The sequence below is a fragment of the Nocardia fodinahabitans genome, from assembly GCF_052983615.1.
This window is the reverse complement of the sequence record NZ_JBRJJC010000001.1, coordinates 7372683-7428687: the sequence shown is the minus strand read 5'-3', so window position 1 is coordinate 7428687 and position 56005 is coordinate 7372683. Positions and strand designations below refer to the sequence as shown.

Here is a 56005-nt window from a genome sequence, read left to right as displayed (position 1 = left end):
GCTCATCATCGGCACCTCGGCCGACGATCGAGCGTCGCGACTGCGGGCCGGTGAAGCGATCAGCAGCGTCCTGCTGACCGCCACCGGGATCGGGCTCGCCACCTGTCTGCTCACCGAGCCACTCGAACTCGCCGACCAGCGCGCGAGGATCCGTGGGGAACTGCTGCACGACACCGCCTATCCGCAGGCCATACTGCGCGTCGGCTGGGCACCCACCAGCGCCGACGTCCCCCCGGAAACACCGCGCCGCCCGCTCGCCGACCTGTTGCTGACCGACGACGAGGAGTAGCGATGGCCACCGCCACCCGGCCCGATATCGCCACTGTCCGTGCGGTATTCGAGCGCGCCTCCCGTGCGCCTTCACTACACAACGCGCAGCCGTGGCGCTGGCGGTGGGACGGCACCGCCGCGGCGCTCTTCGTGGATGCCGACCGGCTCCTGCCTGCTACCGACATGTTCAATCGGGAAGGCGTGCTCGGCTGCGGGGTGATGCTGCACCACGCCGAAGTCGCCTGGGCCGCTGCCGGCTGGGAGACTCGCGTGGTCCGGTTCCCCGAGCCGAGCGTGCGCGCGCACGTCGCCTCGCTGGAACCCGTGCGGTACCGCGCACCCGCCGAGCCGCAGCTGTCCCTCGGCGAAGCGGTCGACCGACGCTACAGCGACCGGATGCCGATGGACGCGCCGCAGGGCTGGGCGGTGACCAAGGACGTCCTGGATTTCCTCACCCGTCGTTCCGGTGTCACCGCGACCTTCCTGGACCCGGTCGAATCGGTGGCGCTGCAAGGTATTTCGGAACTGACGACTCGCTTCCGCCGGTACGACCCGAAGTATCAAGCGGAGCTGAGTTGGTGGACGGCGGGTCCGGAGCCGGCCGGAACCGGCGTGCCCGCCGCGGCATTGCCCTCGTTGCCCGATCGTGCCCACGTTCCGGTCGGCCGCGAGTTCCCCTCCGGCACAGCCGAATCGGCAGATGGTGTCGACGATGCGGCAATGGTCGCGGTCCTGTCCACCACCGGCGATTCGGCTGCGGATCTTCTCGACTGCGGCTCCGCGCTGTCGGCGGTGCTGCTCGAGTGCACGGTCCAGCACCTGTCCACGTGCACCGTTTCCCATGTGGTGGAGATCCCGGCTGCCCGTGCGCGACTGGCAGATCTCGTCGGGCAGGCCTATCCGCAAGTCCTGGTGCGCATCGGCACCGCCCGATCGGACCGGCCGCCGGGTACCTCGACCCCACGCCGCTCGATCGACAGCATCCTTCAGATCCAGAAGTACTGAGCAGACCTAGGAGAACGACATGAAACTCACCGATGTGTTCGACACCGCGAAAGACGCGATGGCCGTCGAGCGGGTGTACGCCGAGCCGGTCGAACGTGACGGCACAACGCTGATCGGTGTGGCCGCGATCTCCGGTGGAGCCGGCGGTGGCGGTGGGTCGGACGCCGATGGCGAATCCGGCTCCGGTGCCGGCTTCGGGATCGGCGCGAAGCCCGTCGGTGCGTTCGTCATCCGCGACGGCAAGGTGAGCTGGCTGCCGGCGGTGGATGTGAACCGGCTGATCGTTGTCGCCGGTGTCGTCACGCTGGCCGCGCTCGCGGTGGGAGCTCGCTACCTCGGCAGACAATGCACAGAGTGAATTCCGGGCAGCAGCGATTCCAGCATCGCGATGTCGAAGACATCGGTGCCCGGGCGCAGCACCGTCGCCGCTGCCGCCGCCACCCCGACTTCGCAGGCGCGCGCGACACTGTCGCCGCTGACCAGCCGATGGGTGAGTGCCGCGACCAGGCTGTCGCCCGCGCAGGCATCGCTGCGTGGCGGTGTCGGCAGGGTCGGTGCGCCGATGCGATGGTGTCCGTGCCTGTCGGAGCAGACCGCGCCGAGCGCCCCGACCGTGGTGATCGCGTAGTCGCACGCACCCTGGTCGAGGAGCACGATGTTCGCGGCCTGGGCGTCGGCCGGGGTGCTGATCGGGCGCCCTAGTACCGCGGCGGCCTCTCTTCGGTCCAGCCGCAGCAGGAAGACATGCTCGTTCAGCATCGTGGTCAGCTGGGTACCCGCGATGTCGGCGACGAGCTTCGCCCCCCGGCTGCGAACGGCGCGGGCGATATCGGTGCTGAACGCATCACGCAGGCCTGGAGTCGCGCTGCCGGACAGGACGAAATAGTCGCAGCCCTGCGCGGTGTCGGCGACTGCCGCCAGGCAGCGACGTTCCTCGTCGACAGTCAGCACCGGTCCCGGTGCCACGATGTGGTAGCTGCGACCGTCGGTGTCGTCCGCGACGACGAATGCTTCGCGGGTGTCGCTGGAGATCGCGATGGGAACATGCGGCAGTCGTTCCTCGTCCAGCAGCCGGTTCAGCCGGGCGCCGACCTCGCGGCCCGCTGTGTGCACGGCGAGGGCGGTGCCGCCCAGTGTGCGAAGACACCGGGCCACATTGATTCCGCCGCCCCCGGCACGAACAGAGCGTATCCGCGCGCGTGTCTTGCCTTCCGGGACAAGCGCGGGCACCTCCAGCGACATGTCCACGGTCGGGTTGACCGTGAAGGTGGCGACGGGGATGGCGTTCGGTGCGGACATCAGGTGCGCCTCCCGCCGAGGACGGTGGTGTCGTCGGTGTCGGAGGCCCCCGGGAGCGAGCGGGTGGTCGCCGCGGCCGACCGATCGGCCCGTCGTACCGAAACATACGCCGTGATCACCGTCGCCAGCACCACGAATTCCACGCCGAGGATGAGAAGGAACAGCCAATGCATGATCGTTGCCTCGACGTGGCCGGATCGTCGCTCAGGGGTGGGTGATGCTGATCGGGGCACTCGGCAGGTCGAGCGCTCGGGCGATCAGGCCGGACCATTCCCGGATGGCCCGCCAGTCGCGCAGATCGCCGTAGCGTGTCCCCCCGAGCAGCCGGTACATGGCTCGCGCTCGCCACGAGACGCCGGCACGCTCGTACCGGCCGGCGAACGCGGCATAGTCGCGCGGTTGGAGCGCGGTAATGGCGGCCGCGATCTTGCGGGGAATCTGGCGTCCGATCCGACGACCCAGCGGGCCGCGCAGCGCAGGGCCGAGACCCACGGTGAACAGCCACACCTTCTTGTCCGCCAATGTCGGCTGGTTGTTGCGGATGTAGGCCGACGCTTCGGGCAGCAGATCCATGTCATGGATCGCACTGCCGATGACGACGACGTCGATGCCGGTCAGGTCGGGTGCGTGTTCGATGTCATGGAGCTCGGCGTGCGCGCTGTGCGCGCCGAGGTCATCGGCGATGAACTCGGCGATATCGCGGGTCGAGCCCTGCGCGGTGGCATACAGAACAGCGATGCGGGGAGAAGATGTCGATGTCATGGTTCCAGCCTCACGCGCGGCGCACGAACCGAGCAGAGCCATGATGCCCGCATCGTCGGGACCTATGGCACCGTGCGGCGCACAGGTGACCATCGCGCGCCGCACCGGGACTTTCGGCTCTGCACCCGGGCCCGGGCAACGGGCGACGATCGAGCGATGACCAGTGATTCCGCGCCCGCGATCGTCGTCACGGGGTTGACCAAGCGATTCGGCCGCACCACCGCGCTGGATGCCCTCGATCTGACCGTCCGGACGGGCGAGGTGCACGGCTTCCTCGGGCCCAACGGCGCGGGCAAGACCACGGCCATCCGGATCCTGCTCGGCCTGCTGCGCGCGGACGGCGGCTCGGCCCGAGTCCTCGGCGCAGATCCCTGGGCCGATGCGGTAGCCGTGCACGCCCGGCTCGCCTATGTGCCCGGCGAGGTCACCCTCTGGCCGGGCATCACCGGTGGCGAGACGATCGATCTGCTCGGCAAGCTGCGTGGCGGCATCGATCCTGGGCGCCGAGCCGACCTGCTCGAGCGGTTCGATCTCGATCCGGCGGTGAAAGGCCGCGCCTACTCCAAAGGCAATCGGCAGAAGGTCGCGTTGATCGCTGCCTTGGCGTCGGACGCCGAGTTGTACCTGTTCGACGAACCCACCGTCGGTCTCGATCCGCTCAAGGAGGTGGAGTTCCAGCGCTGTGTGCGCGAGCTGGCGCGCGAAGGGCGCACAGTGCTGCTGTCGAGCCACATTCTCGCCGAGGTCGAGGCGCTGTGTGACCGGGTGAGCATCATCCGCCACGGCCGCACGGTGGACAGCGGTTCGCTGGCCGAACTACGGCAACTGCGCGGCACCACCGTCGATGTCGAAACCGAGCGATCCGCCTCGCCGCTGGCGTCACTGCCGGGAGTGCGCAACCTGAGCGTCGACGGTCGGCGAGCGCGTTTCGATGTCGACTCGGTGGCATTCGACAGTGTCCTGCGCGTGCTCGCGGATCTGGGTGTCGTCGAGATGACCAGCACCAGACCAACTCTGGAAGACATCTTCCTGCGCCACTACGCCGATGATCCCGTGGTGGTGGTGTCGTGAGTACCGCGATCGCCGCTCCCGCGGGCGCCGGAGTCACGGGCACTGCCATCTTGGTGCGCTTCATGACGCGCCGGGAGCGGTGGATCCTGCCCTGGTGGCTGTGCGGGATCGGTGCCCTGCTGGCGGTGCAATCGGTGAGCAGCCAGGGCTTCTACGATTCTCCGGCGAAGCTGGCCCAGTTGCGTGCCATGATGAGCGCGAACGCCGCGGCCGTGGCGATGGGTGGACCGACCCGGCTGCTGGACACGATCGGCGGGGAAGTCGTCTTCGAGATCTTCGCCTACCTCGCGATCACGGCCGCGCTGATGAACATGTTCCTGATCGGCAGGAACACCCGGTCCGACGAGGAATCCGGCCGTGCCGAACTGATCAGGTCGATGCGGGTGGGACGCCATGCGCCGATGGTGGCCGCGCTGGCTGTCGCGCTGATCTCGGACGCAGCCGTCGCCGTGCTCGTCTGCGCCTCCGCGGTACTGACCGGGTTGCCGGTCGCAGGATCTGCCGTGCTCGGTGCCGCAGTGGGCGGCGTCGGGTTCACCTTCGCCGCCGCGACGGTGGTGGCGGCACAGATCTTCGAAAACCCGCGCACGGTCTACGGTTCGGTGACCGCGCTCATCGCCGTGGCCTATGTAGCGCGTGCCGTCGGTGACGTCGGCCCGGAAGCGATGTCGTGGGCGTCGCCGATCGGCTGGGGGCAACGCACGTACCCGTATGTCGCGGACCTCTGGTGGCCGACCACCTTGTTCCTCGTTGCCTCGGCGGCGCTGATCGCCGTCGCCTTCCTGCTGGTGGACCGGCGTGATTTCGGGGCGGGGCTGATTCGATACCGGGCCGGACGCGCCACCGCGTCCTGGCTGCTCGGTTCGGCGGTCGGACTGGTCTGGCGATTGCAGCGCGCGACGATAGCGGGCTGGTGTGTCGGTGTTTTCCTGCTGGGTGTCGCCTACGGGTCCTTCGCCGACAGCATCGATCAGTACCTGCGCGACAACCCCGAGATTGCGGCCTATCTCGCGGGAGGTGCCGGGGACGCCGTGGATTCGTATCTGTCGTTGACGCTGTCGATTCTCGCGTTGTCGGCCGCCGCGTACGGCACCGCAGGCGTCCTGCGCGCCCGGTCCGAGGAATCCGCCGGGCGTTCGGCGTTGGTTCTCGCGCAGCCGGTCGGTCGTGGTCGATGGTTGACCAGCCATCTGGCGGTGGCGATGACCGGCAGCGCCATGGTGCTGGTCGCCGGTGGTGCGGGCGAGGGCCTGGCCTATGGAGTGACCGTGCACGATCCGGGCCAGGTGCTACGCCTGGCCGCTGCCGCGGCCGCTTATGTTCCACCGGTCTGGGTGATCGTGGCCGTCGCGGCGGCCGCGGTCGGGTGGTGGCCGAACGGCGCGCCGACGTCGGCGTGGATCTACTACGGGTACGTCGTCGCGGCGTTGATCTTCGCCGACGCGTTCGATCTGCCCGGCTGGGTAGGTGCGGGTTCCCCGCTCGACCACGTTCCGATGGTGCCGCTCGATGATGTCGATCCCCGCGCCCTGCTGGTGTCGGTCGCGGTGGCGGCGGGAATTGCGGGGTTCGGCATGCTCGGATTCCGGCGCCGCGATCTGATCGGCTGAGGTGATCACGATGACAACAACCACGTTCCGTATCGACGGCATCGCGTCGTACGCCGCGAGACTGTGGCGATGCCGGCCATGGAACACCAATCCGCTCATGCGATGGCCGGATCGGGTGCTCGCCGCGGCCAGAGTGTGCGCGGTTGCGTTGATGGTGATCTCGGTGCCGATCGCCGGCGCGGTAGGAACCGTCACCTACTCCGACGCGGCGGCCGACATCCGCGCCGAACGCGCCGCGCTGACGGTCGTGCACGCCACCGTTCTGGAAACCCCCGAGCGCACCCCCGACCACACCTACCAGGCCCGGGTGAGCTGGCCCGGCGAGTCGGGACCGGTCGGCGCCACCGTCGCCGTCGCACGGGAGACGGCCGAGGGAGCCAGTATTCCGTTGTGGCTCAACGAATCCAGCACTCCAGTCGCTGCTCCTGGAGAGCCGGCCGCGGCCGTGATGAACGGAATCGGCGCGGCCGCGGTGGTCCTGGTCGGCGCCGCATTCGGGGGGTGGTGCCTGACCTTCCTGGCGGAGCGTCTGGTGGCGCGTCGGCGGTCCGTCGTCTGGGAACGTCAATGGTCTGCGCTGGACGGCGTTGGTACGGAGGGCGACCGGTGAGTACCTCGCGCACCGTTGATCGGTCGCCGGGAACTGCCACGAGCGAGGGTCGGCCCGCTGAGAACGTCCACCACAGTTTCCGCACTAGGCGAATCGCGTGGTGAGCTCCGTCGAGATCTCGTAGTGGCGCAGCAGGAATGAGCGTTCGTCGAGTTTCTTGCGCCGCAGCCAGCTGGTCACCTCGGCGTTGCATTTGCTGGAGTTGCACGACGCGCACGCGGGCACGACGTTGCCGAGTGTGTAGCGGCCGCCGCGCGAGATGGCTTGCACACAGTCCTTCTGCAGCGAGGTGGCGGCGGAGCCGCAGTAGGCGCACCCGCCCCAGGACGTCTCGAGCGCGTCCCATTGGGCGTCGGTGAGGTCGTGGGTGACGCGCGCCATCCGCTTCTTGCGTTTGCGCGCGGCGCGAACCTGTTTGCTACCGCCAGTCGGCACGAACCGAGAATACGCGTCCCGATGGTCGACAGGTCGGAGGCGGAGCGGTCTCGGCAGGTCAGTCACCTGGCGCGCGCACCACCCGGATTACCGGCGGATGCCGGAGGCTCCGGCCGACGACGCAGTATCGCTCGGTGAGGTCGGCGAGCTTCGCCAGCGCGGCCGCGTCCACGTCGGCGGAGGTCGTGACGGTGATCGTCACCGTGATCGGTGACACTCCGACCTCGGCGGTCCGGTCGATGCCGAGGGTGCCGGTGGCGTCGAAGGATCCGGTCGCCTCGACCTCGGCACCGATGATCGGCAGCGCCATCACGGTGGCGACGCTGCGGCAGGTCACCCCCGCGCAGGCGGCCAGCGCCTCGAGCAGCATGTCACCCGAGCAGGCATCCGAACCGTCGCCACCGGTGGCTGGATGCAGGCCGGCGCGCACCGGACCCGCGAACGTCCGCACCGTGCAGGTGACGCCGGGGTCGGCGAACGAACCCCCACCACGCAGCGGTGTGATCGCGGCGGCCGGATCGTCCCGGTACCGCTGTTTCACCGAAGCTTGCTGGGCCTTCAACTCCGCCGCCGTGGTCATCTTCTCCAGAGTAGGCCGTCGTGACGGCTCGAGATCGGTCCCGCGAGCTGCGCGGAACGTTGAACAGCGCAGGGCGACCTTGGTACCTTGAGATCGGGGACCGCCGTTCGGACCGGTGCACCGTGTGGGGCCGCCGCCCGAGCACGATCAAGGGGCGCAGTCGATGCCGGTATTCATGGTGGAGCGGCAATTCGCCGAACAGCTCGAGGTGGCTCCGGAGACCGCCGCGGAGATCAACCGGGTCAACGACGAGTTCGGCGTGCGCTGGCTCAGTTCCTTCCTGTCGCTGGACAAACGCAAGACGTTCTGCCTGTACGAGGCCGACAACGTCGACGCGATCCGCGCCGCCGCGGTCCGGGCCGGCATCCCGGCCGACGCCATCATGGAACTGTCCGGCACACTCACGCCGGACGGCGCCTTCGCGCCGCTGTCGGCGGACGGGTCGGTCGCCGGCTAGAGCAGTCCGTGCTCGGTGGCGAAGATCGCGGCCCTGGTGCGATTGGGCGCTGCCGTCTTGATCAGAATGCTGCGCACATGATTGGCGGCGGTGTTGGCGCTGATGAACAGACGCTCGCCGATCTCGCGGTTGGACAGACCGTCGGCCACCAGCCGGAGCACGTCCACCTCGCGGTCGGTGAGCCCGTTCGGCAGGGACACGCGCTCGGCGCGGGGCGCCGGGTCCGCGTCCAGATCCCGCAGAATGCGGCGGTGTCCGATCCGGCGGGCCAGCGCGCGCGCCTCGGTGGCGAGGTCGGCGGCGGCAGGTCCGGGCCCGGCGTCGGGGTGGCGGAGCCGGTGCCTGCACCACGCCGCCAGCGTTTCGGCCTGATGGGTCACCGCGCCCATCCGTCGGTCCATCGCGAGAGCGCGTTCGAAGTGCTGGTCGGCACTTCGCGCGCCGAGTACGGAGTCGAGCTCGGCGAGATAGCGATCCGCGCTGCCGAACACCGCGACGCTGGCGCCTGCCATCAGGTTGGCCCCGGTGTACTCGGCCAGCAACGGGCGCAGCGTCGCCGCCACCGCGGTGTCGTCCAGCCCGACCGCGGCCTCGGCGGCGAATGCCAGCACCCCCGCCCATTGCGCGCCGAAACGGTGATCGCCCAGCCGGTCGCACAGGTAGGTCAGCACGCGCGCGGCCGGCTGCCACATCTCCAGCTCCGTGTACAGGGCCAGTAGGCCCGGCAACCAGTGATCGTCGAAGCTCTCGTGCCCGGAGACGAGCGGACGAACCTGCTCCAGGCCATCGGTGACCCGCCGGAGCATGAACTGCTGCACACCCCATGATCCCTCGGTGGCGCCGCCGAACTCGTGGGCGAATTGGTCGTCGAGCCAGTCGCTGATCCGCTCGGTGCCCGCGAAGTCGCCGACCGCGAACCGGTGCGCGCAGCGCGAGCATCCGGCGACATACCGGAAGAACGGCTGACCTCGGGCCAGCGCCAGCTCGGTCAGATCGCGCTGGGCACTACTCCAGGCCGCCTCGTCGCCGAGCAGGTAGGCGAACACCGCACGGTGAAACGCGGCGGGACCCCGGTAGTCGTCGTCGCCGAGGCGCGCCCCGATCTCGTTGAGCTCGACCGCCCGGGCCAGCAGCTCGGGGGCCAGGTCCGGGCGGATGCCCTGCCACAGCGTCGTGCTCAGGGCATGGGCGAGAAGCTCCGCATCGCCGATGGCCCTGGCACGCGCCAGCGCATCTTCGCCGATCCGGCGGGCCCGCCGGGAATCGCCGGTGAACGACGCGGCACGTCCCATGCTCGCGCGAGCGCGTACCGACAGCGGATCGTCGTGATCCAGCGCGGCGGCGCTCAGCGCCTCGCTCAGCAGCGCCAGCGAGCGCTGACCACTCGCGGAGGGCCGCCACGACGCGTTCTCGTGCCCGATGGCGGCGGCCAGCCGGACGCGCGGGTCCCCATCCGTGGCGAGCTCCTCGTAGAGCCGACGGGCGGTCGGGAAGTCACCACCGTGCAGATGACAGCGCGCCGCCGCCGAGAGGAGTTCGACCCGGGTCGGTCCGTGCGCGACGTGCACCTGCGCGGCGCGCTCGTACAGCACCGCCGCCTCGCGATGGGCGATGCCACGCTCGGCCTGGCGGGCCGCGAGCACCAGATAGTGCACCGCCTTGTCCGCGTAGCCTAGGGCGCGGGCCCGGAAATAGTGATGTGCCAGCGCGGCCACCCGCGTCGGGTCCCGCTGCTCGACGGCCAGCGCGACCCGGGCGTGCGCGGCCGCGAGATCGCCCGCCGACATCCGGTCGAGCACGGCCTGGCGGGCCAGGGCGTGCGCGAATCGATAGCCGCCGTCCGCCGCACCCGCGACGAGAAGTCCGGCGCGCACGCCGAAGTCGATCCCCGCGAGGACCTCGGTCGAGTCGAGGCCGTCGGCCAGGATCTCGGGGTCGACGACGTCGCCGGCGACCGCGGCCAGCTCGATCACGCGCGCGTGGTCGGCGTCGAAGGCCGCCAGCCGGCGGGCGAGCGCATCCTGGACCGATCGGGGTGCGGCGACGCCGGAACGTACCGCGGCCAGGCCACCGCGGCTCGCCAGGTCGTGCCAGTACTCCTGGAGGAAGAACGGGTTCCCGCCGGTGTGGTCACGCAGTACCGGCGCGGCCGACCTCGCCGCCTCGCACGACACCCCGGCGGCCCGGACGAGGTACTCGACCACATCCTCGGTCCCGAGCCCGACGAGGTCGATCCGGGCGACACCGTCGAGGCGATGCAGATCCGCGAGGGCGAAGCTGACCGCATCCGTGCGGTCCGGGGCGGTCGTCCGCAGGGTCGCCAGCACGAGCAGCTGCTCGCCGGCCGTGGACTCGACCAGATGCGTCAGCATCGCCAATGTCGGTTCCGAGGCCCACTGCAGATCCTCGAGGACGATCACCAGGGGACGGCGCTCGGCGGTCGCCAGCAATACCCGCAGGAGAGCATCGAACAGGGCGGGCCGGGAGTCTCGGTCACCCGGATTCGGTTCCGCCGACGGCCAGTACCGCGCCACGCGGGTGGTCAGCCGCAGCAGCGGGGCGGCCGCCGCGGGGGCGATACCGCGCAGGACTTCCGGCGGGGTCTGCTCGATCGCCTGCTCGAGAATCGCGACGAAGGGGCGGTACGGAATGTCGAGGTCTTCGCGGCACGCGCCCCACAGCACCGCGGCACCGTGCGCGCGCAGTGCCGCGGCCGCCTCGCTCACCAGCCGGGTCTTGCCGACGCCGGGCTCGCCGCCCACGAAGACGACCTGCCGCCGATCGTCCTCGACCGCTGCCCAGACGGCCTCGAGCCGCGCGACTTCCGCGCGACGACCGACAAAGGCCGTGTCACTTCTCGGCGGAGCCGATTCCGTCACTTCTCGACCATAGCCGGATTCGACGCCCACCGAGATAGTCCGATCTGACCCCCTCCCGACCGCGCCGATTCGATCAGATCAGGTCAGGCGCCCAGCGCCGGCTCTCCGTAGCGTCACAGCTGACGCCGAGCGAGGAGCACACCATGGCAACGACGATCGAGGACCTGCCCATCGAGGTCGCCCAGGGCGAGTTGGTGACCCGGTACATCGAGTGGGGCGACATGGCGATCCGGCACGCCAGCGTGCCGGCCGGGACCGACTTCGGCCCGGTCCTGCACGGCCTTCCCGACGACCGCTGCCCCAGCCCGCACTGGGGAATCGTGCTGGCAGGGTCGTTGCGACTCGAGCACGCCGACGGCACGGTCGAGACCGCGAACGCCGGCGAGGTCTACTTCTGGCCGGCCGGGCACACCGCCACCTCCGCCGGGGGAGCGGTCTTCCTCGAGGTCGGACCGGTGGCGCAGATGCGTCAGTTCCACGACCACGTACTGCGCTTGTTCGGCTGATCGTCACCTCGGCTCGACCCGACCTCCAGGGAGCAGAAATGAACGGCACGCCAGCACTGACCATGCTCGAAGCGGTCCGCGGCGAGGTGATCACGGCGCAGTCACCCGGCTACGACGAGGCTCGCTCGGTCTACAACGGGATGATCGACCGGAAACCCCTCGCGATCGTCGGCGCGGTCGATGTCGCCGACGTGCGCACCTCCGTCGACGCCGCCCGGGAGAGCGGACTCGACCTCGCCGTCCGCGCGGGCGGGCACAGCGTCCCGGGTTTCGGCACCGTCGACGACGGCATCGTCGTGGATCTCGGCGCCATGAAGGGTATCCGCATCGATCCCGAGCGGCGGACCGCCCGGGTGCAGGCCGGCTGCACCTGGGGCGACTTCGACCACGCCGCGCACACTTTCGGCCTCGCCACCACCGGCGGCATCATCTCGACCACCGGTGTGGCCGGCCTGACTCTCGGCGGCGGTATCGGCTACCTCGCCCGCGCCTACGGGCTCTCCATCGACAATCTCCGGTCCGCCGATGTCGTCCTGGCCGACGGCACCTTCGTGACCGCGAACGCGACCGAGCACCCCGACCTGTTCTGGGCACTGCGCGGCGGCGGCGGCAACTTCGGTGTGGTGACCGACATGGAGTTCGACCTGCACCCGGTGGACACCATCTACGGCGGACCCATGTTCTTCGAGCTCGACGCCGCCGAAGAACTGCTGCGGACCTACCGCGACTGGATCGCCGCGGCTCCGCGCGCGATGGGTGCCTTCCCGGCGTTCCAGATCGCCCCACCGCTACCTTTCATCCCCGAAGACCGGGTCGGTGCGCCCTTCTTGCTCCTGGTGTCGTGCTTCAACGGCAGCGACGAGGAGGGCGAAGCGCTGCTCGCGGACCTGCGAGCGGTCGCGGCGCCGGTCGCCGAGCACGTGGGCCGGATGCCCTACCCAGCCCTCAACAGCGCCTTCGACGCGCTGCTTCCCGCCGGGTTGCAGCACTACTGGAAGGCGGCGTTCCAGCCCGAGCTCACCGACGGCGCCCTCGCCGCCCACCTCGCGTTCGGTCCCCGGGTCCCCGCCATGCAGTCCACCATGCACCTCTACCCGATCGACGGCGCCGTCCACGACGTCGCGGCGGACGCCACCGCGTTCGCCTACCGAAACGTGAACTTCGCTCCGGTCATCGCCGGCATGTGGCCGGATCCGGCCGACAACGAAGCCAATATCACGTGGGTGCGCGACTACTATGCCGCGCTCGAGCCGCACACCGCTGACGGCGGCTACATCAATTTCATGGCGTCCGACGACCAGCGCCGCATCCGCGCCAACTACGGCCCGAACTACGACCGTTTGGCGACGGTCAAGAAGGCCTACGACCCGGCCAACCTGTTTCATCTCAATCAGAACATCGCACCGGCCGGGTAGGGCCACCACCGGTCCCCGAGTGAACCGGGCCGACGGTAGGCCCGGCCGACCTCGGCGGGAGTTCGAAAAACGACGAAAGTCCCTGGGCGGATGGACCGTCGGCTCTGCACTGATATCGACCGCCGCGGCAGGGTGGGTGTGGGTCGGCACCACCTCGGTGGTGCGAGTGCACGAGCTGAGGACGAAGAGTTGCTACCGATATCGCAAGCGTGGTCGTCGACGAGATACCCCGAGATAGCCGTACGCGCCGCCGGATGCGTGCCGAAACTCGAGGGTCAGCGCTTTGCCGGAGCGGTCGCCCGGCTGCTTCGCAAGCATGGTGTCACCGGTGGCGCCCGGCTGCGGATCGCCGGCGCGCAGGGCGGTGATCCGCCGATGTTGGTGCAGGTCAATCTGAGTATCGGCGGGCCAGCCCGAATCCAGGTGCCGACGAGCGGTCCGGGCGACGCGCTGCCGGTTGTCACCCGGGTCGAAGAGAGTCTGACCCGTCGGGGGTCGAGCTGGCGGCCCCGCCCGTGGCCGGATCCGGCGCGGCCTGCCCTCGAGGTGGCGGCGCCGGGACGGCTGGCACGCCGAAAGACGGTGGTTCCGGCCAGGTGCGGCCCCGCTGCGGCGGCGCAGGTGATGGACGCGATGGACTACGACGCGCATCTGTTCGTCGATGCCGAGACCGGCCAAGATGCTGTCGTCTATCGTGCCGGACCGTCCGGAGTGCGCCTGGCTCGTCAACGTGAGCTCCGTCCGCCATGCGGCGGTTTCGGCGCGGACATCCCACCGATCATCCTGACCCCTCGGTGTGCACCGGTACTCGCCGAATCCGAGGCGATGAGCCGGGTGGCCGAATACGGGCTCCCGTTCCTGTTCTATACCGACGCCAGTCGCGGGCGTGGCCAACTGCTCTATCGCCGATACGACGCCGACCTGACTCTGCTCACCCCTCGCTGATTCCGGGGCCCGCGACGGCGCACCCGGACCTGGTGAATCCCTTCCTCGACATCGAAAGGTGGACAACGACAGTGGCACGCCTGCTGACCCAACGCGAGATCCTCACCGAACTCGAGCCAGTTGCCGAGATCGCGGTGAACAAGCACCTGGCCTTGGCCAAGGACTGGCATCCGCACGACTATGTTCCGTGGGACGTCGGCCGCAACTTCGCCGCCCTCGGTGGAATCGATTGGGAGCCAGGACAATCCACGCTGTCCGAGGTCGCCAGAGCGTCGCTGATCACGAACCTGCTGACCGAGGACAATCTGCCTTCCTATCACCGTGAGATCAGCGAGAATTTCTCCCGCGACGGTGCGTGGGGGACCTGGGTCGGCCGGTGGACTGCCGAAGAAGCTCGCCATTCCATCGTCCTTCGTGACTATCTCGTCGTGACTCGTGGTGTCGACCCGGTCGCGCTCGAGAACGACCGGATGACGCATATGGGGGCCGGGTTCAGCGCGCCCACCGACCAGGACGTCGCCGGCGGGCCCGGATTCCTGTACTCGGTGGCGTATGTGTCGTTCCAGGAATTGGCCACCCGGGTCAGTCACCGCAATACGGCAGCCGTGTGCGCGGATCCGGTCGCCGACCGGATGCTCGCCCGGATCGCCGCCGACGAGAACCTGCACATGATCTTCTACCGCACCCTCTGCGGAGCCGCCCTGGATCTGGCGCCCGACCAGACCATCGATGCCGTCGCGGCCATCGTGCGCAACTTCCGGATGCCCGGCACCGGGATGCCGAACTTCCGCCGCCACGGCGTCCTCATGGCCAAGCACGGCATCTACGACCTGCGCCAGCATCTGGAGGAGGTGCTCCAACCGGTCCTGCGGCACTGGCGGATCTTCGAGCGCGACGACTTCGGTCCGGTGGGTGAGCGGGCACGCGACGATCTCGCGGACTTCCTGCACGACCTCGAAAGCACCCGCGTTCCCCGGTTCGAGGAGCAACGGGATCGGGCGCTCGCCCGGGCGAAGGCGTAGCGCCTGTCCGGGCGATACTGACGAGGAAAAGCAGAACGCCGGGAATAGTGTGGGGATCGGCGAGGCTTTCGCCCGGCTCGGTGTCGGATGTCTTGTCGCTCACGTCGGAGACCGAAGGGACCGGCTGATAAAGGCCATGCTCGTCATGACCGCCGGTCTCGATCGGGAAACAGAAAGGCGAACCATGACCCTGCATGCCGATCGGAATCGCCCTGTGGTCGTCGGAACCGACGGTTCCGAACAATCGTCGACCGCGCTTCGCTGGGCAGCGCGGTTCGCCGCGCACCACCGCGCGCCGTTGCGGATCGTCTACGTCATCGATGTCCCGGTGGAGTACGGCCCCGGACTCTCCGGCCCGCTCTTCGACCAGGAAAGGCTGCGTGAGCACGGCGAATCCGTGGTCGCGGCGGGAGCCGCGGCCGCCGCGGAGGTCGTCGGGCCGATCGACATCCCGATCGAGACTGTCGTGGCCACGGGCACGATCGTGTCGGCCCTGCGCCATCACAGCGCGTCGGCGCGATTGGTCGTCGTCGGTAGCCGAGGGCACGGCGCGATCCGACGCACCCTGCTCGGATCGGTCAGCACATCGCTCGCGCGGCACTCCGAGTGTCCGGTGGCGGTGATTCCCGAGGAGGAGGCCGATCCGGGCGGCAGTGTGGTGGTCGGTGTCGACGGCTCCGCGTGTAGTGCCGACGCGGTCGCGATCGCGTTCGAGGAGGCCTGCCTGCGCGGTGTCCGGCTGGTCGCGGTCCACGCGTGGTCGGAGTTCTTCCGGTACGACTCCCGCGCCATCATGCAGACCGAAGGTGAGGCGCTGCTGGCCGAGAGTCTGGCCGGGTACGCCGAGAAGTACCCCGATGTGGAGGTCGGACGCGTCGTGGTCGAAGACAAACCCGCCAGAGCGGTCCTCGACTCGTCCGCCACCGCGCAACTCGTGGTGGTCGGCAGCCACGGCAGGGGAGGGTTTTCGGGGATGACTCTCGGATCGGTCGCCCAGGCGGTCCTGCACGGCGTGGCCTGCCCGCTGATCGTCGCCCGGTGCGGAGCCGGAGCCGACTGACGATCCCGGCACCAGCACTGCCCGTCGATCGTGAGAGGGAGGCCATGAGATGCCGGCACGTCATGCTGCCCCCGTCGTGGTCGGCGTCGACGGCTCGGACGCGGCGCTGACCGCCGTCCGATGGGCCGCGAAGACCGCCGCGCTGCGGCAGGCACCGCTGCATCTCGTCCATGCGATGAGTTCGGGCTGGGATCTCGGGGAGCGACTGGGCGTCGTGGGTCTGCACAACCAGCGCTTTCACGACGAGGGTGCGGCGGGGCTGGCGACGGCCGAACGCGTCGCCCGGTCGGCGGCCGGACCTCTCACCGTCCACCGGTTCCTGGTCCGGCCATCGCCTGTCGCGGCGCTGCGGCGCCGCGCGCGCAAGGCCGAGGTCATCGTCGTCGGCAGCCGAGGTCTCGACAGGTTCGAACGCACGGTGCTCGGTTCGGTCAGCGGTGTGCTCGCTCGCCGTCTTGCGTGCCCCTTGGCGGTGGTGCCGGATACCGGCTCGCCCGCCGCGGTGCGGGATCTGCCGGTGCTGGTCGGCGTCGACGGCTCACGAGGTAGCAGTCGCGCTCTCGACCATGCCGTCGAGGAGGCGTCCCTGCGTGGAGTCGGGCTCGTCGCGTTGTTCGTGTGGGCCGAGCCCGACCCTGGTATCAGCTGGGCTGACATGCCAGAACATTGCCGCCGGCTGCTGTCGGAGCAACTCGTCGGCCTCCACGAGAAGTATCCCGACGTCGCCGTCACCCGCGTGGTGGACCATGCCGATCCGGTCCCGCGACTGCTCGACGAGTCGACGCGGTCCCAGCTGATCGTCCTGGGTAGCCACGGCCGCAGCGGCTTCACCCGAAACACCCTCGGATCGGTCAGCAGGGCAGTCCTGCATGACACCCAGGTACCGCTGCTGCTCGTCGGTCACCGCCGGTGAGGCCACCGAGCGGGGGCCTGCCTCGGCCGCTGGGATCTGGATAGTTGTGCCCTATTATGCGAATATCTACTCCACTCAGGCGGCGGGAGGCTCGGTGCCATCGGACAGGGCGGAGCCCGGCGATGCTTCCCCACCCACGCATCGAGTCGTTTCCGTGCTCGAATTTCTCGCCGGCGCTGACGCGCCGCAGACCTCGGCGCAGATCGCCGATCATCTCGAGCTGAGTCGCTCGACGGTCGGCAATGTGCTCTCCGCCTTGCGCAGCCGCGAGTGGGTGAGCCGGCGTGGCGACCTGACCTATGAGCTCGGCCCCGCGTTCTTGCGCACCGCCGACCGGGAACGGGGCAAATTCGCCGGGGGTTCCTCGTTGCGCGCTGTGCTGGAAGATCTGGCGCGCGAAGTGGATTGCGGAGTCGCGCTGGTCGTGGTCGACGGCGCCGAGATCCGGTTCACCGAGGTCGTCGAGAACCGTGGCCGGATCCCGGCCGGCATCTCGGTCGGCACCCGATTGCCGCTCATTCCGCCCGCGGCGGCGACGCTCGTCGCCCACTCCGGTGATCCGGTCCGGCAAGCCTGGCTCGCGGCGGCCGCGCCGGACGAGCGGGCGGATTACGGGCGGCTTTTCGCCGACATCCACAGCGTCGGTGCCGCGGTGTGGGGGGTCGACTCTCGCAGCGTGGCCACGCTCGACGTCCTGGCCGACGTCGTCGAACACCTGGCGCACGACCCGGTCAGCCGCACGTTGCGCGAACGGGTCCTCGGGCTGCTCGGCGAGATCAGCGGCACCGCCTACCGCCCCGGCGAACTCGATACCGAGGCGGCACTGCCGATCAGCTACGTCTCGGCCCCCGTCATCGGCCCGGACGGAATCGCCTCGGCGGAGGTGATCGTCGGCCCCATGCGCTCGGCGGTGACCCGATCCGAACGCGACCGCTACGTGTCCGCAGTGATCGCGGCGGCGAAAGCGCTGTCCGGCCTACGCTGACGCGTCTCCGCTCACATCGATTCCTTCGTCGACTCCCAGGTGGCTCCCCTTCCGCCGCGTCATCGGGATCGAATCTCCCCGCCGCGCAGGGTCCTTGCTATCGCAGCCGTGCTCACCTACCCTGCGTGCTATCCGAATATTCGGTTGAGTTCGTTCGAATATTCGTTTCGCGACGAGTTCTTCGATGAGCGAGCGCGTCGACATCAGGAATCAGGGAGTCGCCCGTGTTCGAGAAGTCGGGTCGCATCGCCGCGACCGCCGCGCTGAGCCTGACCGTGTTGCTCACGGTCGCCACCGGAACCGCCGCCGCGGGCTTCGGTTCGCTACCGCCCGCGAATCCGCATCTCGGCCCGCCGGGAACCGCGACCATGCACGGCGATGCCGAATCTTCCGACGCGACGCCGTTCGCGGGTCCGGGAACCGGAAACATCGACAGTGACTTCCGCGAACTCGCCGCCGCGTGCCCGACGATTCTGCAAGGCGCGGACGGCATGCCGCAGGCGTTGTGCACCAAGATCATCGACCGGGCGCCGAAGGTGTTCCTGCTCGACCCCGGCACCGGACAGCCGCTGGCCTCGCTCGATCTGACCAAGGGGAGTCTGCTCGGCGGCGTGTACGCCTATCTCGACAGCAGCGACCGCATGGTCACCGTCGACGGCAGCGGTCAGTTGTTGCGGATCGGCCACCGCAAGGACGGTGATGACTGGAAGGTCTTCGTCGAGACGAAAACCGATATCGCGCAGGCTGTCACCGGACATTGCGGCGGTGGGGACTGCGACGCGGTGAGCTCGGTCATGCCCGACTTCGACGGCCGGGTGTGGTTCGCCACCGACAACGCGGCGGCGGGGTACTACGATCCGGCGACCGGCGCGGCCCGCTCGATCGTGCTCGGCTCGGGGGAGAAGGTCGCCAACAGCATTTCCACGGCACCCGAGGGCGTCTCCATCGCGACCACGCATGCGCTGTACCTGGTCGACGTGGACGAGACCGGTGGTCCCCGCATCGTGTGGCGCCAAGCCTACGATCGCGGTCCGGCCCGCAAGCCCGGTCAGCTGTCCTGGGGGACCGGCGCCACTCCCACCTTCTTCGGCCCCGGTAGCGGCACCGAGTACGTGGCGATCACCGACAACGCCGTGCCGAAGGAGAATCTGCTCGTATTCGACACCGCCAGCGGCGATCCGGTGTGCTCGGTGCCGGCGGTCAAGGGCACCGAGAACTCGCCGATCGGTTCCGGCAACAGCCTTTTCGTCGCCGACACCTACGGATACCCGTATCCGGCGGTACCGGAGGGCGCGGGCGACAGTGACCCCGCGCAAGCCCCGTTCACCGGTGGCATGGTCCGCGTCGATGTCACCGGCTCCGGCTGCCAGGTGAAATGGACCAATGATGCTCTGTCCGCGGCGGTTCCGCGCCTGTCGGTGGCCGACGGCAAGATCTACACCGTCACCCGCCACACCATCATCCCGACCGGCAGCGTCGGGGTGACCGACAGTTTCCGCTACGCCGTGATCGACGCCGCCACCGGGCGCATCGACACGGAGAAGCTCATCGGCGCGACGGCCGTGCACAACACCCTGCAAATGGTCGGCACCATCAGCCCTGACCGCACCCTGTATCAGGGCACGATGAGCGGGTTGTTCCGGATCGCACCCCGCTGAGCCGCCACAGGGGAGCCCGGCACAGGTATATGCGTGCCGCGCCTATCATCGGCAAATGTGCAGCTACAGGTGAACGACCTCTACGGCGGGGTGGTGGGTACTGTCCTCGCCAGCGTCATGCTGGCGGCTGTTCCGCCTGATCAGACGCCGATGTACGCGGCGGCGTGGATCGTGGTGAGTGTGGCCATCGCGGCGGTGACGCGCAGCTACGGCCAGCATGTGTCGACTCACCAGGCGGGTTCCAGGTCGGGGTTCTGGGTCGATCTCGGTCGCACCATGCTCACGGGGATACCGCTGGTAATCGCGTGCGTGCCGACGCTGATCGTGCTGTTGCTCGCGCATTTCGCGGGGTGGAGCGACGATGTCTTCCACTCCGACGGGTCGGTGACTCCCGGTTACACGACGTTGGCGCTCGGCCTCAATGCGGTGATCCTTTTCGGCTGGGGCGTGGTGGCGGCGCGGGTGGGCGGATACTCCCGAGGGGGTGCCTGTGGGGTCGGTATCGCCAACACCACCATCGGACTGGTCGTCATCGTCGTCAACGTCATCCTCAAATAGCCCATTCGGCGTCGGCGTCCCTTCCTCGGCGGCGGGATTGCCGACGGGCGAGGCGCGCTACCGAAGCGCGCATTCCGTGGTGCCCGATCTAGAACACGTTCTACACTCCGGCCATGGACCTTGTCGCGATCGAGGAGATCAAGCGTCTCAAGCACCGCTACTTCCGCACACTCGACCTGAAGCTGTGGGACGAGTTCGCGGACTGCCTCGCCGAGGACGTGTCCGCCCGCTACGGCACTCAGGCCATGTCCGAGCCACTGCACTTCGACAATCGGGCCGATGTCGTGGCGTTCATGGGTAAGAACCTCGGGCCCGGGATCGTCACGATCCACATCGCCAACCATCCCGAGATCGATGTCGACGGCGATACCGCGAAGGGCTCCTGGGCGTTCGAGGACACCGTCCTCGTGCCGGGCGCGAAGGTGCAGATCCGTGGTGGCGGATACTATTCCGACACCTATCGACGCGATCCGGACGGGGTGTGGCGGATCGCCTCGACGCGCTACGAACGTATCTACGAGGCGATGACCTCGCTGGAAGACCTCCCGAGCTTCAAGCTGCTCGCCAACCGCTGGGATCCTTCGCTCGAGCACTGACCACCGGCACGCCACGGTGGGCGGATTGCCCCGTCACCGACGCGACTCCTCGTGCAGGATCGCGAGGAGTTCCTCCTCCAGCGCGACGAATTCAGGGGCGGTGATCGTGGCCAGCCCGCGTGGCCGCGGCAGGTCGATGCGCAGTTCGTGGCGCACCGTGGTGGGGCGCGCCGACAGGACGATCACGCGGTCCGACAGGTACACCGCCTCGCGGACGTCGTGGGTGATCATCAGGACCATCCACCGGTAGCGCTGCCAGACCTCCTGCAACCACGACTGCATCTCGGTGCGGGTCAGCGAGTCGAGCGCGCCGAAGGGTTCGTCGAGTAGCAGCAGTTCGCGCTCCTGGACGACGGTCCGCAGCAGCGCGGCCCGCTGTCGCATCCCGCCCGACAACTGGGACGGGCGGGCGTCCTCGAAACCGGACAGCCCGAAGACCGGGAACAGTGCGCGGGCGCGGCGCCGGGCCTCCGCTTTCGGGACACCCTGGACGCGCAAGCCGAGGATGGTGTTGTCGAGGATTGTTCGCCACGGGAACAGCAGGTCCTTCTGCGGCATGTAGGCGCAGTGCGACGCGGTGTCCTCGCCGTCGGCCGCGCGGAAGCCGACGCTGCCGGAGTCGGGCGTTTCGAGTCCGGCCAGCATGTTGAACACGGTGCTCTTGCCACAACCGCTCGGCCCGATGACGGTCACGAACTCGCCCGAGCGCACGGTGAACGACACCCCGCCCAGCACCTCGAGGTCCGGGCTGCGCCGTCCGGGCTGCGGAAACGACTTGGTGAGATGGTCGACGACGATCCGGTCGCCCTCGGCGTCAGGCACGTCGGCTCCTGTTCTGCGCTCGCGACCACGGCGCGACGAGGCGTTCGATCGCGAATGTCGACAGGTAGAGCGCGATGCTCAGCAGCGCCGTGACCAGCACCGCCGCCAATACCAGGTCGGTGCGGAACGAGTTCTTCTGCAGGCTCATATAGATGCCGAGACCGACGCTCGCGCCGACATACTCGGCGAACACCGCGCCGACGACCGCATAGGTGATCCCGATCCGCAGCGCCGTGAAGAACCGTGGCAGCGCGGACGGCAGTCGCACATAACGGAACTCCTGGAGCCGGGAGGCGCCCATGCTCCGCAGCAGCGCGCCCGCGTCACGGTCGGCCGCGGCGAATCCCTCGATCAGGCCGATGGCCATGGGGAAGAAGGTGACCAGCGCGACCACCAGGATCTTCGGCAGGAGCCCGAATCCGAACCAGATGATCATCAACGGTGCGATCGCGACGATCGGCACGGTCTGCGACGCGACGAACAGCGGCACCAGCGCCCGCCGCAGCCAGGGTGAGAAGTCGACGATCACCGCCAGCACCCACGCCAGACTCAGCGACACCGCGAACCCGGCCAGCGTCACCTGCAAGGTGGCGGCCGCGTGGGTCATGATCTCGTCCCGGTGCGCCCACCCCTGCTGGACGACCCGCAGCGGTGACGGCAGCACCTGCGGACGGACACCGCTGCTCGTGACGTACACCTGCCAGATCGCGACGAGCACCGCCACCGTGACGAACGACGGCACCGCCCACCGGATCCCTGCCCAGCGGGCCGTCCCGTCGTCGTCGCCGGCGGTGGGCAGCGGCGACGCGGCTACGGACAGCTCACTGGTTGGTGAGGTACTCATTGGTGAAATAGGTCGACCAGTCGGGTTCGGCGGTCAGTGGCTTTCCGTCGGGGCCGGTCAGCAGACCACCCCGGTACAGGAAGCCGGAGTTCGCCGACCACTGCTCCACGGTCTGGGTGCCCACCCGGCCCTGGGCGTCCTTCATGAACTGCTCGGCCAGCATGCGCTGGCTCTCGAAGACCAGCTTCTCGTCGTTGAACGCGCCCGGGTTGGCGTCGATGAGGTCCTGGGCCGCCGCGTCCGGGTTGTCGGCGGCGAACTGGTAGCCGCGTTGCAGCGCCTGCACGAATGTCGCGGCGCGGTCCGGGTTCCCGGCCAGCCAGCCCTCGTTGGCGTCGATCACGATCGCGTAGGAGTCCGGGAAACCGAAGTCGGTGTAGCGGAAGTACCGCATCGGGGTGCCGTGGTGTTCGGCTTCGATCCCTTCCCACGCCAGATACGAGACGGTGAAGTCGGCCTTGCCGGAGTAGACCGCTTCGTAGGCCGACGAACCCAGCGTCACCGAGGTGAAATCGCCGGTGCCGCCGTCGTTGCGGATGACCTGCTGGAGTGCCTCCAGCTCGCCGGGGTCGCCGAAACCGGCGTAGGTCTTGCCGTCGAGGTCCTTCGGCCTCGCGAGGTCGGCACGGTCGGCGCGCACCCCGATGCCGGTCGCCCAGTGCTGCAGCGGGGCGAGCACCGACTTGACCCGCGCACCCGCCGCGCGGGCGAAGGTCGACGAATTGTGTGTGCTGATCCCGAATTCCGCATTTCCGGCATCGACCATCGTGTCGACCGACGTGTTGTTGTACGGCAGGACCTGCACATCCAGCCCGGCGTCGGCGAAGTAACCGCGCTGCACCGCGACGTAGAGCCCGGCGTGGTTGGTATTCGGCGTCCAGTCCAGCGCGAAGCGGATGGTGTTGTCGGAGCCGCCGCCCGAACCGCAGGCGGTGAGCAGCGACAGGGTCGCGACGGTGGTTGCCATGACCGCGAGCGCGCGGCGCAGACGCCCGCTCACGCGGCAGGCCAGTGCTGCGGATGCAGGGCGGTGTCCCAGAACATCAACTCGTAACGCACGGCGTGGGTGAAGGCCTTCGCCATCGCCGCCCGCTCCTGCTCGCTCGCCGACTCGGCAGCGGCGTCGACCAGCGATCGAGCCGTGGCCGCGGACTGCTGGAACTCGGCCGCGCCGTAGGTGGTGACCCACTGGGCGTACGGGTGGTCGGGGTCGGCGGCGATCACCTTCGCCGCGGTGTCCGCGAGGTCGCGTCCCACCTCGGCATAGATCCAGAAACACGGCAGCGCCGCCGCCGCGGCGACGGCGTAGGACTCCGTCGCGGCGGCGGCGATCAGGAAGGAGACATAGGCCAGGCACGTCTGGGAGTGCTCCGGCTCGCCCTGCCGCGGGGGCAGCGCGCCACCGGTGAGCATCTGCTCGTGCATGGCCGACTCGACAGCGGCGGCGTTCGCGGACGAGGTCGCCCAGAAGGTCGCGGTCTGCGGGTCCGGCGACTTGGCGGCGAGCATCGCCAGCGCCTTCGAGTACCCGGTGAGATATAGCGAATCCTGCTCGATGTAGGTGCGGAACACCTCGAGCGGCAACGTGCCCGCGCCGAGGTGCCGCAGGAATTCCAGATCGTCGATCGCCCTGCGCAGGACTTTGGTCCGGTCCCAGAGGTGATCGGTGAACAGGCTTGTATTCGTGGTGTGGGCGGGCAACACCGTGACATCCCTTCGTCAGCATTACCTGAACAGGTTCAGCGGGTCTGTTCTCAGCCTCGCGGTCGCGAGACACCCCGTGTCAGAACTCGACCGACACTAGCAGCGACCCCCGACACGCGGTGTACGCCCGGTTCCGCGCGGAGCCCGGTCACGGTGGTACGTGTCCGGCCGCGGAACGGCACCCAGTAACTTGGCTGCCAAGGAAGCCGTCCTCCGCACCCGTCGGACCCGTCGAACGAAGAGAGCTGATCAATGTCGACCTCTAGCGCGCGTGCGCAGATCGGTGTCACCGGCCTGGCCGTGATGGGCAGCAACATCGCCCGTAACTTCGCCAAGCACGGCTACACCGTCGCGCTGCACAACCGTTCCGTGGCCAAGACCGACGCGCTGCTCGCCGAGCACGGCGGTGACGGCGACTTCGTCCGCACCGAGACCGTCGAGGAGTTCGTCGCGGCGCTGGAGAAGCCGCGGCGCGTGTTGATCATGGTCAAGGCCGGCGAGGCGACCGACACCGTCATCGAGGAGCTGGCCGCCGCGATGGAGCCGGGCGACATCATCATCGACGGCGGCAACGCCCTCTACACCGACACGATCCGCCGCGAGGCCGCCATGGCCGAACGTGGCCTCAACTTCGTCGGGGCGGGCATCTCGGGCGGCGAGGAGGGTGCGCTCAACGGTCCCGCGATCATGCCGGGCGGACCGAAGGAGTCCTACGAGTCGCTCGGTCCGCTGCTGGAGTCGATCGCGGCGCAGGTCGACGGCACACCGTGCTGCACCCACATCGGCCCCGATGGTTCCGGGCATTTCGTCAAGATGGTGCACAACGGCATCGAGTACGCCGACATGCAGCTGATCGGCGAGGCCTACCACCTGTTCCGGGACGCGCTCGGTTTCGACGCCGGACAAATCGCGGACGTGTTCACGCGGTGGAACTCCGGGGACCTGGAGAGCTACCTGGTCGAGATCACCGCGGAGGTGCTCGCGCAGGTCGACGCGAAGACCGGCAAGCCGCTGGTCGACGTCATCGTCGACGCTGCCGAGCAGAAGGGCACCGGCCGCTGGACGGTCAAGTCCGCGCTCGATCTCGGGGTCCCGGTGACCGGCATCGCGGAGGCGGTCTTCGCCAGGGCGCTGTCCGGTTCCCGGGCCCAGCGCAAAGCCGCGGTGGGTCTCGCCTCGGGCACCCTCGCCGACAAGCCCACCGATGTCGAGCAGTTCACCGAGGACATCCGGCAGGCGCTGTACGCGTCCAAGGTCGTCGCCTACGCACAGGGCTTCGACCAGATCGCCGCGGGCAGCGCCGAGTACGGCTGGGATCTGCGCCCCGGCGACCTGGCGACGATCTGGCGCGGCGGCTGCATCATCCGGGCTCGGTTCCTGAACCGGATCAAGGACGCCTACGAGCAGGACCCCGCCCTGCCGAGCTTGATTCTCGCGCCGTACTTCCGCGAGGCCATCGAGACGGCGATCGATAGCTGGCGGCGCGTGGTGTCCACCGCCACCCTGCTCGGCATCCCGGTCCCGGCGTTCGCGTCCTCGCTGTCCTACTACGACGCGCTGCGCGCGGAGCGCCTGCCTGCCGCACTCACCCAGGGCCAGCGCGATTTCTTCGGCGCACATACCTACGAGCGCATCGACGCAGAGGGCAAATTCCACACGCTGTGGAGCGGTGACCGCAGCGAGGTGACCGCGGGCTGAACGCCCGCCATCCAGCCGCAGGCTCAAATCCTGTCAGCCCGATAGGCAGAAACCCCTCCTGCGTTACTGGACCATCCCGACCTGCGGGTGTCCGGACGGGGCTCAGCTGTCCGGTGTGGCCTCGTGGCCGGGCCTGCCGTGGGAACGGCGAGCTTCTTTCATCTCGGCCTCGTACAGATGAGTGCGACCATCGACGAGCTCGTCGCGGATCTCGCGCTCGATCTGCCGGAAACGCGCGTAGTAGCCCTCGTCGTATTCCTCCACGATCTGGAAGGTCCACCGGCCGGGCAGCACGTTGCGGCCGACCAGCTCGGTGGCGAGCTTGTCGGCGAGTTGGTGGTGACCGGCTTCGCGCAGCATGTCCACCGCTTCACCGAGGGCGAGATCGGCGCCACCGGTGAGCTGGTGGAAGCTGTAGAGGTGCCCGCGGGCACGTTCGGTGGTCTCCAACGCCTCGGACAGCTTGCCCACCGCGGCCACGGTCGCCGTGTCGACGCCGTCGGGTCGGCGGTGCCGCTCGGCGGGCTGCTCGTTGTCGGTCATAGCCAGAAGGCTATCGCCGGTGTAGTGCTGCCCGCCGCAATCCGGACAGCCGTCGTGGCCGGTCCGGTGGACAAGCGCCTACGGGGAGGACGCGTGCGTCGACCAGGACCAGCCGCGCGCTCGGCCCGTAGGCCAGTGACGGGTTTCGGTCATCGCGGCAGCATGACTCGCGGCTCGGTGAGTAGTTCCAGCGCGGGAATCCCGACTGGTTCGTCGGCGAGGAGTGGAACGACTGCCAGGCGTGGCGTGTACTTGTTCCGCACGGCGTCGACATGTGGGCGCTCGGTGGCCGCGCGATGCCGCAGGAGAGCGTTTGCCGGGTGCGCGGCGGCCAGGGAGTTGTTGATCACCCAGGCCCAAGGGTGAATGCCGGCTCGCTCGAACTCGGCCTGCAGGCCCGCGGCTTCGAGGACGGGTGTCGTCTGCGCGAGTGTGACGACGATGACCTTGGTCTGGTCCGGGTCCTGCAAGCGCATCAGCGGGGTGGTGTAGCGCGAGTTCTCCAGCTGCCGGGCAACCTCGCGATGGTAGGAGCCGGTGGCGTCGAGCAGCAGCATCGTGTGTCCGGTAGGCGCAGTGTCGACGACGACGATCTTCTTGCGTGATTCTCCGATGACCCGTGAGAACGCCTGGAATACCGCGACTTCTTCGGTGCAGGGCGAGCGCAGATCCTCGGCGAGCCGCGAACGTCCCTCCTCATCCAGAGCGGCGCCCTTGGTAGCGAGCACATGTTCACGGTAGGCGTGGGTCGCCGCCACCGGATCGATACTGGACACCTGCAGTCCCGGCACCGAGCCGTGCAGGGTTTCGGTGAGGTTGCCAGCCGGATCGGTGGTCGTCAGATGCACCGGGTGCCCGCGGTTGGCGAGGGCGACGGCGATGGCCGCGGCGACGGTGGTCTTACCTACACCGCCCTTACCTACGCACATGATCAGCCCGTGGCTCTGGACGCTGAGTTCGTCGACCAGATTCGCCAGCGGAGCCGTGATGCCGGCGATGTCCTCGGGGCGAGCCCGGTCGCCGGTGGGCCGAGTGATCACAGCCCGGTCGAACAGCGATCGCAGCGCACGCACTCCGACCATATCCGTCGCCTGGAGTTCGACCACATCACGCGGTAGTCCACGCAGTTCGGCGGGGAGGGCAGCGATGGCTTGTTGCTCGCGTCGGTAGATGGCGTCGTACAGGTCGTCGTCACCGGCGGGAGCCGGTAAGACACCGTTGAGCACGACGAACTGATGGGTCAGGCCGATCGCGGCGAGCTCTCGGTGGGTGCGCGCGATCTCCTGCAGGGTCGATGTCTGCGCCCGCGCGACGAGTACCAACCGAGTCCGGTGGGGGTCGGTCAGCGCCGCAACCGCCGCGGCGTAGACGGCCCGCTGCTTCTCCAGGCCCGACAGCGGTCCGAGGCAGGACGCGTCGCCCCGGCCGGTGTCCAGGAACTCTGTCCACGAACCCGGGAGTTGCAGTAGCCGGATGGTGTGCCCGGTAGGGGCGGTGTCGAACAGGACGTGATCGAATTCGGCGCCCATGCCGTCGGCGCCGGCGAGCAGTTCGGTGAACTCGTTGAACGAGGCGATCTCGGTAGTGCACGAACCCGACAATTGCTCGGTGATCGACTCGACCTCGGCGTCGGAGAGCACACCGCGCAGCGGACCGACGATGCGTTCACGATATTGCTCGACTGCTTGCTCGGGGTTGATCTCCAGTGCCGACAGACCTGCGGCGGCGGGAATCGCGGTGATGGTGTTACCGATGGACAGCCCGAAGACCTGACCGATATTGGCGGCCGGGTCCGTGCTGACCAGTAGCACTCTCTTCCGGTGGGCCGCCAGTTCGATCGCGGTCGCGCACGCTATCGAGGTCTTGCCGACCCCGCCTTTGCCGGTGAAGAACAGGAAACGCGGCGGCGCCGTCGCGAAGCTCATCTCGGTCATGACGGCCTTTCGTAGGTGGGGACCTGCCATCCACCCTCCTGCTGGAGCAGCGGAGTATCACAGAGCAATTGGTCCCCTCGTGGGCGAATTCGTACTCCCGGCACACACTCACCGACCGTGTGCCGGGGCGAGTGACGAAAGTCCTCCGTATCTGTGCCCAATGCGCTGAGTGCACCGGCATTGGGGCCCTGTCCGCCCGTGCTCGGCTCGGTGAGTCTGATCAGGTGAGGCAGAAGGAGAACGCGATGGTGCAGAACACGGAGTCGTTGGACACGGGGGTTCGGATCTCGCTGGGGCGACACGTGTCCGCCGCGGCGACGGAGTACGCCCGGGAGAAGATCGCGTGGGCATTGCGGTATGCATCGGAGCCGGTCCTGGCGGTGCGGGTGCGGCTCGTGGGTCACGGGGACCCGGCGGCCGTCGATCCGATCGTGGCGCAAGCGAATGTGAACATGGCCGGAGTCGCGGTGCGGGTCCAGGTCACGGCCGCGACTACGCGCGAAGCCATCGATGCGCTCGCGGAGCGGTTGCGTGTGCGGCTGGAGCGTTTGTCACGGCGCTGGGAAGCACAGCGTGGCGGTGACCGCCAGCCCGCGGACTCGGCGGGCTGGCACCATGGTGGCCCCTCTCGGCCACGACTGCCCTATTTCCCCCGCCCCGTCGAGGAGCGTGAGGTTCTGCGCCGCAAGTCGTTCGCCCTGGCGGAGGAGACGTGTGACGAGGCGGCATTCGATATGTCGTTGCTGGACTACGACTTCCATCTGTTCACCGAATCCGGTAGCGGCGTCGACAGCGTGCTGTATCGGTCGGGACCGACGGGCTTTCGCTTGGCCCAACTCGACCCACGGCCCGATCAGGTGAGCCAGGGGGTGGTACCTGTCTCGATCAGTTCCGCGCGAGCACCGGTGCTCGGTGTCGACGCCGCCGTCGATCGGCTGGAGGTGACGGGGTGGCCGTTCGTGTTCTTCCGCGACCCGGAGCGGGGCCGCGGCCGGGTGCTGTACCACCGCTACGACGGGCACTACGGCCTGCTCACACCGGCGGTGGTGTAGATGCCGATCATCGACGTGGCGGGCCTGTCGGCGCGCGCCGCCGATCGCAAGGGAGGTGCGTCGTGACGGTTCTCGCGACGAGAACGGCACCGGTGGTGGAGCCGACCGGGTTCACGGCCACGAGAAGGCGCTGAGAGTGCCGGTCGAACCGGACGCGATCGTGGCACGGCTCCTCCGCTCCGGGGAGCCGTCCATCCGTTGGCGCACGCTCGTCGGTGTGCTCGGTCTGACACCTCGGGATCCCGCGGTCGCCGCGGCGACCGCAGCGGTACCGGGGAGCGAACGTGTCCGGCTGCTGCTCTCCGAGCGAGTCGCCGACGGCACGCTGCCCTTGCACCCCTACAACGCGAAATGGCGCGGTGCGCATTGGGTGCTTGTCGCCTTGGCCGAACTCGGGTATCCGGCGGGTGACGAGTCATTGGTGCCGTTGCGTGAGCAAGCACTGGATTGGGTGCTCTCGCCGGAGTACGAACGGCGACATATCGGCCGGGTCCGGGGACGGGATCTGCCGACGTTGCACGCATCGATCGACGGAAACCTGGTCTGGGCGCTGCTGCGGTTGGGGCTCGCCGACGAGCGGGTCGATCGCCTTGTCGCTCGTCTGCTGCGTGCTCAGTGGCCCGACGGCGGCTGGAACTGCGATCGGCGAGCCACCGGTCACGTGTCGTCGTTCGGTGAGAGCCTGGTCCCGCTGCGGGGCCTGAACGTCTATGCCCGCACCACCGGACATCCCGATGCCCGCGAGGCGGTCCTGCGCGCCTCCGAGCTGTTCCTCGGACGTCGCCTGTTCCGTCGCCGCGCCGACGGCTCCGTCATCGATCGAAGCTTTCTCCTGCTGCACTTTCCGTGCTATTGGCACTACGACATCCTGTTCGCACTGACCGTGCTGGCCGAGTCCGAGTTGATCAACGATCCACGCTGCACCGAGGCTCTCGACGCGCTCGAGGCGAAGCGGTTGACCGACGGCGGCTTTCCCGCCGAGGCAAAGTTCTATCGTGTCAGCTCCGCGCACCCCGGCGGTGGATCTTCGCTGGTCAGCTGGGGACCGACCAGTCACCGGTCATCGAACGAATGGGTGAGTTGCGCGGCGCTGACCGCGCTGACGGCGGCCGGGCGCGGTCAGGCGTCGCGAGTCGACACCGACCCGGAACGGTGAGCTACCGGCCGCCAGGTTCGGCCGGCGAGGAAGCGTTGTGGGGCACCAGGTCAGGCCGAAAGCTGGATGGTCAGGTCGTCGATGTAGGTGCGGAAGAGTTCCGCCATGTCGACGCGTTCGGGGTCGAGGAGCCATTGCAGTTGCAGGCCGTCCATCATGGCGGAGATCTGGCGGGCTACGGCGCGGGTGTCTATGTCGGCGCGGAAGGTTCCGTCCGTGACGCCGCCATCGAGCGCGTCGGCCAAGTAGGTCTCCAGGATTCGGTAGCGATCGACCACCCAGGCGCGGGCGGGGTGGTCGACGGTGACCGCTTCGCTGGTGACGACGGTGAAGAGCTGGACCAGGCCGGGGACGTGCATGTTGTGCTCGACCAGGCGAACCAGTTGTTGCAGAGCGTCTTTGCCGCGCAGTTGCCGGTCCATGCCGAGGCGGTCGTAGTCGAGGCGATCGCGGTAGGCCAGGACCGCGGCGAGGAGCGCCGCCTTGTTCGGGAAGTAGTGCAGCAGGCCGGTCTGCGAGAGTCCGCAGCGCGTGGCGATCTCGGCGATCGAGGAGTTGTGATAGCCGTTTGCGGCGAAGCTGGCGAGCGCCTGGTCGATGATCTGCTCGCGGCGGTCGTCGCCCCGTCTCCGGCGTTGGGGATGCGGCGTCATGAGGAGCGAGAGTAGTCCGAACAAAGGCGCCTGCACATCTGAAAGATAACAAGACGATAACGTAACTGAGTGCCCACTCGGTGGACTGGCTGTCTACTGGCACACTCGTGCCTGCCGTACAAGACCGTGGGAAGGACCGCCGATGACTCGGAGCACTGAGGCGCCGATCGAATCGATCACGCTGCGGGGTGGCGGGGGTGCGCTCGCCGGATGGGAGGTCACCCCGCCGGTCGGTACGCCGAACCTCGGCACCGTGGTGCTGGTTCCAGGCTTCACCGGCTCCAAGGAAGACTTCGAATTCCTGCTCCCGCCGCTCGCGGCGGCCGGGTATCGCGCGGTCGCCTACGACCAGCGCGGCCAGTGGCAGTCGGAGGGGCCCGACGATACCGCCGGCTACACCATGGCCGACTTCGTCGCTGACCTGCACGGCGTCGTCGATCAAGTGTCGCCGGACGCGCCCGTGCACCTGGTCGGCCACTCCTTCGGCGGCTACGTCTCCCGTGTCACCGTGGTCGAGACGCCCGCACGCTTCCGCAGCCTCACGCTGCTGGCTTCGGGCCCTTCCTCCGTCGAGGACATCAAGTTCCCGCCGCCGCAACTGGTGGCGCAGGTGGTGGAATCCGCCGGCCAGGAATTCCTCTGGCAGCAGATGAGCGATGCCATGGCCGCCGCCGGGCAGACGCCGTCGCCCGAGCGCGCCGAATTCCTGCACAGCCGTCTCGTGCAGACGAAGAAGGCGAACATCCTCGGCATTCTGCGGTGCATGGAGACCCCGCCGCTGGCCGATCCCGCCGCGCTGCGCGATGCCGGAGTGCCGCTGCTCGTCGCCTACGGCGACACGAACGACCTGTGGGACCCCGAGGTCCACGAAAAATTCGCTCGACAGTTGCAGGCCAGGACCGCGGTGTACCCGGGTGTCGGACATGTGCCGAACGAGGATGTCCCCGCACAGGTAACGGCCGATCTGGTGAACTTCTGGAAAGAACTGGCATGACCGACAACATCGGCGTCCTCCTGGCCGAGCTGGACCTGGAGGCCAAAATCCGGCTCATCTCCGGATCCAATATCTTCCGTTTCGCCGGCGACGAGAGCATCGGCCTGGCCGAGATGCCCGTCTCCGACGGCCCCTCCGGTGTGCGCGGCGAGACTTGGGACGAGCGCGACCCCTCGGTCAGCCTGCCGTCGGGCTCGGCGCTGGCGGCCACCTGGGATCGCGATCTGCTGGCCGAGATCGGCGGGCTCATCGCCGCCGAGGCGCGCCGCAAGAATGCGTACGCGGTGCTCGGCCCGACCATCAACCTGCACCGATCTCCCCTCGGCGGAAGGCATTTCGAATGCTTTTCCGAGGATCCGATGCTCACCGGTGAGATGGCCGCCGCCTATGTGACCGGCGTTCAGGGTCACGGCGTCAGCGCGTGTCCGAAGCATTACGTGGCCAATGACTCCGAAACCGAGCGCTTCACCGCCGATGTGATCGTCGACGACCGCACTTTGCGCGAGCTGTACCTGTATCCGTTCGAGCGGTCGGTCGACGCGGGCGCGTGGATGATCATGGACGGCTACAACTCGGTCAATGGCGTCACCATGACCGAAAACCCGCTGCTGGACGAGCCGTTGAAGGGCGAGTGGGGCTTCGACGGCGTGGTGGTCTCGGACTGGACCGCCGTGCGCTCCACCGAGGGTGCCGCCAAGGGCACCGATCTGGCCATGCCCGGTCCGTGGGAACTCTGGGCAGCGCCGCTGGTCGAGGCCGTCCGCAAGGGTGAGGTGCCCGAGGCCGCCATCGACGACAAGGTCCGGCGCATCCTGCGATTCGCGCAGCGGGTCGGCGCGCTCGACGGAACCCCACAGCAGCCGCCGGCTTTCACCGACGAGGCCGCCCGCCGACTGGTGCGTGACGCCGCCGCCAAGGCAATGGTGCTGGCCACCAATGACGGTGTGCTGCCGCTGGGTAAGCCCGCTCAAGTCGCCCTGCTGGGCGCGGCCGCGGCCCACCCCCGATTCGGTGGCGGTGGTAGCTCGACTGTTGTTCCGTCGCACACGAGTTCGCCGCTGCAGGGTCTGCGCGAGGTGCTGCCGGTGGTGTACACCCCGGGCGTTCACCTCAACGAGAACATGATCGCTGTGCCGATGGAGCTGGTCACCGATCCGGAGACCGGCACTGCGGGCGTGAACCTGCGCTTCCTCGACGGCGAGACGGTCCTGGATTCCGAGCACCGCACCGCGGGCCTTCTCATGCTCTTCGGCACGCCGTTCGCCATGCAGGCCAAGTCCTTCGAGATCCGTGGTCGCCTGCGCGCCGACGAGGCGGGGGAGTGGCGAATCGGTTTCGCGGGCGTCGGCACACTGCGCCTGGAGATCGACGGCGAGACCGTGCTCAGCGAGACCGTCTTCCCCGAGGGCGGCGATCCGGTCGAGATGTTGCTGAATCCGCCGCAGCGCTGGGTCACCCGTACCCTCGCCGAGGGCGACGAGGTCGATGTGCTCATCGAGCTGGTTCCCGCCCTCGACAAGGGACTGCCCGCCATGGGCGTCACCTTCGGCATCGGCCGCCCGCGCCGTTCCGTCGACGAAGAGTTCGACGCCGCAGTGGAATTGGCGCGCGACTCCGAAGTCGCCGTGGTCGTGGTCGGCACCACCGAGGCGATCGAATCCGAAGGCTACGACCGCACGGATCTATCGCTGCCCGGCCGCCAGGACGAACTGGTGGCGGCGGTGGCCGCGGTGAACCCGCGCACCATCGTGGTGGTGAATGCCGGTGCGCCGGTCGAGATGCCCTGGCGTGACGATGTGGCCGCCGTGGTGCTGGCCTGGTTCCCGGGTCAGGAATTCGGCGATGCGCTCGCCGATGTCCTCACGGGTGTGACCGAACCCGGTGGCCGCCTGCCCACCACCTGGCCCAGGGTCATGGCCGACGTGCCGGTACTGGACACCAAGCCCGCCGCCGACAATGCCCTGCCGTACACCGAGGGTATTCACATCGGCTACCGTGCCTGGCTGAAATCCGGTGTGGCCCCGGCGTATCCGTTCGGTCACGGTCTCGGCTACACCAGCTGGGAGCTCGTGGACCTGACCGTGGCCGGCCACACCGCCACCGTCACCGTCCGCAATACCGGCGAGCGTTCGGGCCGCCAGGTCGTGCAGGCGTACCTGTCCCGCGAGGACAGTGCCATCGACCGCCCGGTGCGCTGGCTCTCGGGCTTCGCCGCGGTCGAGGCCGACGCGGGCGAAACCGTCACCGCCACCATCGAATTGCCGCAGCGCTCCTTCGAGCACTGGACCGAACAGGGCTGGGCCGTCGAACCGGGCGCGTTCACCCTGCACATCGGCACCTCGGTTTCCGCGCTCCCGCTCACCGCGGAAATCATCTGATCACCCCTCGCCCACCCGGCGAGCCCTCCTCGTCATCCCGGCCGCGAATGTTCCGGGATGACGAGGAGTGGCGGGACCGGGACGGGCCTGCACTGCGATCACCCTCGATGAAGCCGCGCGTACTTCATTTCCACGCTCTTCTCACACCCTGGATTTCACCGTGGCTATCACTGTCTCGAGCACTCCCACCAAGGGATTGCTGCCCCTCCTGTTCGTCGGCAATGCCGCCATGTACGCGCTGTACTCCGGCGTCGGCGGTGTGCTGTTGCCCCTGCAGATCGAGGACATCGATCCGGCGAACAAAGTCGCCAACTTCGGGCTGGTCGCCGGCGTCGCCGCGGTCTTCGCGACCGTGTTCAACCCGGTCGCGGGTGCCCTGTCGGATCGCTCCGGCCGCCGCAATCCGTGGATTCTCGCCGGCGGGCTCGGTGCCGTCGCCGCCATGGCGCTGCTCGGCACTGTGCACACGGTGCTGCTGGTGGCCATCGCCTGGTGCGTGGGGCAGGCGGTCATGAATGTCTATCAGGCCGCCATCACCTCGGTCGTGCCGGATCGGGTGCCGCTGGAGCGCCGTGGAGTGGCTTCGGCGGCAGTGGGTCTCGGCATCCCGCTGGGAACCGTGATCGGCGTGGGGCTGGCCTCGGTCGCCGCCGACCGTTACAGCATCGGCTATCTCGCCCTGGGCGTGCTGGTCGCCGTGGCCGCGGTGCTGTTCACCGCCGGTGCGCGCGAACAGCGGATGCCACCCAAAGATGCTGTGCCCCTGCGTGAGCAGGCTGCCGCGTTCCTGAGTGTGTTGCGCGAGCACGATTTCCGCTGGGCGTTCATCGGCCGTGCCTTGCTCGTTCTCGGCTACTTCTGTGTGGTCGGCTACCAGCTCTATATTCTGCAGGACCATATCCGGCTGCCGGAGGGGATGAAAGCCGCGACCGCGGTGGCCGTCCTCGCGCCCATTTCCGCTGTGGGAATGACGCTGTCGACGGTGGTCGGCGGGGTGCTGTCCGATCGACTGGACCGGCGCAAACCCTTCGTGGCGATTTCCGCGCTGCTGGCCGCGGTGGCACTGCTGATTCCGGTGTTCAGTCCGACCTGGGGCGGCATGCTCGCCTTCGCCGTGCTCAACGGCTTGGCCTTCGGCTGCTTCATGGCCGTGGACACCGCCCTGGTCACCATGGTGCTGCCCAAGGCCGAGGACGCCGCCCGCGACATGGGCGTGCTGAATATCGCCAGCGCGGGCCCGCAGATCCTCGGACCGTTCGTGGCGTCGGCGGTGGTCGGCCTGGTCGGCTACTCGGCACTGTTCGTTCTCGGCGGTCTGCTCTCGGTGCTGGGCGCGCTCGCCGTCGCGCCGATTCGCTCCGTGCGCTGATCGGCCTTCCCGCGCATCCGCAGTCTCGCCCGCTGTCTGATCGCACGAAAATCTGTAACACGTTCTAGTCTGTAAACATGGATGTCACATACGAAGGCACGGCGAGGGAGCTCGACACCGATGCGGGAGTGCTGCGCTATCACGAAGCGGGCCAAGGTGATCCGCTGATCCTGCTGCACGGATCCGGTATCGGTGTGAGTGGCTGGAAGAACTTCCGGGGCAACCTGGCGCGTTTCGCCGAGCACTACCACTGCTACATTCTCGAGTTCCCGGGCTTCGGCATCAGCGACCCCGTCGAGGGAACACATCCGGTCCTGGCCGCCGGGGCCGCGGTGCTGCGGTTCATGGATGGTCTCGGCATCGATTCAGCCGCCATGGTGGGAAACTCCATGGGCGGTGTCGTCGGCATCAATCTCGCGATACACGCGCCCGAACGGGTCACCGGGCTGGTGTGCATCGGTGGCGTCGGGCCCAATATCTTCAGTGCCGGTCCGAGCGAGGGCACGCGTCTGTTGCAGGAGTTCGCGGATGACCCCAGCAGGGACAAACTGGTGCGGTGGCTGAATTGCATGGCCTACGACCGCGATCTGGTCACCGACGAAGTGATCGAGGATCGGTGGCAGGCCGCGATCGACCCGTCCTCCCATGCGTCGCTGGCCGCGATGTACGGGTCCAAAGCCTTCGAAGCGCAGAAGGCCATGGCCGCGAACAGTGCACCGTACTGGTCGATGATGCACAAGGTGCAGTGTCCGACCCTGTTGACCTGGGGCCTCGACGATCGGCAGAGCCCGCCCGACATGATGCTCGCGCCCATGCGGCTCATCCCGAATGCCGAGGTCCATGTGTTCCCGAAGTGCGGTCACTGGGTGATGATCGAGGCGAAAGAGGCCTTCGAAAGTGTCACGCTGGACTTTCTCCGACGCGCCGCCGGATAGCGAACGGCCGCAACGACTATCGGAGTTCTTCGGCCAGCCCGATGAGCAAGCCTCCCGGACCTCGGACGTAGCAGAGCCGGTAGATGTCCTCGTACCGAACGACTTCACTGCTGACGAGCTGCACTCCGTGCTTGTCGAGGCGGGTGAGCGTCTCGTCGATGTCGTCGACGGTGAACATGACGCGGAGGTAGCCCAAGGCGTTCACCGGGGCGTTCCGGTGATCGGCGATCACCGCTGGCTCGAGGAACCGCGAGAGCTCGAGCCGGCTGTGGCCGTCGGGGGTGCGCAGCATGGCGATCTCGACGCGCTGGTCGCCGAGCCCGGTCACGCGTCCGGCCCACTCACCTTCCACCATGGCTCGACCCTCGAGTTCGAGGCCGAGTTCGGCGAAGAACTCGATCGCGGCCGTGAGGTCTTCGACGACGATGCCGACGTTGTTCATCGTGACTGGCATGGGGTCATGGTAGAACCCGGCAGCTGTCCCCTGTGTCATTCGAGGCGTTCCGGCGAACAGACCTGCGCGATCGGTTTCGTCGAACACTGTCGGTGGACGTCCGCGCTATCGAGGCGACGGCGTTGCCGCTTCCTGGGGTCCACGCAATCGTGGTGTCGTGGAACGAGGTGTGCCGGTGTCCGTCTACGGCGTGGTCGGTTCGACCGGACGTAGCAGGGGGATCAGGTGGCGGGTGGCGAAGTCTCGAAGATCGTCGTCGCTGTTCAGGTAAGGCGGTGCCGCCGGGATCAGGACCAGTGAGTGCACCAGTCGCACGATGACCGCGGCGACGGTGTCGGCGCCGTCATCGCCGGGCCGGACGCCGATGCGCCGAGAAGGATCAACTCGTCGCCGAGTCGGTCACCTGGTGGCGGATGTACGGACTGTCCGATCGCGTGTTGGTTGCCGACTACGCCGAGTTCCATCGGTACTGGGAGCGGGTGATCGATACCGAACTCGAAGCCAACCCGACCACAGATTTCGCGTTCGCCTTGAACCGCCGCCGGATTCCCGCCCCGCCCGGCGTGCCAGAGCCGGTGTGGTCGGTGATCTGGCGGCCGGTGATGGCGATCAATCTCTGGCTCGCCGTGGCGCTGTTGCCGCCGCGCTGTCGTGAAATCCTGGATCTTTCGTGGCGTCGCCGTGACGACCTTGTGTTCCGGTACTTCGCCAGGGCTGTCGGCGCCGTGTGGCCGATGCTGCCTGTTCGCGTTCGCTATCTGCCCCGCGCCTATGCCGGAATTCGCCGTACCACAGCACCTCATGACAACCTCACAGGTCAGCCGGACGTGGTCAGTTCACGCGACATGCGGGATCCACGCCCAGCACCTGTGCGCTCGCTCGCCCCGAGTCCACTGCAAGCCCAAGGAGATCCCCTTCTTCGCCGCCTCCTTGGACTCATAGGCCTGGGATTGGGCGATGATCTCGCCGTTGCCTGCCTCGAGCCGCCACCGGAACTTGCCCGCCGCATCGGCGAAGATCTCGAACTTGCCCGCCATGGTCGCCTCACTTCGTTCGAAGGGAAATCGCACCTACCGGTGCAGACTGTGCCCGCAGCGGTCCGCCCGACAGTGCCGCGCCGAGAATCGGGGCACACGCTCTGTCATCCGTGCCAGCGGCGATACACGGCGGCGGCACCGGGGTGGAGGGGGATGGGCCCGGTGCCGATGAGGAATCGGCCGTCGAGGAACTGGGCGCCCGCGGCCTCGGCGGGGACGAGTGAGTCCGCGTGCCGGACCAGCAGGTCGACGACGGCGGCGGCGGTGTCGTCGGGGAGGGTCGCGGTGGCGAGGAGGAGGTTGGCCACGCCGATCGTGTGGACCGCGGGGCTGCCCGGGTAGGCGTCGGCCGGGATGGCGACGAGGTCGTAGACGGGGCCGTACTCCTCCCGCATCGGCGCGGCCAAGGCGCCGAGGTCGATCAGTCGCATCGGGTCGGGGACGCTGAGCACGGCGGTCGGCACGCCGCCGGCCCACAGCAGCGCATCGATGGTGCCGTCGGTCAGTGCCTGCGCGGCCTCACGCAGGGGGCGATGCTCGACCACGACATCGGCGGAGTCGAGACCGGCAGCGCCCAGCAGGCGCGCACCGGTGACCGCGGCGCCCGAGCCCGCAGCGCCGAGATTGACCCGGCGCCCGCGCAGGTCGGTGACCTGGGTGATCGGGCTGTCGGCGCGGACCGCCAACTGCAGGTAGTTCTCGTACACCCGGCCCAGCGCCACCACACGCCCGCCGTAGTCGCCCGCCGAGTCGGCCAGTGCCAGCGCGGTGTCGACCTCGCCCTCGGCGATCATCCGCAGATTCTGTTGTGAGCCGGCGGTTTCCACCGGCTCGATGCGGAGGTCGTCGGTAGCGCTCGCCGCGGCGGTGGCCAGCAGCTGGGCGAAGGCGAAGTAGAAGCCGCCGTCTTCGCCGGAGGCGAGCCGTACTGTGACGGGTTCGTCTGTGGCGCAACCGAACACGCCCGCCGACGCCAGCGCGGCCAGGGCCAGTATCCGGCGACGGCTGATCGAAGGGCCGCTCATGGTGCCACCGCGGGGACGCGGACCGCGACGGCGACACCGTGCGGGCGCACCGCTTCGACCGTCAACGCGCCGCCGCGTGCCTTGGCCAGCGCCTGCGCGATCGACAGCCCCAGCCCTGTGCCGCCGGCGGCTGCCGTCGAACCACGGAAGAACCGGCCGGTGAGCTGGTCGAGCTCGCCGGGCGCGACACCTGCCCCGTCATCGGCGACCCGTACCGTCACCCCGTCCGGACCGGTCGAGACGCCGACGACCGTGTGCGCTCCCGATCCGGCATATCGGCACGAATTGCTCAGGGCCACATCGAGAATCTGGGCGAGAGCGGCCGCGCTGATCGCGGCCACGACGCGATCAGCGCCTGGCGCGGGAGCGCGAACAGACCTCGTGGGGGAGTGGTCGGTCGTCGTCAGCCGTATTCCCGCTTCGTCGAACGCCGGGATCCACGCGTCGATGCGGTCGGCCGCGACCTGCGCCGGATCGCAGTGCTCCTCGGCGGATGCCGCAGCACCGAAGGACGCGGGTGCCTCGGCGACGGCCAGCTGCAGCAGGTCGTCCAGGAGCGCGGTCAGCCGTTCCACCTCGGCGGTGGCGCCGCGAAAGGTCGCCGCCGCCGTGCCGGGGACGGCGGATTCCAGCGAGTCGAGCCGAATCGTCAAGGCGGCGAGGGGGTTACGCATGGCATGGGCGGTGTCGGCGACGAGCTGGTGTTGCGCGTCGGCGGAATCGGCGACGGCGGTGGCCATCGCGTCGACGGATTCGGCGAGGGCACGGACCTCGGGTGGGCCGCCGTACCGCCTGGTGATCGGGGCGCGGCCGCGTGGCTTCGGAAGCGTCGCGGTGAGTTCGGCGACCGCGTCCGACATGGCGGCCAGGGGCCGCAGTACCCAGCGGCTCAGTACGAGCGCCAGCAGCACGAAGACGACCATCGCGCCCAGCGCCCCGACCGCGATCAGCGCCCACATCCGGGCGATCGCCGAGCGTGCCGCCGCGGTCGACGCCTCGATCACGACGGCACCGTTCACCTGGACGCCGGTGCCGACGGGACGCGCGATGAGCATCACCGGCGCGCTCCACGGCGTCAGCCGGTCCACCTGCTGCGGGCGCTGGTTACGCCGGGCCGCGGCCACCGCGGCCCGGATCCGCGGATCGTCCACCGCGACTCCGGCGTCGACGATCGGCGTTCCTCGCGCATCGACGACGAGCACGTTCTCCCCGTAGAGCTCGTGATAGCGGGTGACCTCGTCGGCGAGTGCCCGCACCCCACCTGCCGACCCGGCCGCGTCGGCGAGGGTGGCGAAACGATCGGCGTCGCCGGACCGGCCGAGCACCAATTGCTGGGTTCGGCTGGTGGCGGCGGTCAGTGACAACGGCACCGCGAACGCCAGCACCGCGAGCGCGGCGAAGACGGTGAGCGCGCTCAGCAGTCTGCGCCGCATGCGCGTCCTCCGGGGGTCACTCGCCCCACCGATATCCGTAGCCGCGGATGGTGGTGATCAGCCCGGGCCGGTTCAGCTTCGCGCGCAGCCCGGTCATGTGGACATCGAGCGAGCGGGAGACCGCGACGAAGGCGTCGCCCCAGATGCGGTCCATCAGCTGCTGCCTGCTCACCGCCGCACCCGGCCGTTCCACCAGCACCTCGACCAGCTCGAATTCCTTCTGGGTGAGCGCGATCGGGGTTCCGGCCACCTCGACCACACGGGCGCGCAGATCCACTCGGACATCCCCGGTGACGACCTCGGCCCTGGCTTGCTGTGCGACGGCGGCGGCCCGGCGCAGCACGGTCTCGAGCCGCGCCATCAGCTCGGCGATGCGTGGTGGTTTGACCACATAGTCGTCCGCGCCGCCACGCAGGCCGCGCACGATGGAACGTTCGTCGCTGCGGGCGGTCAGGATCAGCACCGGGATCGCGCTGACCTCGCGCAGTTGCCGCAGCACCTGCAGTCCGTCGGCGTCCGGCAGTCCGAGGTCGAGCAGGACCGCGTCGTAGCCGCGGTGGGCGATGAGCAGATCGGCGCCGCGGCGCAGGCGCTCGGCCCGGTAGCCGCGCGCGGTGAGCGCCTCGACCAGGGCATCACCCACTCCGTCGTCGTCCTCGACCACCGCAAGCCGCACGCGCCGATCCTCCCACAGGGGCAGGACCGGCGCGGGTGCCGGACGGTCAGCCACGCACGGCGGCCATCGTCGGCTCCGGCTCGACCGGCTCGGCCTCGACGACGTCTTCGGCGTCGATGGTCGACTCGGCCGACGTCTCCCGCATGAAGTAGTAGGTCAGCAGCGAGATCGCGACGCACCCGGCGACGTAGAAGAAGTACAGCGACTCGAGACCGGCCTTCTTCAACGCCAGCGCGATCATCTCGGCGGTACCGCCGAACACGGCCACGGTGAGCGCGTACGGCAGGCCGACGCCGAGCGCTCGGATCTTGGTGGGGAACAGCTCGGCCTTCACGATCGAGTTGATCGAGGTGTAACCGGTGACGATCACCAGCGCGGTCATCATCAGGCCGAAGGCCGCGAACGGGTTGGCCGTGTGGGCGAGCGCCGACATGATCGGCACCGTCAGCAGCGTGCCTGCCACGCCGAAGAAGATGAGCAGCTTGCGGCGACCGACCCGGTCGGAGAGTCCGCCGGCGATCGGCTGCAGCACCACGAAGAACAGCAGCGCGACGAAGTTGATCCAGGCCACCGTGTCCTTGGAGATGCCCGAGGTGTTGATCATGAACTTCTGCATGTAGGTCGTGTAGGTGTAGAACGCGACGGTGCCGCCCATGGTCAGGCCCACCACCAGCAGGCATTCCCTGGGGTACTGCAACAGCACCCGCAGCGAACCGCGCGAGCTGCCCACGGCTGCCGCGGTGGTCTCGGCGGAGCCCGCGACAGCCTTGAACGAGTCGGATTCGTCCATGCCGCGGCGCAGCAGCATCACCACGATCGCGCCGCCGGCGCCGATCAGGAACGGAATGCGCCAGCCCCAGCTGTACATCTGCTCGGCGGTGAGCACCTGCTGCAGGATGATCTGGACACCGAGTGCGGTGAGCTGGCCCGCGACCAGGGTCACGTATTGGAAGCTGGAGTAGAAGCCGCGGCGGCCGGGGGAGGCCACCTCCGACAGATAGGTGGCGCTGGTGGCGTACTCGCCGCCGACCGAGAGGCCCTGCAGCAGCCGGGCCATGAGCAGCAGGACCGGGGCCGCGATGCCGATGGTGCCGAATCCGGGTGTCACGGCGATCATCAGCGACCCGGCGGCCATCACCGTCACCGACAGGGTGAGGGCGGCGCGGCGGCCGAACCGGTCGGCGTAGCGCCCGAGTGCCCAGCCGCCGATCGGGCGCATGATGAATCCGACCGCGAAGACCGCCGCGGTGGAGAGCAATTGCGCGGTGGGGTCGCCGTCGGGGAAGAACGCCTTCGCGAAGTAGACGCTGAACGCGGCGTAGACGTACCAGTCGTACCATTCGACGAGGTTGCCGATCGAGCCACGCAGCACGTTCGCCACTACTCGCCGTTCACCCCCGGCCTGTGTTGTCGTCACCTTGGACCCTCCTCTATCGGCGCGGCCTTGCGCCGTCGGAGATCACTGTGTCGCCTGTCACAGGCCGAACGGAAGCCGTGCGGGAGGTTCCTAACAGTCCCTTAGGACAATCGCTGTCGTCGACTCCAACTGCCAGACGGCACGCGGGGGCGACGAGCGCAGCCGGAATGGCGCACCGCTGTTCGGCGTAGTCGTGAGGAGGTCGGTTGCCGGGTGGTCCGGTGGCTCAGGGCGTGTCCAGCACGCTCACCGGGACTCCGTAGGGCAGGAACCGCACGCAACGGCGGTCGTCGGTGTTGTCGCGGTGTGCGCGTAGGGCCTCGAGTTCGTTCGGGAAGACCTGGTCGACGCTGGCCCGGCCGGCATCGTCGATGGTGTAGGTTGCCCATACGCCGCTGCCGGTCTCGCCCGTTGTGGCGCCCTCGGGCGCCGTGGGGCGGGGCTGTCGAGTGAACTGGCCGAGCAGTGACGTCAGCGCGTTGGTGCCGCTCGCCATTCTTTATCCTCCTCCGAACGAGTCGGCGGCTACGTTCACAGTGTCCTCGCGAACTGGCGGCTTCGCCACGCCGGTCACGTCGGGCCGGGCATGCCGTCGTCTGTCGCCGCGCGCTGGTCGAGAAACAGCGGTGGCATGAACTGCAGCATCAGGGTGGACCAGGTCAGATGGGCGACCAGGGAGGCGCGGATCCCGCCCGTGTACCGACGCTGCAGGCCGAACAGTGTGCCCATGACCGCTGCGGCCAGTACCAGCGCCGGGTTGCGCGTCGCGGTGGTGTTGAGAATGTAGGCGCCCGTGGACACGGCGACGGGCCAGCGCGGCGCGGCGTGGTAGACGGCGCCTCGGAAGAAGACCTCCTCGGCGGCCCCGTTGGCCAGCGCGGTCAGTAGCACCGCCGGCGTCCGCCCTCGATCCGCGTACCGCAGGAGATTCGTGATCGCCTTGCGCAACAACGGGATTCGTCGCGCGATCAGAGCGCAAACGTAGAACACTCCGAACGCCGCGATGCCGGTCGACGCTGGTACGAGTACCCGCCGGTCACGTGGCTCGACGGGCGGCGGTGTCGTGGCCAGACCGCCGAGGGTGAGGGTGGCGGCCGTGGTGAGGGTGAGGCCGTAGAAGCGGGTGCTCGCGGGCGATGCGGCCAGCGAGGCGCCCAGCAGCGCGGTGCCGGCCAGGCCGACGGCCGCGACGGTTCGTGGACGCCGTTCACTCGGCCCCACCCTGCGTAGCCACGGGCGGGTATTCACGTGTCGGGCCGCAGTCCGACGCGCTCGCCGAGTGCGCGCAGGACCGCCTCGTCGTAGCCGATCGTCTCGAACGGCAGGAGGTCACGGATGGTGGTGTCGTGCACGACGACCTCGTTGACCATCGAGTCGACGAGCGACCGGCCCGTCCGGACATCGACGTCGGTCACCAGTGCGAGCCACCGGGAGGAAAGCCGCGGTGAGAGCAAGGGAACGGGCACGATCGGTATCGGCCGTCCCTGGATCCGCGCCACCCGTCGCAACATGTCGAGGTAGGCGAGCACGTCCGGACCGCCGATCTCGTAGGTATGGCCCGTCGTTCGTGGGTCGTCGAGCACCCCAGCCAGGTAGCGGATCACGTCGTCGACCGCGATCGGCTGGGTGCGGGTGCGGACCCAGCGCGGGGTGATCATCGCGGGCAGGTGCTCGACCAGCTGGCGGGTGATCTCCCAGGAGATGCCACCGTGCCCGACGATGATCCCGGCGCGCAGTGTCGTGACCGGTACACCGGCGTCGCCGAGCAGAGTTTCGACCTGCCTGCGGCTGCGTAGGTGCGCCGAGAGACGATCGGTGTCGTCGCCGAGCCCGCCGAGGTAGATGATGCGCTGCACTCCGGCCTGTGCGGCCGCCTGACCGAAGTTCCGCGCCGCTGCCGCGTCGCGTCGCTCGAAGTCCTCTTCCGCGAGCGAGTGCACCAGGTAGTAGGCGCTGTCGCAGTCACGCAGCGCGACCTGCAGCGAGTCGCGGTCGGCGACGTCGGCACCGACGGGTGTGCCCGCGCCCTGGTAGTTGTCCGGGTGCCTGGTCATCGCCCGCACGGTGTGTCCGGACTTCTCGAGCTCGGGGCAGAGTCGCCGGCCGATGAACCCGGTCGAACCGGCTACGAGTACGTCCACAACGGTTCCTCTCCACGCAGGCGGACATGCGGCCGGGCCGCTCCGCGCCGACGATGGAGCCGGCGCGAGGCTACCGGTGGGGGGAGTCTCGGCGCCGGCTCCTCGCCGCGGGAGTCGGGCTGCGCGTGCACTTCTGCAGTGCCGCCGGTGACGTCCCGTCTAGCCGCCGACGACCGTGATCTCGGCCTGATCGGCATTGATCTCCGGGTCGGAGGGATTCGCGTCGGACTTCACCGTGATGCGCGACTTGTCGATGCCGTCGGCCTCGAGCGCGGCCGCGATGTTCTCACCGCGAGCCTGGGCCACGGATTTGGCGGTGGCCACATTCGAATCCTGGGCGTAGGTCTTGATTTCGATCTTGGTGTCGTTGCCCTGCAAGGCGGCCGCCACCGCTTTGAGCGTGACGGTGTCGGTGGTGCCGAGGTCCGAACTGCCCGGATCGAAATTGATCGGTGCGGCGACCAGGACCTTGTTGATCGCGTCCTGCACCGTCTGCTGCACGGTGTCGCGGACCGAGCTCACCGCCGAGGACGCCGTCGCGACGATGCTGCTCCGCATGGTGTCGGTCTGCGTGGTCGAGGTGGTGGTCGGGGCGGATGTGTCCTCGTCGGAGGTGCACGCCACGGTCATGAGCAGAACCGCCGCGATCGATGCGATCCCATAGACGCCTGTTTCGAGTTTCACCGGAATCTCCTGGTCTGTGAAGGTCGGAATGCGGGCCTTGCGCACGGTGGCCGACAGCGCCCGATGCCCATAGGCGAATCGTGCGCCGGCGCCAGACCGCGCGCCTCACCCGAATCGGGTGAACCCGGATGCCCACGGCCGATCCGAACAGCCGTCGTTGTCGATCCTGGCCTTGCTCCCCATCGAGGAAATCTGCCGCACCTGCTACTTGACGATTCGATTATCACGGTTTGGCAACGGGTAATGTGGTCAACCCTCTGTGTATGACCAACTCACGTAATCGGACACCGAGTACGCGGAGCATGGATCTGACCAGCACCATCATCATGTTGGCCACCTGCGTGTTCTTCCTTGTCGGGCTGGTGACCCTGACTTCCTCACTGCCACTCGCGTTCGCCGGCTCGATCGGTCTCGCCGCGGCGATGGTGCTGACCACGAGAACTCTGGGCTCCGCCCGGCCCTTGGCCGAGGCGCGCGACAGATAGCGCGCGATCGCCGAGTTCACATCGGGTAGATCCCGTGTTTGCGTGGATTGAATTCGGGTGTGACCGGGGGTTTGTCGCGCAGCAGGCGCAAGGCGTGGCGGATTTCGAGGCGGGTGCGAGACGGTTCGATGACGGCGTCGATGTAGCCGCGTTCGGCGGCGATCCACGGGGTGGCGACCGTTTCGTTGTACTGGTTGATCATGAAATCGCGGGCGGCGGCGCGATGTTCCTCGGGCACCGCGGCGAGCTGGCGTTTGCCGATGAGGTCGACGGCGCTCTCGGCGCCGATCACCGCGATGCGGGCGGTCGGCCAGGCGAAGCTGATGTCGGCACCCACCTGCCGAGCGGCCATCATGCCGTAGGCGCCGCCGTAGGACTTGCGCACCACCAGGTTGATGATCGGCACCGTCGCCTCGATGATCGCGCGGGGGACGCGGCCGCCGCGGATGATCACCCCGGCTGCTTCCTGCTCGAGACCCGGCAGCACGCCGGGGGTGTCGACGACGAAGATCAGCGGGATGTTGAACGCGTCGCAGAGCCGGATGAAGTAGGTCGACTTGTCGGAGCAGGCGGCGTCGATCGAACCGCCGAGCACCAGTGGCTGATTGGCGATCACACCGACCGGACAGCCGTCGACCCGGGCGAATCCGGTGATCAGGTTCGGGGCGAACAGGGCGCGGATCTCGTGGAATTCGCCGTCGTCGAAGAGGCGCAGCAAGATGTCGTGCATGTCGTAGCCCGCACGATCGGAATCCGGGATGATCGAGTCGAGTTCCAGGTCGTGGGCGGTGATCTCCGGCTCCAGTCCGGGATTGACGATCGGTGGTTGTTCGAGGCAGCTCGTCGGCAGGTAGCTCAGATAGTTGCGGGCCCAGTCGTAGGCCTGCTGCTCGGTGTCGGTGATGTGGTGCAGGGTGCCGCGCTGCGCCTGCACCTCGGCGCCGCCGAGATCCTCGGCGGTGATGTCCTCACCGTTGACCGCTTTGATCACCTCCGGCCCGGTGACGAACATGTAGGAATCCCTGGTGCCGATGAGCACGTCGGTGTTGATCGGCCCGTAGACCGAACCCGCCGCGCACTTGCCGAGGATGATCGACACCTGCGGGACATATCCCGACAGCTTCTCCAGCACCCGGGAGATGTCGCCGAACGAGGCGATCGAGCCGACCGCGTCCTGGATCCGCGCACCGCCGGAGTCGTTGATCGTGACCACCGGGCAGGCGTTGTCGAAGGCGAGTTTCAACGCGCGCATGAACTTGCGGGCCGCGGTGACACCGACCGATCCGCCGTAGACGGTCTGGTCGTGGGCGATCACCACGACCGGCCGTCCGTGGATCAGTCCCCGGCCGGTGACCAGCCCGTCACCATAGAGGGCATCGGGCTGGTCGGGCTGGCGGGCGAACGCGCCGATCTCGACGAAGGTGCCCGGGTCGAGGAGCATGTGCAGACGTTGACGGACACTGGGAATGCCCTTCTTCGCCCGCTTGGCGACACCGGCCTCGCCGGCGGGTTCCGCCGCGATCGCCAGGATGTCCGCCAATTCCTCGAGCTTCGCCTGCGTACTCGCCACGTCTACCGCCACCTTCCAGCTACTTCCTGTGCTGGCGGAGACGTTAGGCGGAATCGCAGCGCTTCGCCCTGAAGCGCGAAGTCTCAGGGACAGTTCACAGTTGGTCGTCGCGTCCTTCTGCGACTCAGGCTGCCGCGGCCTCGGCGGCGCCGTTGAGCCGGGCGTAGCGCCCTGCGTCGTCGACCAGGGTCGTGTGGTCGCCGAGTTCGACGACCCGGCCGTGGTGGAGGACGGCGATCTGGTCGGCGTCGCGGATGGTGCTCAGCCGGTGCGCGATGGTGATGACCGTGCGGCCCTGGGCGACGACGTCGATGGCGGCCTGCACCGCCCGCTCGGTCTCGTTGTCGAGGGCGCTGGTGGCCTCGTCGAGCACCAGGACGCGGGGGTCGCGCAACAGGGTGCGGGCCAGGGCGATGCGCTGCTTCTCACCGCCGGAGAACCGGTGACCGCGTGAGCCGACCACGGTGTCGTAGCCCTGGGGGAGCGAGGTGATCAGCTCGTGGATCTGGGCGGCGCGCGCGGCGCGCTCGATCTCGGCGTCGGTGGCGTCGGGCTCGGCGTAGCGGAGGTTCTCGCGGATGGTCGTGTGCAGCAGATAGGACTCCTGCGACACGACGCCGACGATGCGCGCGAGGGTGCCGAGCTCCAGGTCGCGGACGTCGACGCCGTCGATCGTGACCCGGCCGCCGGTCGCGTCGTGGAGGCGGGCGACGAGCGAGGCGAGAGTGGTCTTGCCGGAGCCGGTCTCGCCGACGAGGGCCAGGGTCGACCCGGGCGGTACGACGAGCGAGACGCCGTCGAGCACCTCGGGGCCGGCGGCGTCGTAGCGGAAGCTGACGTCCTCGAACCGGACCTCGCCCACGACATCGCGCGGGTCGAGGTCGATCGGCTGGGCGGGCTCGTCGATCTCGATCGGTAGGTCGAGGTAGCCGAAGATCCGGCTGAACAAGGCCATCGAGCTGGTGACTTCGACACCTACGTTGAGCAGGCTCATCAGCGGCCGGAAGAGCGCGGCCTGCAGGCCGGTGAAAGCGACCAGGGTGCCGATCGTCATGCCGCCGCTGGTCGCGGGGAAGCCGGCGGCGAGGTAGAGCAGAGCGGGGATCGCCGCGAAGACGATGTTCATCGTGGCCATTCGCCAGCGACCGGCGAGCTGGGAGCGCACTTCGAGGTCGACCAGGTCGTGCGAGGTCTGCTCGAAGTGCGCGGAGGTCAGGGGGCCGGTGCCGAGGGTCTTGCCCAGCAGTACGCCGCTCACCGAGAGTCCCTCCTCGACCTGACCGTGCAGGTCGGCGAGGTGGCGTTGGCGCTGGGCGGTGATGTCGCGGCGTAGCAGCGCTACGCGCCGGGTCAGCCAGATGGCCGGCGGCAGCACCACGAGTGACAGCAGCGAGAGCCGCCACGACAGCACGGCCATCGCGATCGAGGTGCCGACCACGGTGGTGACATTGCCGGCGATCGCGGTCGCGGTGCTGGTGACCACGGACTGCATGCCGCCGACGTCGTTGATCAGGCGGGACTGGACCTCACCCCCGCGGGTGCGGGTGAAGAACGCCAGCGACTGCCGTTGCAGGTGCTGGAACACGTCGGTGCGCAGGGCGTGCATGACCTGCTGGCCGACGGTGGTGGAGATGAGCGTCTGGCCGACGCCGAGCACGGCGGTGAGTACGGTGACGGCGAGCATGCCGCCGACGGCCCACAGCAGCAGCGAGATGTTCTGGTGCGGCAGCGCGTCGTCGATCACCATGCGCAGCAGGAACGGCGAGGCGAGGCTGACCGTCGAAGCGGCCACGATCAGAACGGTCAGCAGGCTGAGCCGAAGCCGGTAGGGCGCGAAGAGCGCGGCGATCCGCCGGAGGGACACGGGGGACTCGCGCAGTTGTGCGCGGTCGGCCGGGTCGGGGCGGCGGGTGCGGCCGCCGCGGAAAGAGTCTTGGTCTGCCATATATGGAACCCCCTCGGGTTATGCTGAGGTTACCTCACTATCTGGTAGCGCAAACGAATCGAGAGGCCGGTTTATGCCCGACAACGAGAGCGACCTCCTGATGCAGGTGGCCCGGACGCTCCGCCGACGCTGGGCCGCGGCCTACGCGCCGATGGGGCTGACCCCGCATCAGGCACGCGCGCTGCGGGTGGCCGGCGAGCACGACGGCCTCCGGCTCTCGGCCATCGCCGACGCGTTGCGGATCAGCCCCCGGTCGGCCACGGAGGTGGTGGACGTGCTCGAACAGGCCGGCCTGGTCACCCGGCAGCCCGATCCGACAGACCGCCGCGCGACTCTCGTGGTGGTGACCGCGCAGGGCACGCGAACGCTCGACACACTGTCCGCGGCCCGGACGAAGGAGTCCGACGATTTCTTCGCCGGACTCACCGACCATGAGCGCGCCGCGCTGCGGGGCATCCTCGGCAAGCTGGTCCAGTAGTGCGGCGCGGTCGGCCCCGCTCAGTAGTCGAGGGCGTGTTCCGGCTGGCAGACATGCATCGGAGAGGGCAGATATCGGATGATCGCGTCCAGGAACGGGGCGACGTCATCCCACGGGGCGGCATCGCACAGGACGGGTGCGGCCTCGCCGATGTGGGTGAGGCCCCGGACGCGGTCGTACAGCAGCTCGGGCGGGATCTCTCGCGGGCGGAGATCGCCGTCCTGTTGGTCCATGACTGTGCTCACAAGGCTGCGATACCGCTGTTCGGCGACGTTCCACAGGCTGCCGTAGAACTCGGCCGCCAGGGGTTCGAGTGCCCACATCGGGACCAGATCGATGACGCCTTCGAACTTCGTGCCGATGCCGTGCGGTATCTGCAGCGTCAACGGCACCGCCCCGTGGGTGTCGGCGATCGTGCGGAGGCACCGGTCGAAGTCCGCGCCGGGATGGTCGAGCCCGGTCACCAGGCACAGTCGCGCGACCTGGTGGTCGTCGGCGACCCGCAAGATCGTCTCGAGCCGGGGAGCGCGCCGCGCCGCGGCGTTCATGACCGCGACTACCCCGTCGGCCAGCCGGAGGGAGCGTTCCAGCGTCGCGATGGGGGCGTGGCTCGACAGCTCGGCCAGCCGAATCGTGTGGACGATGTGGTCCGTCGTCCACTGGACCGTGGCCGCGGTGTCGGACCCGGTCGCGGGGAATCGGCGGGTCAGCCGGTGGACGACCCGGGCCGTCTCCTCGGGATCCCCGACGATCGTGACGTTGCGGATCGACTGCGGTTCAATGACTTCGGTGCCCATCGCGTTGTGGTACTCCAGCTCGACTCGAGAATGTCTGCGCATCCTCAATCCGGTCTCACCGTACCTCCGCCGATGTGCCGGTGAAGCGGATTCCCGCCCCAAAGTAGAACGTGTTCCTATACCGTCGGGCTCGTGCAGAAAGAACAACGCCCTGCCGTGGCCGACTGGTTCACCGCGGACGACGGCACGGTGCGTCTGCAGGGGAGTCGCTGTACTGCCTGCGGCACACCGTATTTCCCACGCAACGCGCTGGCCTGCCGGAATCCGCAGTGTACGGGTCCCAGAGACGGCTCCGAGCTCGTCGAGTACCTGTTTTCCACCCGTGGCCGGATCTGGTCGTACGCGGACGCCCGCTACAAGCCACCCCCGCCCTATGTCTCGACCGATCCGTTCGAGCCGTATGTCGTCGCGGCCGTGGAACTCGAGGTCGAGAAGATGGTGATCCTCGGGCAGGTCGTGCGCGGCCTGACCGTCGACGACCTGGCGGTCGGCATGCCGGTCGAACTGACTCTCGGCGTGCTGTACGAGGACGAGGAAGCGGAACACACGGTGTGGATGTGGAGGCCGGTCGATGACCGAGACCAGTAATCGCGATATCGCAGTCCTCGGTGCGGGCATGCACCAGTGGGGCAAGTGGGGCCGCAATTTCGTCGAGTACGGGCTGGTCGCCGCGCGCGCGGCGCTGGCCGATGCCGGTGTGGACCACCGCGATGTCGGCTATATCGCCGGCGCCGACACGATCCGCAACGGCTACCCCGGATTCGTCTCGGGCGCGACCTTCGCCCAGGCCCTCGGCTGGACGGGAGCGCGGATCTCGAGCAGCTACGCGGCCTGCGCCTCCGGTGCCCAGGCCATCGCCAACGCGCGCGCCCAGATTCTGGCCGGGTTGTGTGACGTGGCGCTGGTGGTCGGCGCGGATACCACCCCGAAGGGCTTCTTCCAGCCGGTCGGTGGCGAACGCCGCGACGATCCGGACTGGTTGCGGTTCCACCTGCTCGGCGCGACGAACCCCATCTATTTCGCGCTGTATGCCCGTCGGCGCATGGCGTTGCACGGCGCGACGCTCGACGATTTCGCCGCGGTCAAGGTGAAGAATGCCCGGCACGGCCTGAACAACCCGTATGCCCGCTACCGCAAGGAGGTGACGGCCGAGGAGGTCGCCGCCTCGGCGATCGTCTCGGACCCGCTGCGGCTGCTCGACATCTGCGCGACCAGTGACGGCGGTGCCGCGCTGGTGCTGACATCGATGGACTACGCGAAGCGGCACGGCATCGCCGATCCGGTCCGTATCCGGGCGCTGTCGACGGTCACGCCGACGTTCCCGAAAACCGTCCTCGATCTGCCGGATTTCGCGACGGATTCCGCCGTGGCCGTCGAGGCTCCGTCGCGCGAGTTCCGTTCCGCCGTGGCGTACGCCGCCTACGAAGAGGCCGGGCTCGGACCTTCGGATCTGTCCTTCGCGGAGGTCTATGACCTGTCGACCGCGCTGGAGCTGGATTGGTACGAGGACATCGGGCTCTGTGAGACGGGCGGCGCGGAGAAGCTGCTGCGCAGTGGCGCGACGACCTTGGGCGGTCAGGTGCCGGTGAATCCCAGTGGCGGGCTGGCCTGTTTCGGCGAGGCGATTCCCGCGCAGGCGATCGCCCAGGTCTGCGAGCTGACCTGGCAGTTGCGCGGTCAGGCCGAGGGCCGCCAGGTCGACGACGCGCGCGCGGGAATCGCGGTGAATCAAGGCCTCTTCGGTCACGGCTCGGCGATTATCGCCACCCGCTGACCGTTTCGTCCCGGGCAGGGCGCGATCACCTTCCGGGTCGCGCCCTGCGTGGCATTCATCGCCGGATCATGCCCGGCGCTCCCTTGCCCAGCTGGGCCTGCTCGCCGATGTCCCGAAGCGCGTCATCCGATATCGGATTCGGTATGCAGGTAGATCACGAGGTCGCGGGGCAAGCCGTGGGTGTCGTGGAGGTAGCGGTCCCTCGTCGGTTAGCGGTCTGGTGAATTGGCTGTGGGACAAGACGTTTCGTCCGCGCTGGAGCGGGAGATCGAACTTGTGTTGCTCGTCGAGCAGCACCGGATCCCCCGCTGCGGGAATGAGCGATCCGCTCGGCGTGAGTTGGTGCCCGCGTTCGCGGAAGAAGTCGAGGAAGGTCTGAGCGGTCTGGTCCGTGGTGCTCATGGTGGGTGCTCCATCGATGGGAAATCGACCGGAAGCGACCGCCCATGGCAGGTCCGGGTACCGAGACCGACGCACGCCAGCGGACCGTTTCCGGTCGCCGGCAGGGGAGAAGAAGGTCAGGCGGCAGCGACCGGCGAGCTGAGAGCCCGTGCGGCCGCGGCGGCGAAGCGTGATCTGACCTTCATGGATGCACGGTAGCAACCGGACGTTCCGGAGCGCGACCGATTTTCCGCCGACGCCGGAGGAGAACGTGCGCTCCTATTTCACTCCGATCGAGTGGTGGTGCGGGAGTGGAATACTCGTTCGAGGAGCGCGTACAAGCGGTCGCGGTCCTGCTCGCCGAGGCTGTCCAGGCCATCGCGGGTGACCTGCATCTTCGCCCGGATCGCGTCGGTGACCCGTTCGCCCTCGGGCGTGATGACGAGATAGGTGACGCGTCGGTCGGAGGGGCTCGCTTCGCGGCGCACGAGGCCACGCTTCTCCAGCCGGTTGATGATCCCGGTGACATTGGAGGCGTCGCAGGCCAGGGCCTCGGCCAGGACCCGCATCGCGATGGGCCGCCGGCGCAGCGCCGTCAACGTCTTGCCCTGGCTCGCGGTGAGGTTCTCACTCGCCGCCGCCGCGGTGAAGTCCCCGTAGTAGACGCCGAGGGACACCGAGAGCAGCTCCATGAGCTGGGCCGTGTCGACACGGGGCGCTTCTGTCATGCGACCACCTTATCCGCAGAAACTTGACCATCTCAAATAATTACCTCTACCGTGTGGCCTATTGCTTGAAGTTCTCAACCATCGACATTGTCAAGTGACTTTGAGGAGCACCCCGTGATCGTCACCGCGTCCGACGTCGCCCGTACGGCCGAGGTCCTGGCCCGGCCCGTCACCCTGAACGGCCTGACCGTCCCGAACCGCATCGTGATGGCGCCGATGACGCGCATGTTCTCTCCGGGCGGTGTTCCGGGCGAGGACGTGCGGTCGTACTACGCGCGGCGCGCCGCCGCCGGTGTGGGCCTCATCGTCACCGAAGGCACCTACGTCGGCCATGATTCGGCCGGGCAGAGCGACCGGGTCCCGCGGTTCCACGGCGAGGAGCAGCTGGCGGGGTGGGCCGAGGTCGCCGCGGACGTGCACGCGGCCGGTGGCACGATCGTGCCGCAGCTGTGGCACATCGGCATGGTCCGCAACCAGGGCGAGCAGCCCTACCCCGACGCCCCGGCCATGGGCCCCTCCGGGATCGGCGCCGACGGCACCGAGGGTGCGGGCAAGACAATGACCCAGGGTGACCTGGACGATGTCGTCGCCGCCTTCGCCGAGGCCGCCGCGGCCGCCGAGCGCATCGGCTTCGACGGCGTGGAGCTGCACGGTGCCCACGGCTACCTCCTCGACCAGTTCCTGTGGGCGCACACGAACCGCCGCGACGACAGCTACGGCGGTGACCCGGTGGCGCGCACCAGGTTCGCGGCCGAGATCGTGGCCGCGGTCCGGGCGGTCGTCTCGCCCGACTTCCCGGTGATCTTCCGCTTCTCCCAGTGGAAGCAGCAGGACTACCGCGCACGCCTGGCCGAGACCCCGCAGGAGCTCGAGGCGATCCTGGCCCCGCTCGCCGCGGCCGGTGTCGACGCCTTCCACGCCTCCACCCGCCGCTACTGGCTCCCGGAGTTCGACGACTCGGACCTGAACCTGGCCGGCTGGACCAAGAAGCTGACCGGCAGGCCGACCATCACCGTCGGTTCGGTCGGCCTCGACGGCGACTTCCTGCGCGCCTTCACCGGTGAGGGCGCCGAGCTCGGCAGTATCGACAACCTCCTCGACCGGCTCGAGCGCGACGAATTCGACATGGTCGCCGTCGGCCGCGCCCTGCTCCAGGATCCGGAGTGGGCGGCCAAGGTCCTGGCGGGCCGCATCGACGAACTGAAGCCCTACGACGCGGCGGCCCTGCAGACGTTGAGCTAGCCGAGCGGGGAGATCGGCGCGTTCGGCACGGGGATTGGCGCGTTCTGTCCTTGCCGCGGTCCCGGAGGAATTCGAGACTTACGTTGCCTAGGGATCGGTGTGCGAACGAGGGGAGCGTGCGGTGTCGGTGACGAGGGAGAGTGCCATCGCCTACGTGATTTCCGCGCTGGAGGCGAAGGGGACGGCAACCCGGGACGACTTCGACGTAGCCGGGATCGTCACCGCGTTCCGGGACATCGCCGATGGGTGGGACTTCCATCTGATGGAACGGGAAACCTTCTGGCGGATCGCCTCGACCTACCTCAGGGTGTGAGGCTGTGGGTCGGCGGGGACGCCGCCGACCACCGCCGGGCCGCCCGGCGTAAGGAGCCCGCGTCGGAGTAGCCGAGAAGTTCGGCTTGCTCGGCGCCGCTGAGCGACCCCGTCGCCGACACCTGCGATAGCCGGGCGCTGCGAGCCCGGTCCAGCTCGGCCCGCCAGGTGGTGCCCGCCTCGGTCAGCCGTCGCTGCAGCGTCCGGGGGCTGATCGTGAGGATCCGGGCGACACTGTGCAGAGAGACCTCCCCCGCCTCGATCGCCTTCGCCAAGGCCTCGGCCACCCGTTCGGGCCAGGCCGCGTCGAGCGTCGGCGGAGGCGGCAGCGCGGCGGCCAGCGGCTGCAGAACGTCGGCCAGGACCGGATCCGCGGTCGTCAGCGGTAGCTCCAGGTCCGTGGTGCGGAAGGTGATCGAATCGGTGGGTGCGTCGAATTCCACGGTGGCGGAACCGAACACCTCCCGGAAGCTGTCGATGTGCGGGGGAGCGGCCTGGCGCAGCGAGACGCGCACGGGGTTCAACGGATCGTCGACGACCCGGCGGGCACGGCTCAGGACCGCCGACAATCCCCACAGCTGGGTGTGATCCCGGCCCCGGCCGTCACCGTCGAACATCTCGAGATAGAGGGTGGCCTCGTGCTCGTTCTCGGCGACCAGGTCGAACCGGTGATTGGTGGTGACCGCGGTGACGTAGGGCCCACAGGTG

At 68.6% G+C, this 56005-nt stretch carries 58 protein-coding genes, 2 pseudogenes and 1 riboswitch (2 of these 61 only partly in view); of the genes and pseudogenes, 31 read left to right on the top strand and 29 right to left on the bottom strand.

Going from position 1 to position 56005, the window contains the following annotated elements; genetic code table 11:
* The 3 genes in view from NV348_RS35055 to NV348_RS35045 are tightly spaced (at most 19 nt apart) and all read left to right on the top strand, a layout consistent with a single transcriptional unit that may run on beyond the window.
* Positions 1-289: the end of an Acg family FMN-binding oxidoreductase gene (locus NV348_RS35055; RefSeq protein WP_447150775.1), read on the top strand. Its footprint begins 686 nt before the window's first position; only the last 289 of its 975 coding nucleotides appear in the window; the start codon falls outside the window, past its left edge; its stop codon occupies positions 287-289.
* Between the two features lie 2 nt (positions 290-291).
* Positions 292-1275 (top strand): Acg family FMN-binding oxidoreductase, encoded by a 984-nt coding sequence (locus NV348_RS35050; RefSeq protein ID WP_447150774.1) that lies wholly within the window; start codon positions 292-294, stop codon positions 1273-1275.
* A 19-nt stretch (positions 1276-1294) separates the two neighbouring features.
* Positions 1295-1633: a spore germination protein GerW family protein gene (locus NV348_RS35045; RefSeq protein ID WP_447150773.1), complete on the top strand. Its 339-nt coding sequence runs from the start codon at positions 1295-1297 to the stop codon at positions 1631-1633.
* On the opposite strand, the gene NV348_RS35040 is transcribed toward NV348_RS35045, so the two are convergent.
* The 3 genes from NV348_RS35040 to NV348_RS35030 are packed head-to-tail and all read right to left on the bottom strand — an operon-like array spanning position 1606 to position 3336.
* Positions 1606-2574 (bottom strand): 1-phosphofructokinase family hexose kinase, encoded by a 969-nt coding sequence (locus tag NV348_RS35040; RefSeq protein ID WP_447150772.1) that lies wholly within the window; start codon positions 2572-2574, stop codon positions 1606-1608. The two genes, NV348_RS35045 and NV348_RS35040, sit on opposite strands and share 28 nt — an antisense overlap.
* A complete protein-coding gene (locus NV348_RS35035) occupies positions 2574-2747 on the bottom strand; it encodes a hypothetical protein (RefSeq protein WP_447150771.1) in 174 nt (57 codons plus the stop codon). The genes NV348_RS35040 and NV348_RS35035 overlap by 1 nt, the downstream gene beginning before the upstream one ends.
* 31 nt (positions 2748-2778) lie before the next feature.
* Positions 2779-3336: a flavodoxin domain-containing protein gene (locus NV348_RS35030; protein WP_447150770.1), complete on the bottom strand. Its 558-nt coding sequence runs from the start codon at positions 3334-3336 to the stop codon at positions 2779-2781.
* Between the two features lie 156 nt (positions 3337-3492).
* On the opposite strand from NV348_RS35030, the gene NV348_RS35025 reads away from it, so the two are divergent.
* The 3 genes from NV348_RS35025 to NV348_RS35015 are packed head-to-tail and all read left to right on the top strand — an operon-like array spanning position 3493 to position 6627.
* The gene (locus tag NV348_RS35025; protein ID WP_447150769.1) at positions 3493-4407 is read left to right on the top strand and encodes an ABC transporter ATP-binding protein; all 915 of its coding nucleotides are present in this window, start codon (positions 3493-3495) and stop codon (positions 4405-4407) included.
* Positions 4404-6017 carry an ABC transporter permease gene (locus NV348_RS35020; RefSeq protein ID WP_447150768.1) on the top strand — a complete coding sequence of 538 codons (1614 nt, stop codon included), beginning with the start codon at positions 4404-4406 and terminating at the stop codon, positions 6015-6017. The genes NV348_RS35025 and NV348_RS35020 overlap by 4 nt, the downstream gene beginning before the upstream one ends.
* 10 nt (positions 6018-6027) lie before the next feature.
* Complete coding sequence (locus tag NV348_RS35015) at positions 6028-6627, top strand: Rv1733c family protein (RefSeq protein ID WP_447150767.1); 600 nt, start codon at positions 6028-6030, stop codon at positions 6625-6627.
* Between the two features lie 84 nt (positions 6628-6711).
* Here the strand turns inward: NV348_RS35015 and NV348_RS35010 are convergent, their stop codons facing one another.
* Complete coding sequence (locus tag NV348_RS35010) at positions 6712-7008, bottom strand: HNH endonuclease (protein ID WP_447151216.1); 297 nt, start codon at positions 7006-7008, stop codon at positions 6712-6714.
* A gap of 112 nt (positions 7009-7120) precedes the next feature.
* Complete coding sequence (locus tag NV348_RS35005) at positions 7121-7642, bottom strand: OsmC family protein (protein WP_447150766.1); 522 nt, start codon at positions 7640-7642, stop codon at positions 7121-7123.
* A 163-nt stretch (positions 7643-7805) separates the two neighbouring features.
* Between NV348_RS35005 and NV348_RS35000 the strand changes: the two genes are divergently transcribed.
* Entirely contained in the window at positions 7806-8099 is a 294-nt protein-coding gene (locus tag NV348_RS35000; RefSeq protein ID WP_447150765.1) for a DUF4242 domain-containing protein, read from the top strand.
* Here the strand turns inward: NV348_RS35000 and NV348_RS34995 are convergent.
* Positions 8096-10978, bottom strand: coding sequence for an ATP-binding protein (locus NV348_RS34995; protein WP_447150764.1), 2883 nt, complete (start codon positions 10976-10978; stop codon positions 8096-8098). The two genes, NV348_RS35000 and NV348_RS34995, sit on opposite strands and share 4 nt — an antisense overlap.
* A gap of 143 nt (positions 10979-11121) precedes the next feature.
* On the opposite strand from NV348_RS34995, the gene NV348_RS34990 reads away from it, so the two are divergent.
* The 10 genes from NV348_RS34990 to NV348_RS34945 all read left to right on the top strand — a co-directional run bounded on the left by NV348_RS34990 (position 11122) and on the right by NV348_RS34945 (position 20636).
* Positions 11122-11484 (top strand): cupin domain-containing protein, encoded by a 363-nt coding sequence (locus tag NV348_RS34990; protein WP_447150763.1) that lies wholly within the window; start codon positions 11122-11124, stop codon positions 11482-11484.
* Between the two features lie 38 nt (positions 11485-11522).
* The gene (locus NV348_RS34985) at positions 11523-12899 is read left to right on the top strand and encodes an FAD-binding oxidoreductase (protein WP_447150762.1); all 1377 of its coding nucleotides are present in this window, start codon (positions 11523-11525) and stop codon (positions 12897-12899) included.
* A 258-nt stretch (positions 12900-13157) separates the two neighbouring features.
* The gene (locus NV348_RS34980; RefSeq protein WP_447150761.1) at positions 13158-13844 is read left to right on the top strand and encodes a sigma 54 modulation/S30EA ribosomal C-terminal domain-containing protein; all 687 of its coding nucleotides are present in this window, start codon (positions 13158-13160) and stop codon (positions 13842-13844) included.
* A 71-nt stretch (positions 13845-13915) separates the two neighbouring features.
* Complete coding sequence (locus NV348_RS34975) at positions 13916-14866, top strand: acyl-ACP desaturase (protein ID WP_447150760.1); 951 nt, start codon at positions 13916-13918, stop codon at positions 14864-14866.
* Between the two features lie 214 nt (positions 14867-15080).
* On the top strand, positions 15081-15926 hold the full coding sequence (locus tag NV348_RS34970) for a universal stress protein (protein ID WP_447150759.1): 846 nt from the start codon (positions 15081-15083) through the stop codon (positions 15924-15926).
* A gap of 49 nt (positions 15927-15975) precedes the next feature.
* Positions 15976-16839: a universal stress protein gene (locus NV348_RS34965; protein WP_447150758.1), complete on the top strand. Its 864-nt coding sequence runs from the start codon at positions 15976-15978 to the stop codon at positions 16837-16839.
* Positions 16840-16993: 154 nt separating this feature from the next.
* The gene (locus tag NV348_RS34960) at positions 16994-17824 is read left to right on the top strand and encodes a helix-turn-helix domain-containing protein (protein WP_447150757.1); all 831 of its coding nucleotides are present in this window, start codon (positions 16994-16996) and stop codon (positions 17822-17824) included.
* Between the two features lie 224 nt (positions 17825-18048).
* A complete protein-coding gene (locus NV348_RS34955; protein WP_447150756.1) occupies positions 18049-19482 on the top strand; it encodes a hypothetical protein in 1434 nt (477 codons plus the stop codon).
* A gap of 57 nt (positions 19483-19539) precedes the next feature.
* Positions 19540-20040 (top strand): hypothetical protein, encoded by a 501-nt coding sequence (locus tag NV348_RS34950; protein ID WP_447150755.1) that lies wholly within the window; start codon positions 19540-19542, stop codon positions 20038-20040.
* A gap of 113 nt (positions 20041-20153) precedes the next feature.
* Positions 20154-20636 (top strand): nuclear transport factor 2 family protein, encoded by a 483-nt coding sequence (locus NV348_RS34945; protein ID WP_447150754.1) that lies wholly within the window; start codon positions 20154-20156, stop codon positions 20634-20636.
* 33 nt (positions 20637-20669) lie between these two features.
* Here the strand turns inward: NV348_RS34945 and NV348_RS34940 are convergent, their stop codons facing one another.
* The 4 genes from NV348_RS34940 to NV348_RS34925 form a co-directional block, all read right to left on the bottom strand.
* On the bottom strand, positions 20670-21458 hold the full coding sequence (locus NV348_RS34940; RefSeq protein WP_447150753.1) for an ABC transporter ATP-binding protein: 789 nt from the start codon (positions 21456-21458) through the stop codon (positions 20670-20672).
* Positions 21451-22278 carry an ABC transporter permease gene (locus NV348_RS34935; protein ID WP_447151215.1) on the bottom strand — a complete coding sequence of 276 codons (828 nt, stop codon included), beginning with the start codon at positions 22276-22278 and terminating at the stop codon, positions 21451-21453. The genes NV348_RS34940 and NV348_RS34935 overlap by 8 nt, the downstream gene beginning before the upstream one ends.
* Position 22279: 1 nt before the next feature.
* Positions 22280-23269 (bottom strand): ABC transporter substrate-binding protein, encoded by a 990-nt coding sequence (locus NV348_RS34930; RefSeq protein ID WP_447150752.1) that lies wholly within the window; start codon positions 23267-23269, stop codon positions 22280-22282.
* Positions 23270-23298: 29 nt separating this feature from the next.
* On the bottom strand, positions 23299-24006 hold the full coding sequence (locus NV348_RS34925; protein WP_447150751.1) for a TenA family protein: 708 nt from the start codon (positions 24004-24006) through the stop codon (positions 23299-23301).
* Positions 23997-24093, bottom strand: a riboswitch (TPP riboswitch). (Overlaps the previous gene by 10 nt.)
* A gap of 165 nt (positions 24094-24258) precedes the next feature.
* On the opposite strand from NV348_RS34925, the gene gnd reads away from it, so the two are divergent.
* A complete protein-coding gene (gene gnd, locus NV348_RS34920; RefSeq protein ID WP_447150750.1) occupies positions 24259-25704 on the top strand; it encodes an NADP-dependent phosphogluconate dehydrogenase in 1446 nt (481 codons plus the stop codon).
* 102 nt (positions 25705-25806) lie between these two features.
* Here gnd and NV348_RS34915 read toward each other — a convergent pair whose 3' ends face one another.
* Complete coding sequence (locus NV348_RS34915) at positions 25807-26247, bottom strand: hypothetical protein (protein WP_447150749.1); 441 nt, start codon at positions 26245-26247, stop codon at positions 25807-25809.
* Between the two features lie 149 nt (positions 26248-26396).
* The gene (gene arsA, locus NV348_RS34910; protein ID WP_447151214.1) at positions 26397-28172 is read right to left on the bottom strand and encodes an arsenical pump-driving ATPase; all 1776 of its coding nucleotides are present in this window, start codon (positions 28170-28172) and stop codon (positions 26397-26399) included.
* Positions 28173-28426: 254 nt separating this feature from the next.
* On the opposite strand from arsA, the gene NV348_RS34905 reads away from it, so the two are divergent.
* Positions 28427-29233: a sigma 54 modulation/S30EA ribosomal C-terminal domain-containing protein gene (locus NV348_RS34905; protein WP_447150748.1), complete on the top strand. Its 807-nt coding sequence runs from the start codon at positions 28427-28429 to the stop codon at positions 29231-29233.
* Between the two features lie 136 nt (positions 29234-29369).
* Positions 29370-30389, top strand: a complete 1020-nt coding sequence (locus NV348_RS34900; RefSeq protein WP_447150747.1) for a hypothetical protein — start codon at positions 29370-29372, stop codon at positions 30387-30389.
* Positions 30390-30439: 50 nt separating this feature from the next.
* On the opposite strand, the gene NV348_RS34895 is transcribed toward NV348_RS34900, so the two are convergent.
* Positions 30440-31042: a TetR/AcrR family transcriptional regulator gene (locus NV348_RS34895; protein ID WP_447150746.1), complete on the bottom strand. Its 603-nt coding sequence runs from the start codon at positions 31040-31042 to the stop codon at positions 30440-30442.
* 142 nt (positions 31043-31184) lie between these two features.
* Between NV348_RS34895 and NV348_RS34890 the strand changes: the two genes are divergently transcribed.
* From NV348_RS34890 to NV348_RS34875, 4 genes are all read left to right on the top strand, one after another.
* The gene (locus tag NV348_RS34890) at positions 31185-32036 is read left to right on the top strand and encodes an alpha/beta fold hydrolase (protein ID WP_447150745.1); all 852 of its coding nucleotides are present in this window, start codon (positions 31185-31187) and stop codon (positions 32034-32036) included.
* Positions 32033-34414, top strand: a complete 2382-nt coding sequence (locus tag NV348_RS34885) for a beta-glucosidase family protein (RefSeq protein WP_447150744.1) — start codon at positions 32033-32035, stop codon at positions 34412-34414. Before NV348_RS34890 ends, NV348_RS34885 begins: the two co-directional genes overlap by 4 nt.
* Positions 34415-34574: 160 nt before the next feature.
* Positions 34575-35783 carry an MFS transporter gene (locus NV348_RS34880; RefSeq protein WP_447150743.1) on the top strand — a complete coding sequence of 403 codons (1209 nt, stop codon included), beginning with the start codon at positions 34575-34577 and terminating at the stop codon, positions 35781-35783.
* Between the two features lie 77 nt (positions 35784-35860).
* Positions 35861-36718, top strand: a complete 858-nt coding sequence (locus NV348_RS34875; protein WP_447150742.1) for an alpha/beta fold hydrolase — start codon at positions 35861-35863, stop codon at positions 36716-36718.
* A gap of 16 nt (positions 36719-36734) precedes the next feature.
* On the opposite strand, the gene NV348_RS34870 is transcribed toward NV348_RS34875, so the two are convergent.
* Both NV348_RS34870 and NV348_RS34865 read right to left on the bottom strand, forming a co-directional pair.
* Complete coding sequence (locus NV348_RS34870; RefSeq protein WP_447150741.1) at positions 36735-37172, bottom strand: VOC family protein; 438 nt, start codon at positions 37170-37172, stop codon at positions 36735-36737.
* Between the two features lie 183 nt (positions 37173-37355).
* The gene (locus tag NV348_RS34865) at positions 37356-37478 is read right to left on the bottom strand and encodes a hypothetical protein (RefSeq protein WP_447150740.1); all 123 of its coding nucleotides are present in this window, start codon (positions 37476-37478) and stop codon (positions 37356-37358) included.
* Between the two features lie 71 nt (positions 37479-37549).
* Between NV348_RS34865 and NV348_RS34860 the strand changes: the two are divergent.
* Positions 37550-37882: pseudogene (locus NV348_RS34860) on the top strand (oxygenase MpaB family protein); the annotation flags it as partial.
* Between the two features lie 126 nt (positions 37883-38008).
* On the opposite strand, the gene NV348_RS34855 reads toward NV348_RS34860, so the two are convergent.
* The 9 genes and pseudogenes from NV348_RS34855 to NV348_RS34815 all read right to left on the bottom strand — a co-directional run bounded on the left by NV348_RS34855 (position 38009) and on the right by NV348_RS34815 (position 45585).
* Positions 38009-38209, bottom strand: coding sequence for a YegP family protein (locus tag NV348_RS34855; protein ID WP_447150739.1), 201 nt, complete (start codon positions 38207-38209; stop codon positions 38009-38011).
* A 104-nt stretch (positions 38210-38313) separates the two neighbouring features.
* The gene (locus NV348_RS34850) at positions 38314-39234 is read right to left on the bottom strand and encodes a TAXI family TRAP transporter solute-binding subunit (protein ID WP_447150738.1); all 921 of its coding nucleotides are present in this window, start codon (positions 39232-39234) and stop codon (positions 38314-38316) included.
* Positions 39231-40667, bottom strand: coding sequence for a sensor histidine kinase (locus NV348_RS34845; RefSeq protein WP_447150737.1), 1437 nt, complete (start codon positions 40665-40667; stop codon positions 39231-39233). Before NV348_RS34845 ends, NV348_RS34850 begins: the two co-directional genes overlap by 4 nt.
* Before the next feature lie 16 nt (positions 40668-40683).
* Complete coding sequence (locus NV348_RS34840; protein WP_447150736.1) at positions 40684-41343, bottom strand: response regulator transcription factor; 660 nt, start codon at positions 41341-41343, stop codon at positions 40684-40686.
* A gap of 46 nt (positions 41344-41389) precedes the next feature.
* The gene (locus NV348_RS34835) at positions 41390-42760 is read right to left on the bottom strand and encodes an MFS transporter (protein ID WP_447150735.1); all 1371 of its coding nucleotides are present in this window, start codon (positions 42758-42760) and stop codon (positions 41390-41392) included.
* Between the two features lie 226 nt (positions 42761-42986).
* A pseudogene (locus NV348_RS34830) lies at positions 42987-43229 on the bottom strand (hypothetical protein); the annotation flags it as partial.
* Positions 43230-43330: 101 nt separating this feature from the next.
* Positions 43331-43981 (bottom strand): CPBP family intramembrane glutamic endopeptidase, encoded by a 651-nt coding sequence (locus tag NV348_RS34825; protein WP_447150734.1) that lies wholly within the window; start codon positions 43979-43981, stop codon positions 43331-43333.
* Between the two features lie 23 nt (positions 43982-44004).
* Positions 44005-44901, bottom strand: coding sequence for an NAD(P)H-binding protein (locus NV348_RS34820; protein WP_447150733.1), 897 nt, complete (start codon positions 44899-44901; stop codon positions 44005-44007).
* 159 nt (positions 44902-45060) lie between these two features.
* Complete coding sequence (locus NV348_RS34815) at positions 45061-45585, bottom strand: OmpA family protein (protein WP_447150732.1); 525 nt, start codon at positions 45583-45585, stop codon at positions 45061-45063.
* A gap of 302 nt (positions 45586-45887) precedes the next feature.
* Between NV348_RS34815 and NV348_RS34810 the strand changes: the two genes are divergently transcribed.
* On the top strand, positions 45888-46070 hold the full coding sequence (locus tag NV348_RS34810; RefSeq protein WP_447150731.1) for a hypothetical protein: 183 nt from the start codon (positions 45888-45890) through the stop codon (positions 46068-46070).
* A 16-nt stretch (positions 46071-46086) separates the two neighbouring features.
* Here the strand turns inward: NV348_RS34810 and NV348_RS34805 are convergent, their stop codons facing one another.
* Together NV348_RS34805 and NV348_RS34800 are read right to left on the bottom strand one after the other, a co-directional pair.
* The gene (locus NV348_RS34805) at positions 46087-47640 is read right to left on the bottom strand and encodes an acyl-CoA carboxylase subunit beta (protein ID WP_447150730.1); all 1554 of its coding nucleotides are present in this window, start codon (positions 47638-47640) and stop codon (positions 46087-46089) included.
* 124 nt (positions 47641-47764) lie between these two features.
* The gene (locus NV348_RS34800) at positions 47765-49585 is read right to left on the bottom strand and encodes an ABC transporter ATP-binding protein (protein WP_447150729.1); all 1821 of its coding nucleotides are present in this window, start codon (positions 49583-49585) and stop codon (positions 47765-47767) included.
* A 73-nt stretch (positions 49586-49658) separates the two neighbouring features.
* Between NV348_RS34800 and NV348_RS34795 the strand changes: the two genes are divergently transcribed.
* Positions 49659-50063: a MarR family winged helix-turn-helix transcriptional regulator gene (locus NV348_RS34795; RefSeq protein WP_447150728.1), complete on the top strand. Its 405-nt coding sequence runs from the start codon at positions 49659-49661 to the stop codon at positions 50061-50063.
* 20 nt (positions 50064-50083) lie between these two features.
* Here the strand turns inward: NV348_RS34795 and NV348_RS34790 are convergent, their stop codons facing one another.
* Positions 50084-50902 carry a GTP-binding protein gene (locus NV348_RS34790; RefSeq protein WP_447150727.1) on the bottom strand — a complete coding sequence of 273 codons (819 nt, stop codon included), beginning with the start codon at positions 50900-50902 and terminating at the stop codon, positions 50084-50086.
* Between the two features lie 90 nt (positions 50903-50992).
* Between NV348_RS34790 and NV348_RS34785 the strand changes: the two genes are divergently transcribed.
* Together NV348_RS34785 and NV348_RS34780 are read left to right on the top strand one after the other, a co-directional pair.
* Entirely contained in the window at positions 50993-51448 is a 456-nt protein-coding gene (locus NV348_RS34785) for a Zn-ribbon domain-containing OB-fold protein (protein WP_447150726.1), read from the top strand.
* On the top strand, positions 51432-52634 hold the full coding sequence (locus NV348_RS34780; protein WP_447150725.1) for a lipid-transfer protein: 1203 nt from the start codon (positions 51432-51434) through the stop codon (positions 52632-52634). The genes NV348_RS34785 and NV348_RS34780 overlap by 17 nt, the downstream gene beginning before the upstream one ends.
* Before the next feature lie 665 nt (positions 52635-53299).
* Here the strand turns inward: NV348_RS34780 and NV348_RS34775 are convergent.
* Complete coding sequence (locus NV348_RS34775) at positions 53300-53743, bottom strand: MarR family winged helix-turn-helix transcriptional regulator (protein ID WP_447150724.1); 444 nt, start codon at positions 53741-53743, stop codon at positions 53300-53302.
* 114 nt (positions 53744-53857) lie between these two features.
* Between NV348_RS34775 and NV348_RS34770 the strand changes: the two genes are divergently transcribed.
* Both NV348_RS34770 and NV348_RS34765 read left to right on the top strand, forming a co-directional pair.
* The gene (locus NV348_RS34770; protein WP_447150723.1) at positions 53858-54985 is read left to right on the top strand and encodes an NADH:flavin oxidoreductase; all 1128 of its coding nucleotides are present in this window, start codon (positions 53858-53860) and stop codon (positions 54983-54985) included.
* Between the two features lie 121 nt (positions 54986-55106).
* Positions 55107-55298 (top strand): hypothetical protein, encoded by a 192-nt coding sequence (locus tag NV348_RS34765; protein ID WP_447150722.1) that lies wholly within the window; start codon positions 55107-55109, stop codon positions 55296-55298.
* Here the strand turns inward: NV348_RS34765 and NV348_RS34760 are convergent.
* Positions 55288-56005: the 3' portion of an AraC family transcriptional regulator gene (locus NV348_RS34760; RefSeq protein WP_447150721.1), read on the bottom strand. 284 nt of this gene lie beyond the right edge of the window; 718 of the gene's 1002 nt are visible here — the last part of the coding sequence; the start codon falls outside the window, past its right edge; its stop codon occupies positions 55288-55290. The genes NV348_RS34765 and NV348_RS34760 overlap by 11 nt on opposite strands.

What these genes read in the sequence shown, in the direction of transcription:
- NV348_RS35050 (WP_447150774.1), top strand. Translation starts at nt 292, where the DNA reads ATGGCCACCGCCACCCGGCCCGATATCGCCACTGTCCGTGCGGTATTC.
- NV348_RS35045 (WP_447150773.1), top strand. Translation starts at nt 1,295, where the DNA reads ATGAAACTCACCGATGTGTTCGACACCGCGAAAGACGCGATGGCCGTC.
- NV348_RS35040 (WP_447150772.1), bottom strand. Translation starts at nt 2,574, where the DNA reads ATGTCCGCACCGAACGCCATCCCCGTCGCCACCTTCACGGTCAACCCG.
- NV348_RS35035 (WP_447150771.1), bottom strand. Translation starts at nt 2,747, where the DNA reads ATGCATTGGCTGTTCCTTCTCATCCTCGGCGTGGAATTCGTGGTGCTG.
- NV348_RS35030 (WP_447150770.1), bottom strand. Translation starts at nt 3,336, where the DNA reads ATGACATCGACATCTTCTCCCCGCATCGCTGTTCTGTATGCCACCGCG.
- NV348_RS35025 (WP_447150769.1), top strand. Translation starts at nt 3,493, where the DNA reads ATGACCAGTGATTCCGCGCCCGCGATCGTCGTCACGGGGTTGACCAAG.
- NV348_RS35015 (WP_447150767.1), top strand. Translation starts at nt 6,028, where the DNA reads ATGACAACAACCACGTTCCGTATCGACGGCATCGCGTCGTACGCCGCG.
- NV348_RS35010 (WP_447151216.1), bottom strand. Translation starts at nt 7,008, where the DNA reads ATGGCGCGCGTCACCCACGACCTCACCGACGCCCAATGGGACGCGCTC.
- NV348_RS35005 (WP_447150766.1), bottom strand. Translation starts at nt 7,642, where the DNA reads ATGACCACGGCGGCGGAGTTGAAGGCCCAGCAAGCTTCGGTGAAACAG.
- NV348_RS35000 (WP_447150765.1), top strand. Translation starts at nt 7,806, where the DNA reads ATGCCGGTATTCATGGTGGAGCGGCAATTCGCCGAACAGCTCGAGGTG.
- NV348_RS34990 (WP_447150763.1), top strand. Translation starts at nt 11,122, where the DNA reads ATGGCAACGACGATCGAGGACCTGCCCATCGAGGTCGCCCAGGGCGAG.
- NV348_RS34985 (WP_447150762.1), top strand. Translation starts at nt 11,523, where the DNA reads ATGAACGGCACGCCAGCACTGACCATGCTCGAAGCGGTCCGCGGCGAG.
- NV348_RS34965 (WP_447150758.1), top strand. Translation starts at nt 15,976, where the DNA reads ATGCCGGCACGTCATGCTGCCCCCGTCGTGGTCGGCGTCGACGGCTCG.
- NV348_RS34945 (WP_447150754.1), top strand. Translation starts at nt 20,154, where the DNA reads ATGGACCTTGTCGCGATCGAGGAGATCAAGCGTCTCAAGCACCGCTAC.
- NV348_RS34930 (WP_447150752.1), bottom strand. Translation starts at nt 23,269, where the DNA reads ATGGCAACCACCGTCGCGACCCTGTCGCTGCTCACCGCCTGCGGTTCG.
- gnd (WP_447150750.1), top strand. Translation starts at nt 24,259, where the DNA reads ATGTCGACCTCTAGCGCGCGTGCGCAGATCGGTGTCACCGGCCTGGCC.
- NV348_RS34915 (WP_447150749.1), bottom strand. Translation starts at nt 26,247, where the DNA reads ATGACCGACAACGAGCAGCCCGCCGAGCGGCACCGCCGACCCGACGGC.
- arsA (WP_447151214.1), bottom strand. Translation starts at nt 28,172, where the DNA reads ATGAGCTTCGCGACGGCGCCGCCGCGTTTCCTGTTCTTCACCGGCAAA.
- NV348_RS34905 (WP_447150748.1), top strand. Translation starts at nt 28,427, where the DNA reads ATGGTGCAGAACACGGAGTCGTTGGACACGGGGGTTCGGATCTCGCTG.
- NV348_RS34895 (WP_447150746.1), bottom strand. Translation starts at nt 31,042, where the DNA reads ATGACGCCGCATCCCCAACGCCGGAGACGGGGCGACGACCGCCGCGAG.
- NV348_RS34890 (WP_447150745.1), top strand. Translation starts at nt 31,185, where the DNA reads ATGACTCGGAGCACTGAGGCGCCGATCGAATCGATCACGCTGCGGGGT.
- NV348_RS34885 (WP_447150744.1), top strand. Translation starts at nt 32,033, where the DNA reads ATGACCGACAACATCGGCGTCCTCCTGGCCGAGCTGGACCTGGAGGCC.
- NV348_RS34875 (WP_447150742.1), top strand. Translation starts at nt 35,861, where the DNA reads ATGGATGTCACATACGAAGGCACGGCGAGGGAGCTCGACACCGATGCG.
- NV348_RS34870 (WP_447150741.1), bottom strand. Translation starts at nt 37,172, where the DNA reads ATGCCAGTCACGATGAACAACGTCGGCATCGTCGTCGAAGACCTCACG.
- NV348_RS34855 (WP_447150739.1), bottom strand. Translation starts at nt 38,209, where the DNA reads ATGGCGGGCAAGTTCGAGATCTTCGCCGATGCGGCGGGCAAGTTCCGG.
- NV348_RS34850 (WP_447150738.1), bottom strand. Translation starts at nt 39,234, where the DNA reads ATGAGCGGCCCTTCGATCAGCCGTCGCCGGATACTGGCCCTGGCCGCG.
- NV348_RS34845 (WP_447150737.1), bottom strand. Translation starts at nt 40,667, where the DNA reads ATGCGGCGCAGACTGCTGAGCGCGCTCACCGTCTTCGCCGCGCTCGCG.
- NV348_RS34810 (WP_447150731.1), top strand. Translation starts at nt 45,888, where the DNA reads ATGGATCTGACCAGCACCATCATCATGTTGGCCACCTGCGTGTTCTTC.
- NV348_RS34800 (WP_447150729.1), bottom strand. Translation starts at nt 49,585, where the DNA reads ATGGCAGACCAAGACTCTTTCCGCGGCGGCCGCACCCGCCGCCCCGAC.
- NV348_RS34795 (WP_447150728.1), top strand. Translation starts at nt 49,659, where the DNA reads ATGCCCGACAACGAGAGCGACCTCCTGATGCAGGTGGCCCGGACGCTC.
- NV348_RS34790 (WP_447150727.1), bottom strand. Translation starts at nt 50,902, where the DNA reads ATGCGCAGACATTCTCGAGTCGAGCTGGAGTACCACAACGCGATGGGC.
- NV348_RS34780 (WP_447150725.1), top strand. Translation starts at nt 51,432, where the DNA reads ATGACCGAGACCAGTAATCGCGATATCGCAGTCCTCGGTGCGGGCATG.
- NV348_RS34775 (WP_447150724.1), bottom strand. Translation starts at nt 53,743, where the DNA reads ATGACAGAAGCGCCCCGTGTCGACACGGCCCAGCTCATGGAGCTGCTC.